Consider the following 57187-nt stretch of genomic DNA (forward strand, 5'->3'; position numbering starts at 1 on the left):
GCTGCTGGGGATGGCGCTTTCGGCGGTGCTGGGCTGGTCGTTAATGACCGGTATCGTTTTTGGGCTGTGTCTCTCAACCGCCAGTACCGTGGTGCTGCTGCGCGCGCTTGAAGAGAGACAGCTAATAGACAGCCAGCGCGGGCAAATCGCGATAGGCTGGCTGATCGTTGAAGATCTGGTGATGGTACTGACGCTGGTGCTGCTGCCTGCCGTCGCCGGGATGATGGAAAAAGACAACGTTGGCTTTGCCTCGCTGGCGCTGGATATGGGCATCACCATCGGTAAGGTGGTGGCGTTTATCGCCATCATGATGCTGGTGGGCCGCCGTCTGGTACCGTGGATCATGTCCCGCAGCGCGGCAACCGGCTCGCGCGAGCTGTTTACCCTCTCCGTGCTGGCGCTGGCGCTGGGTATCGCGTTTGGCGCCGTCGAGCTGTTTGATGTCTCCTTTGCCCTGGGCGCGTTCTTCGCCGGGATGGTGCTGAACGAGTCCGAGCTGAGCCACCGCGCGGCGCACGATACCCTGCCGCTGCGCGACGCCTTCGCCGTGCTGTTTTTCGTCTCCGTCGGGATGCTGTTTGATCCGATGGTTCTGATTCACCAGCCGCTGGCCGTGCTGGGCACGCTGGCGATCATCATCTTTGGTAAATCGCTCGCCGCCTTCTTCCTGGTGCGGATGTTTGGCCACTCGCCGCGGACGGCGCTGACCATCGCCGCCAGCCTGGCGCAGATCGGTGAGTTCGCCTTTATTCTGGCCGGTCTCGGCATGGCCCTGAACCTGCTGCCGCAGGCGGGGCAAAACCTGGTGCTGGCGGGAGCGATTCTGTCGATTATGCTGAACCCGGTGCTGTTTGCCCTGCTGGAAAAATACCTCGATAAAACCGAAACGCTGGAAGAACAGACGCTCGAAGAGGCCATCGAAGAAGAGAAGCAGATCCCGGTGGATATTTGCAATCACGCCCTGCTGGTCGGCTTTGGCCGCGTGGGCAGCCTGCTCGGTGAGAAGCTGATGGCGCAGGGTATTCCGCTGGTGGTAATTGAGACCTCACGCACCCGCGTCGACGAGCTGCGCGAGCGCGGTATTCGTGCGGTGCTGGGCAATGCGGCAAACGAAGAGATCATGAATCTGGCACACCTGGACTGCGCGCGCTGGCTGCTGCTGACCATACCTAACGGCTATGAAGCGGGTGAGATAGTGGCTTCCGCGCGCGAGAAGTGCCCAACGATTGAGATTATCGCCCGGGCGCATTATGACGACGAGGTGGAGTACATTACCGAGCGCGGTGCGAATAAGGTGGTGATGGGCGAGCGCGAGATTGCGAATACGATGCTGACGCTGCTGGAGAAACCGCCGGTTGAAGAGGCTGTGACGGGGTAAGTTTTGTGCGGTCTGGTCCCCTCACCCCAGCCCTCTCCCCATGTACGGTCCGGGGACATAGTGAACACTTGTTCGGGGACATGGTAGACACTTACAACTAAGGCATAAGAACCCGTTTATGGAGTCGCTTATGCCCTGGGATGCGAGAGATACCATGTCATTACGTACCGAGTTTGTTTTGTTCGCCTCGCAGGACGGGGCGAACATCCGTTCCCTCTGCCGTCACTACGGCATTTCACCTGCCACCGGCTACAAGTGGCTTCAGCGCTGGGCGGAGGAAGGTGCCGCCGGCCTTCAGGACCGCCCGCGCATACCGCACCATTCCCCTAACCGCTCGTCAGACGACATCACCGCCCTGCTGCGCATGGCACATGACCGCCATGAACGCTGGGGCGCCCGCAAGATTAAGCGCTGGCTCGAGGACCGGGGGCACCGCATGCCTGCCTTCAGCACCGTCCATAACCTGATGGCCCGCCATGGTCTGCTGCCGGGCGCTTCATCAGGCATTCCCCCCACGGGACGGTTCGAACATGACGCGCCGAACCGCCTCTGGCAGATGGATTTTAAGGGGCACTTTCCCTTTGGCGGTGGCCGCTGCCATCCGCTGACCCTGCTGGACGACCACTCCCGCTTTTCCCTGTGCCTGGCGCACTGTACCGATGAACGCCGCGAGACCGTGCAGCAGCAGCTGGTCAGCGTGTTTGAGCGTTACAGCCTGCCGGACCGGATGACGATGGACAACGGCTCACCGTGGGGCGACACCACCGGCACCTGGACGGCGCTGGAGCTGTGGCTGATGCGCCACGGTATCCGGGTGGGGCACTCCCGGCCTTATCATCCGCAGACGCAGGGCAAGCTGGAGCGTTTTCACCGCAGCCTGAAGGCGGAAGTACTCCAGGGAAAATGGTTCGCAGACAGCGGTGAGCTGCAGCGCGCCTTCGACCACTGGCGCACGGTCTACAACCTTGAACGCCCGCACGAGGCGCTGGATATGGCGGTACCGGGCTCGCGGTACCAGCCGTCAGCGCGGCAGTACAGCGGCAGTACAACGCCCCCGGAATACGACGAGGGGGTGATGGTCAGGAAAGTGGATATCAGCGGAAAGCTGAGCGTGAAAGGGGTAAGTCTGAGCGCAGGCAAGGCGTTCAGGGGAGAACGGGTCGGGCTGAAGGAAATGCAGGACGACGGCAGCTACGAGGTGTGGTGGTACAGCACGAAAGTGGGGGTGATCGACCTGAAGAAAAAGTCGATCACCATGGGTAAAGGATGTTAAAAAGTGTTCACCATGTCCCCGAACACCTGTCTACCATGTCCCCGGACTGTACACCCCATAGGGGAGAGGGTGTTCGAGTTCCCTCTCCCCTATGGGGAGAGGGTTAGGGTGAGGGGTTTTCTTTTACCTGTCCCAGTACGCCTCTTCGAGGCTGTCTTCCCGTTCCGGCAGCCCACGCGTTAAGCGCGGAGAGTGCTGGTTCAGCACCTGATAGCTCACGCGGTTAGCATATTTACACACCTGCGCCAGCGACGAATAGGTCAGCCAGCTGAACTTGTGCTTGCTGGAGTTCGGCACGTTGGTTTTGTGGTAGGCGTTAGCGGTGATGTCGTGCAGCAGCGCGGCCAGCGCGCCGTCGCCCGCACCGTTGGTGTTCATGATCTTCTCCGGCCCGCCCATATAAGGCGCGATGTGGGAGTAGATACGCAGCGGGTTGGTGCAGTCTTTATGGCGCATGCCGCGGCTAAACTCGTACTGGTTGAACTCGGCAATCGCACCGGGCAGCAGCGGGTGCTGGGTTTTGCGCTTGCTCTCTTCTTCCGTGAAGCCGGCCATGTACAGCCCCACCGGGCCAGCGGTGCAGAGCACCAGATCCACCCAGTTCAGCGCTTTATCAGACGCCAGCAGCGGATCGCTTTCGCCGGTCAGCGCTTCGGCCTCTTCTTCGTTCATCGCCAGAATCGAGACGTGCTCTTTCAGGAAGGCCTGCCACCACTCCGGGTTATCGGCGATAACGAATTTGGTGCCCAGCGTCAGGACGACCGGGACATCGTACTTCTTCGCGTACTCAATCGCCTTCATGGTCGCTTCCGGCATCGGCTCGCCCGGCTTGCAGCGCACCAGATACGACGTCAGCACTAGCGCCGAGGCGCCCGCAATGACCTCTTCAGGAATACTCTCGGCGCGCAGCTTGTTCATGTGGCCAGGGCTGATGGCAAATGTACGCTCGCCGGACTCACCGATCAGCGTAAAGCAGCGGCCAATCGGCCCGTCAACGCCCTGCAGGTAGTTCAGATCGGTACGGCTGGAGGTGTTGCAGAGATAGCGATAGGCATAGCCACCGATTTCGATATTGCTGCACATCACGCCGAGCAGCACCGAACGATCGTCTGCCAGTACGGAGTAGTTGTGCATCGTATTGCCGATGGTGCCACCGGCGAACTGATGGGTAATCAGGTTTTCGCGCACCAGCTCCTGGTACAGCGCTTCGGCAACGTCGTCTTCAATCACCAGCGAATGCCCGGCGCTCAGACCGTAACGGGCAACAAACGCATCATCCACTTTGGCTTCAATATCCACCAGCGTCTGATCGATACCCACTACCCATGCGGCGCTGGTTTCATTTTCAGGCTGGATTTGCTGCAGGAGCGGATCGCGAGCGTTAACGGGGAAGTAGTGTTTTGATTTACGTTTACCGGGAAATTTCATGGTCTGAACTGTGCAAGGAATCGAAGCCGGGAATGGTAGCACAAACCCGGCCTCAAGCGCGATCAGCGGCTTTTCGTCACCAGCGAGACCATCATGTCGATATGCTCAGGGGAGTCGTTAAGCGCCGGAATGTACTCGTACTTTTCGCCGCCAGCTTCCAGGAAAAATTCCCGGTTTTGTACCGCGATCTCCTCCAGCGTTTCCAGACAGTCGGCCGAGAAGCCCGGCGACATCACCTGAATGTGCTTCACGCCCTTCTCGCCCAGCATTTTGAGGGTTTCATCGGTGTACGGCGTCAGCCACGGCTCGCGGCCGAAGCGCGACTGGAAGGTCATCATCACCTTCTCCGGTGGCAGGCCAAGAGCGGAGACCAGCTCGCGCGTGGTATCGCGGCAGCGCTGCGGGTAATCATCCCCTTCATTGGCGAAACGCTGCGGGATCCCATGATAGGAAAGCAGCAGCAGATCCGGCTCGCCGTGCTTTTCAAACGACGCGCGCGCGCTGTTGGCAAGCGCCTGGATGTAGAGATCGTTATCCGCGTAGTCGCGAATAAAGGTCACGCCCGGAATGCGGCGGCGGGTCGCCAGAATGCGTGCCAGCTCGTCCCAGACGGCGGCCACCGTCGAGCAGGAATATTGCGGGTAGAGCGCCAGCACGACGATATGGTCCACGCCCTGCGTCAGCAGTGATTCCACCGCGCTTTTCAGGGACGGTTTTCCGTAGCTCATGCCGAGCGCGACGGGCATATCCGGCAGGCGGGCGGCCAGCGCTTTTTCCTGACGACGGCTGTAAACCATCAGCGGCGAGCCCTCTTCCATCCAGACGGACTGATAGAGTTTGGCGACGCGCGGAGAACGAATCGGCAGAATGACGCCACGCAGCAGCGGCCACCACAGCAGTCTCGGGAAATCCACGACGCGCGTGTCGCTTAAAAATTGTCGCAGGTAGCGTTTTACCGCGTCTGATGTAGGTGCTTCTGGAGTGCCCAGATTGGCAAGCAGGATGCCGGTTTTCGCCTGACTCATTCACGCCTCTTAACCATTTGATAGGTTGTCAATTGTAGCGGAAATGCGTTTAAACGAAACCCATTGCTGTAATAGGTAAGATGAGAATATTTCTCACCCGGGAGCCCGGGTGAGAGGCGCGCGATTAGCCGAGGATTTTTTCCAGCTCTGCACGTACGTCAGCCACGGCTTTGGTGCCGTCAACTTTCGCGTATTTGGTGTTACCCGCCTGCGCTTCTTTGGTGTAGTAGCCGATCAGCGGCGCGGTCATCTGATGGTATTCCACCAGGCGTTTACGCACGGTCTCTTCCTGATCGTCTTTACGGGTGGTCAGCTCTTCGCCGGTCACGTCGTCTTTGCCTTCAACCTTAGGTGGGTTGAATTTGATGTGGTAAACGCGGCCAGAAGCAGCGTGTACGCGACGACCAACGATACGGTCAACGATCAGCTCGTCCGGTACGTCGAACTCCAGAACGTAGTCCACGTTGATGCCCGCTTCTTTCATGGCGTCAGCCTGAGGAATGGTGCGTGGGAAGCCGTCCAGCAGGAAACCGTTACGGCAGTCTTCCTGAGCAATGCGCTCTTTGACCAGAGCAATTACCAGCTCGTCGGTCACCAGCTTGCCTGCGTCCATGATGTCTTTCGCTTGTTTACCCAGCTCGGAGCCAGATTTAACAGCGGCGCGCAGCATGTCACCGGTGGAGATTTGCGGAATACCGTATTTCTCCATGATGAACTGAGCCTGAGTTCCTTTACCCGCGCCCGGAGCGCCAAGCAGAATAATACGCATTGCGAAAATCCCCTCAAAAGTCGTTTCAATTTTTCAAAAGCGCTAAACAATACCACCAGAACGGGCATCGCTCAAGGAAGGCGGGAAGGCTGAAACGGTTAACGGGGGGAGATTATTTGGGTTAGTGCGGTTGATTCCCCTCACCCTAACCCTCTCCCCAAAGGGGAGAGGGAATTTGAACACCCTCTCCCCTTTGGGGAGAGGGCAGGGTGAGGGGCAGGTGTTTAGTTACGCCAGCAGCAGCGCATTCACACGTTTAATGAACAGGTTAGGATCTTCCAGCGTACCACGCTCGGCCAGCAGAGACTGATCCAGCAGCAGTTCAACCCACTCGGCAAAGCGGGCGTCGTCCTGGGTATCCGCCGCGCGTTTCACCAGCGGATGATCCGGATTAAGCTCAAAGATATATTTCACTTCCGGCATCGCCTGGCCCGCCGCCGCGAACAGTTTCGCCATCTGGGTGCCCATTTCGTCGGCATCGGTGGTGACAATAGCCGGCGTATCGGTCAGACGGTGCGTGAAGCGCACCTCTTTCACGCGCTCGCCCAGCAGGGTTTTCACGCGCTCAACGAACGGCTCCAGCGCCTTCTCGGCTTCTTTCGCGCTTTCGTCCACTTCATCCGCCAGTTTGTCGATGGATTCGTCCGCCTTGGCAACAGACTGGAAGGATTTACCGTCGAACTCGGTCAGGTAGTTCATCATCCACTCGTCGATGCGGTCAGAAAGCAGCAGCACTTCGATGCCTTTCTTACGCAGCAGCTCAAGGTGCGGGCTGCTCTTCGCCGCCGCGTAGCTGTCGGCGGTGATGTAGTAGATCTTCTCCTGCCCTTCCTTCATGCGGGAGACGTACTCTTCCAGCGACACGGTCTGCGCGGAGGAGTCGGTATGCGTAGAGGCGAAGCGCAGCAGTTTGGCGATGGTTTCGACGTTCGCGGTGTCTTCCGCCGGGCCTTCTTTCAGCACCAGGCCGAACTGTTTCCAGAAGGTCTGATATTTTTCCGCATCGTCTTTCGCCAGTTTTTCCAGCATCTGCAGTGCACGTTTGGTCAGGGCGTTGCGCAGGTTACGGGTGACGGTGCTGTCCTGAAGGATCTCACGCGAGACGTTGAGCGGCAGATCGTTGGAATCTATCAGACCGCGCACAAAGCGCAGGTAGTTCGGCATGAACTGCTCGGCGTCGTCCATGATGAATACGCGCTGAACGTACAGCTTCAGGCCGTGCTTGTGATCGCGGTTCCACATGTCCCACGGCGCCTGTGCCGGGATGTACAGCAGGCTGGTGTACTCCTGCTTACCTTCCACGCGGTTGTGGCTCCAGGTCAGCGGGTCGGTAAAGTCGTGGGCGATATGCTTGTAGAACTCGTTGTATTCGTCGTCTTTAATTTCAGACTTGTTGCGCGTCCACAGCGCCTGCGCCTTGTTGATCTTCTCCCAGGAAACCACGGTTTCGCCGTCTTTCTCTTCCTGTTTTTCAATCTCTACCGGCAGGGCGATGTGATCGGAATACTTGCTGATGATGGAGCGCACGCGCCAGTCGTTGAGGAAATCGTCTTCCCCTTCGCGCAGGTGCAGGGTGATTTCGGTCCCGCGATCCGCCTTGGTGATGTCACCAACGGTGTATTCGCCTTCCCCTTTGGATTCCCACAGCACGCCGTTCTCAGCGCTGTCGCCCGCGGCACGGGTGCGCACGGTGACTTTATCCGCCACGATGAACGCCGAGTAGAAACCGACGCCAAACTGGCCGATGAGCTGGCTGTCTTTCGCCTGGTCAGAGCCCATGGACTCGAGGAACGCTTTGGTGCCGGATTTGGCGATGGTGCCGAGGTGGTCGATCACCTCGTCGCGGTTCATCCCGATGCCGTTATCGGCGATGGTCAGGGTGCGGTTCTCTTTGTTGAACGAGACGCGCACGCGCAGCTCGCCGTCGCCTTCGTACAGGTCCGGGTTGGACAGCGCGCGGAAGCGCAGCTTGTCCGCCGCGTCCGAGGCGTTGGAAATCAGCTCACGCAGGAAAATTTCTTTGTTGGAATACAGGGAATGGATCATCAGGTGCAGAAGCTGTTTTACTTCTGACTGGAAACCACGGGTTTCTTGTCCTTTCATCTAAGTCGACCTCAACAATGCCATTTAATGGGGTTGTAAAACGTTGAGTGAGAGATGGGGATAAAGGGGGGAATTTTCAAGCGGAGGCCGCGCGTGCAGCCTCCGTTTGGTCAGAAAATAATCTTGTGACGCCCGGCCAGGGAGTGCGACAGCGTGGTGCCGTCGACCATTTCCAGCTCGCCGCCCACCGGCACGCCGTGGGCGATGCGGCTGGCGTCAACGCCGTACTGCGAGCACAGTTCAGCGATATAGTTGGCGGTTGCCTCCCCTTCCACCGTCGGGTTGGTGGCGAGGATCACCTCTTTGATGGTTTCGGACTCAAGACGCTGTTCAAGGCGGTCAAGACCGATATCATCCGGGCCAATGCCGTCGAGCGGGGAGAGATGTCCCATCAGCACGAAGTAGCGGCCGGAAAACTGCCCGGTTTGTTCGATGGCGTAGATGTCCGCAGGACTCTCCACCACGCAAATCTGACCGTTTTCCTGACGACGCGGGTTCGTACAGATGTTACACACGTCCTGCTCGGTAAAGGTGCGGCAATCCGCACAGTGACCAATTTCTGACATGGCGCGGGTCAAAGCCTGCGCCAGGCGCATCCCGCCGCTGCGGTCGCGCTGCAATAGCGTAAACGCCATGCGCTGCGCCGACTTCGGGCCAACGCCCGGCAGGCAGCGCAGTGCTTCCATTAACTGCGTGAGCAGCGGACTGGTTTGCATCAGAATGGCATCTTGAAGCCAGGCGGCAGCTGCATACCGCTGGATACAGAGGCCATTTTCTCTTTCTGAGTTTCGTCGATACGGCGAGCGGCATCGTTAAACGCGGCTGCAACCAGATCTTCCAGCATCTCTTTGTCGTCTTCGAGCAGGCTCGGGTCGATTTCCACGCGACGGCAGTTGTGCGCACCGTTGATGGTCACTTTGACCAGACCGGCACCGGACTCACCCGTGACTTCCAGCTGAGCGATCTCTTCCTGCATCTTCTGCATTTTTTCCTGCATCTGCTGAGCCTGCTTCATCAGGCCACCCAGACCGCCTTTTCCACCAAACATAGGCTTCTCTCTTTTTCACGTTTAAGGATTACAACCGTAAGTCAGACTCACGATCAAATGGGGCGAATACTCTCTTCATCCAGATCCGCGTCGAAGAACCGGCGCAGGGTCTGAATGTTGTTATCCGCAATAATCGCCTCGCGCGCCTGCGCGAGCTTTTCTTCATAAATGGCCTGGCGCCACTCGAGTGGCGTTTTCACTGCCGGATTATCATCTTCAATGATAGTCAATTCAACCGGCGCACCCTGTAATGCGGCGAGCGCCTCGGCCAGCGCCTTTTGCGCGCCAGGGGAATTGAGGTGCCGCTGACCCGGACGCAGGTGTAAACGCACCTGATTGCCGTCCTGCTCTTTCCAGGCATTCAGCGCGACCTGCTCGACCAGCTTCGGCAGCTGGAGTTTGCTGACCTCGGCGGCCCAGGCGTCGCGCGCAATGGACTCTTCGGCAAGCTTCGCGGAAAGCTCCGGCGTTTTCTCATGCTCCAGCGCCTTTTTCAGCGCTTTCGGCGTGGCGACCTCTTCCTTCACCGTTTCAGTGATGGTGGTTGCCTTCCAGCGGTAAGCCTCTTCTTTCACCGGGGCTTTCTGCTCGAGCGCGGACGGTGCCGGACGCGACTGAACGCGCTCCGTTACCGAGGCCAGACGTTCAAGCGCGGCGTTGTTCACCGGCCGCGCTCTTCCTGGCGCTGCCGGTTCACTCTTTTTTGGTTTGGTTACTCCCTGCGCACGCTGCAGCTGGCTGCGTGCGGCAAGCACCGAACTGGTGGCATCCGACAGCGGCACGTTCTGCTGCGGCGGCGGTGTCGGCTGCGGTGGCACCTGCTGCGGCGACATCACCGCCGTAGGGGCGACCGGCGCGAAAGACTGCCGCGGCACTTCCGGCTCCGGCAATGGCATGCGCGGGTGGAACGCCAGCGCGCGCAGCAGCGTCATTTCAACGCCCATCCTGGGGTCCGGCGCGAACGGTAGCTCTTTGCGGCCAATCAGCAGCGTCTGGTAATACAGCTGCACGTCGGCAGGCGGCACGGTGCGGGCAAGTTCACGCATCCGCTGTTCAATGGCGGCCATATCCGCGCCGATGGCCGAGGGAGAAAGCTGCAGCATCGCCACGCGGTGCAGCAGGCTGAGCATCTCAACCAGAAGCCCTTCCCATTCAATACCCCGGGCAGCGGCGGCATTCACCTGCGACATCACACGTTCGCCGTTGGCGGCAATCATCGCTTCGATAAGCGACAGCGCCTGATCGTCATCCAGCGTGCCGAGCATGGTGCTGACCGCCTCGGTGGAGAGCTTGCCGTCACCGCTGGCAATCGCCTGGTCGGTCAGGCTTAGCGCATCACGCAGGCTGCCGTCCGCCGCGCGGGCCAGCAGCTGCAGGGCGCGCGGCTCGTGAACGATCTTCTCTTCATCAAGAATGTGCTCAAGCTGCGCGCGGATCTGCTCAACGTCGAGCGCCTTCAGATGGAACTGCAGGCAGCGCGACAGGATCGTGACCGGCAGCTTTTGCGGATCGGTGGTCGCCAGCAGGAACTTCACGTGCGCGGGCGGCTCTTCCAGCGTTTTCAGCAGGGCGTTAAAGCTGTGGCGCGACAGCATGTGCACTTCATCGATCAGGTAGACCTTGAAGCGGCCGCGCGCCGGGGCGTACTGCACGTTATCGAGCAGATCGCGGGTATCTTCCACTTTGGTGCGCGAGGCGGCGTCGATCTCGATCAGATCGACAAAACGCCCCTGCTCGATCTCCCGACAGTTATCACACACGCCGCACGGCGTGGCGGTGATCCCGGTTTCGCAGTTAAGACCTTTTGCCAGCAAACGGGCAATAGAGGTCTTACCGACGCCGCGGGTGCCGGAGAAAAGATAGGCGTGATGGATGCGACCTAGCGACAAGCCGTTCGCCAGGGCCGTCAGCACATGTTCCTGACCGACAACGTCAGCAAAGGTTTGTGGTCGCCATTTACGGGCTAACACCTGATAACTCATGGGCAGGCTCTGCAACGCTGGAAGGTGAATTTATGGAGGGGAATGCTATCACAACCTCACCCATTGAGCGAGGTTGTGAAAACCGGGATTAATGACCCGGGAAAGGCACCAGGCTGTAGCTGGTAATGCCCTGTTTTTCCAGGCGCTGTTCACCGCCGAGATCGAACAGGTTGATGATGAATGCCGCGTCGGTCACTTCACCACCCAGACGACGGATCAGCTTTACGGTCGCTTCAATGGTACCGCCGGTTGCCAGCAGGTCATCGACCACCAGCACTTTGTCGCCAGGCTTGATCGCATCAACGTGGATCTCCAGCTGATCGGTGCCGTACTCCAGCTCGTAGCTCTCAGCTATGGTTTCACGCGGCAGTTTGCGCGGCTTACGCACCGGCACAAAACCTACGCCCATTGCCAGCGCAACCGGTGCGCCGAACAGGAAGCCACGGGCTTCGGTACCTACTACTTTGGTGATCCCGGCGTTTTTATAACGCTCGACCAGCAGTTCAATGCTGAGCGCGTACGCTTTCGGGTCTTCCAGCAAGCTGGTGACATCACGGAAAAGAATGCCAGGCTTTGGATAGTCCTGGATGCTTTTGATGCTGTTTTTCAGATATTCAAGCTGCTGTGCAGTTGCGGTCATCGGTTTTGCCTAAATGAAACAGTGTTACTCACAGCGCGCAACGAGTCGGCCAAGGCAACAATTGTTTAACCTTTGACCAGGCGCACCTGTGCTCGAAAACGGTCGAATTTACTGGCTGCGCGTGATAATTGCAACAGCCATGATGAGGCTTCAGTGCTTTTGTTGCTTTTCATCAACCACGGGGATCCGCCACATAAAGAAAAGCAGGCAGGTCAGGATCGCCAGCAGCAGAATGCGTACCCACATCATTTTCACCAGCCATAATGAAATAGCGAAGGTGATGAGGATCACCGCGATCGCGCGGGGCTTCGCGCCGGGCGGCATGGCCCGGTGTTTTTGCCAGTGCCGCAGATAGCCGCCAAACCATGAGCGGTAGAGCAGCCAGTGGTGAAAACGCGGCGATGAGCGGGCGAAGCACCAGGCCGCCAGCAGGATAAACGGCGTGGTCGGCAGTAAGGGTAAAAACACACCCAGCGTGCCAAGCACTACCGCGAGCCAGCCAATGATGATTAAAATAGTACGCTTCATAATGCGAATCGTTATCAAACTGAACGGCTACTTTATCACTGGAGAGCGCCTTGAAAACAGCACTGCTTCTTGAGAGGCTGCAAAATCAGCTGATTGCTCTGCGGGAGCAGGCTACACCGCTAATGGGGCACGCCACGCTGAAGCCGCGCTTTGACCGACAGCTTTTTCGTACTCGCAGCACCGTCATTCAGGATTACCTGGCGGAAACGCAGACGAACCTCGACGAGCTTCGCCATGCGGTTGAGAGTGAACAGCAGGAACAGGTGGCGTGGCTTGCGGAGCATCTCACTGAACAGATCACTGCTCTGCATCGCGAAATCGCCGCCTGGCCGCTGCGCGCCTGGGACAGCGCCTCGCCGGGGCTCGGTAAATGGCAGCGCAAGCGGCTGGAAAACCAGGAGTTTGAGCGCCGGCTGTTTGAGATGAAGCGCGAACGCGAAGTGCGGCTGAACAACAGCGAAACGCTGGAAGAGCAGCAGCTATTGATGCGCGAGATTAGCGCGCTGGAAGGACGCATCGTCCGCTGCCGTCAGGCGCGGGATGAGATTGAGCGCGTCATTGAACGTTTGACCCGTTAACAGGAGCCACACCCATGTCACTGGAAAATGCACCCGATGAGGTCAAGCTGGCCGTCGATTTGATTATGCTGCTGGAGAATCATGAGATCCCCGCCGAAACGGTGCTTAAGGCACTGGAGATTGTGCGGCGGGATTTTGAGGGAAAACTTCCCCCTCACCCAGCCCTCTCCCCTGAGGGGAGAGGGTAAAAACAGCCCGCACCAGATTATTCCCTCTCCCTTCAAGGGAGAGGGTTAGGGTGAGGGTCATCTCCCTTAATCTCGCGCTTCACTTCCGTATGCTCATCACCTTTCTCGTTACGCAGGTGAACCTCAAGCTGGTTGAAGGCGATATTAATATCGTTTTCACGGCACAGACGATCGATAGAGCGGTTAAGTTCATCCACCGTGTAGCTGCGGTCACGCAGCTCGCGCACGTATAAACGCAGCTCGTGATCCAGCGTACTCGGCCCAAAGGTGGTGAAGAAGACCGCCGGAGCCGGATCGTGCATCACTTTCGGATGTTCTGACGCCGCCTTGAGCAGCACCTCTTTCACCTTCTCCAGATCCGATCCATAGGCTACGCCCAGGCGGATCACCACGCGCGTCACCGTATCGGAAAGCGACCAGTTGATCAGACGCTCGGTCACGAACGCTTTGTTCGGGATGATCACCTCTTTGCGATCGAAGTCGGTGATGGTGGTGGCACGAATGCGGATCTTGCTGACCGTACCGGAGAAGGTGCCGATGGTAACCGTATCGCCGATTCGTACCGGACGTTCGAACAGGATAATCAGGCCGGACACAAAGTTACCGAAGATCTCCTGCAGGCCAAAACCAAGACCCACCGAGAGGGCGGCCGCCAGCCACTGCAGTTTATCCCACGAGACGCCAAGCGAGCCAAAGACCGTCATCGCCCCAACAATAATGATCACGTAGTTGAGGATCGTGGTAATGGCGTAGGAAGCCCCCTGGCGAAGATTCAGACGTGACAGGAGCAGCACTTCGAGCAGGCCTGGCAGGTTGCGAATCAACGCCCAGGCCACCACCGACGACACCAGCGCAAACAGCAGGCTGCCCATGGTCACGCTTTTCATGACCGCAGCGCCCGCTTCGGTACCGTTGTATTGCCAGAGGGTAATACTGTCGAGATAGGCGAAAACAGTAATAAGATCGGACCAGATTGCCCAGAACATCACCGCAAACAGAGCGATCATTACCAGCATGGTAATACGCAGCGTCTGCTGGTTAACCTGCTCCAGGGCGATGGTCGGCTCTTCCTGCGGCTCCGCGCCTTCGGCCCCCTCCTTCACCTGATGCTGACGACGCGCGATGGCACGACGATAGGCGATGCGGCGAGCCGCCACGCTCAGGCCGCGCAGCACGGTCTGATAGAGCAGGTTCCAGACGATCACCAGATAGACCGTTTCAATCCAGCGCCCGGACAGGCGCAGCGTGGTATAGAAGTAGCCCGTTGCCGTCAGCACCATCAGCGCCAGCGGAATGATCGCCAGCACCGTCACGGTGGCCAGGCGAATATTATGGGACTCTTTATCACGCCAGCTGTCGCGGCACATCGGCCACATCAGGATCGCAATCAGCAGCAGGTTCAGCAGGATGACCAGCTGGCCCAGCACGTCATCCATCAGATGCAGCGGGGAAAGCTCAGAGACAACCGACCAGAAGTGCAGCGGCAGGAGCGCCAGGCTGATGCGCACAATCTGACGACGCCAGTGGCTGGTCAGCTGCGCAGGCATGTTGAAATGACGCACCGCCACGCCGTCTTTTTCCAGCACCTTCCAGCACACGCCAAATACCAGCCAGAACAGCGCCAGTTTTTTACTGAACGCCCACAGCAGATCGCTGACGTTGAGCTGCATGGTGAGCAGAATCAGGCCCACGGCCAGAATAATCAGGCACACCGGCAGGGCGCGGATGAGATCGATCAGAATCGCTTTTGGCGTATGGAGCTGGCTATCGTTGCGCAGCTGCCCCACTTCGGACGCCAGCTTCGCCTGATATTTTTTCAGCCAGCCCAGACGCCAGCGGATCAGGCCGGCAATCAGCAGCAGCGGTAATCCCGCCAGCAGGGCAATCGTCACCGCAGGCCAGGCTTTCTCCCAGTTCACGGTGATCTTCATGCTCTTGATCTGCGTTTTCAGCGTCTCCGGGAAGGATTTAATCCAGTCCCAGTCCATCGGCTTGTTGCTGTTCACCCAGAAAATCTGCTGGGTCAGGATCTCCTGCAGGCTTTTCGAGACGCTCACCAGCTGCTGCTGGTTGATTTGCAGGTTAATGGCCATCATCAGCTGGTTACCCAGCTGTTTGTTGAGCTGGTCCAGCAGCTCGCGACGCATATCCACGACCTGGAGCAGCGCGTCGTGCACTTCCGGGTTCACGTCGCTGGAATGCCCCTCTTCAATTTTGGCGACAAAGGTATCGCTCTGGAAAAGGGCATCGCGCTGCTGGTTGACGTCAAACTGTTCCAGACGTAAATCCGCAATGCGGTTGGTCATGTCCTCCAGCTCATCGGCGGACGGTAGCGTCTGCTGCTGCTGGTAGAGAATACGCGACAGCAGGAGGCTGCCCTTCAGGACCGCAATCTGCTCTTTGATGTTGCGCTCAGCCTGCAGCGCGCGATCCAGCCAGTTCTTCACTTTGATATTTTGCTGAACCAGCGAGTTACCGTTTTCCGTCGCCAGTATCAGGCGCTGGCTAAGCTGGTGGTTGGCCTCGAGCTCCTGTTTCACCAGCGGATTCGCCTGAATGCGGGCGGTTTCGTCAGGGGATACGGCCTCCTGGGCAGTTTTTTCCGTCAGGGTCAGGCGCTTGCTATTTACCGCCTCCTGCAACAGCTGAAGCTGGTGTTCCAGGCGATTAATGTTCGCGGTGACGTAATCACGCTGTTTCTGAAGCGTGTCCTGCAGCACCGTATTCCCTTCAAGACTTTTACGCTGCTGTTCGATTTGTGCATTGAGCAAGGTCTGCTGAACCAGCAGCAGGGTTTGCTGCGTCGGACGTAGCGTGCCCTCTCCCACCGTTGTGCCGTTCAGACGGTTGCGGATCTGCTGCAGCTGCTGAGAGGCGGAGTACATCGCGTTTTGCACGCGTTCCGGCTGGGTTTGCAGGGAGACAAGCTGGCTGTTATAGGTCGCGAGGTCGGACTGCGCGGTTTGCAGGTCGTCGAGCAGTTGCGCGACGCGCGACTCCAGCTGGCGTAAAGAGAGCGTTGAGAGCGTCTTGCGCGTTTCGGTATCGTTATCGACGTCGCTCAGGGCGTTCAGCGATTCCGTCGCCTTGCGCATATTTTCAGGAGCCTGCGCCACCTTCTGACGAAGCTGGGCAGTTTCTGCTTTGACGCGTTCAATTTTATCCAGCGTTTCCAGCGTTTCCGTCAGATCCTGCTGGATGAGCTTATCCTGAGGAGAGAGCTCTTTTTGTTTGTTCAGCGTGTCGAGCTGCGACTGAACATCGCCGCGCGAGGGAATATCGTTGCTGTTATCGGCGCGGGCCCAGGTCAGCGGCGCCGTGGCGAAGAAAAACAGCATCGCAAAGAGCAATGCAAAAACAGGATGTTGCGAGCGATTGATGGGCAGCATAGTTGTGAATGATGTCAGAAGATGACCGAAAATAGTCCGGCGTGAAGAATATCACGCTCGCCGGAAGCAGAATAGCGCGAACGTTATCCTCTGAGATAAATCCTGGAAGGGATCAGGCCGTTAGCGAAGGCGCGTCGCTGCGCAGCGTTGGGCAGAGCTGTAGCATTTCCAGTAAAATCGCCACGTAGCTGCGGGCTTCCTCTTTGAGGTCAAAGGATTGCGGCGCAAAAAGCCAGTTTTCCATCAGACCTGAGATGTAGCCGCGCATCAGGATAGCCGCCCGGCGGGTCAAGAGATTGGCCGGTAATAGCTTTGCCTGCATACACAGGTTCAGGTTCTGCTCAATACGGTCATAGCTCTCGAGGCTGAGGCTGCGTTGCGCCTGCTGCACCACCGCCATTTCGCCGACAAACTCGCATTTATGATAAATTATTTCCATCATTAATTTGCGACGTTCTTCAACTACCGTCGCTTCAAGGATATATACTAATATTTCTCTCAATACTGAGAGTGGATCGTCGGGGAATTTTGCCCGATACTCACTCTCGAGATCGCTAATGCTGGACTCTGAAAGCTCCCAGATTTCACCGAACAGATCTGACTTGTCTTTAAAATGCCAGTAAATCGCTCCTCGCGTCACACCGGCAGCCTGAGCAATTTGTGCCAGCGAGGTGGATGAAACGCCCCGCTGAGAGAACAAACGTATTGCCACATCCAGTATGTGTTGTCGGGTTTCCAGCGCTTGTTGTTTAGTTTTTCGTGCCATAGGTGGGTGAATTTACAGGAGTCAGATTTACATACATTTGTGAATGTATGTACCATAGCATGACGATAATATAAACGCAGCAACGGGTTTTAGACTCAGGACCCTTGATCAATTTGAAATCGGACACTCGAGGTTTACATATGAACAAAAACAGAGGGTTAACGCCTCTGGCGGTCGTTCTGATGCTCTCAGGCAGCTTAGCGCTTACAGGATGTGACGACAAACCAGCTCAACAAGGAGCTCAGCAGGCGCCAGAAGTAGGCGTTGTGACGCTCAAATCTGAACCTCTACAAATCACCACCGAATTACCAGGCCGTACAAATGCTTACCGCATTGCGGAAGTGCGTCCTCAGGTTAGCGGCATTATCCTGAAGCGTAACTTCACCGAAGGTGGTGATGTGAAAGCCGGTGAGTCTCTGTATCAGATTGATCCAGCAACCTATCAGGCATCGTATGAAAGCGCGAAAGGCGACCTGGCAAAAGCGCAAGCCGCGGCCAAAATCGCCCAGCTGACGCTGAACCGCTACCAAAAACTGCTCGGCACTAAGTACATCAGCCAACAGGATTACGATACCGCCCTGGCAGATGCACAGCAGGCTAACGCGGCCGTGGTGGCAGCCAAAGCGGCTGTCGAAACCGCGCGCATTAACCTGGCCTATACCAAAGTGACCTCCCCTATCAGCGGTCGTATTGGTAAGTCTTCCGTTACGGAAGGGGCTCTGGTGCAGAACGGTCAGACCACGGCGCTGGCGACCGTGCAGCAGCTCGATCCGATCTACGTTGACGTGACGCAATCCAGCAATGATTTCCTGCGCCTGAAACAGGAGCTGGCTAACGGCACCCTGAAACAGGAAAACGGCAAAGCCAAAGTGGAGCTGATTACCAACGACGGTATCAAGTTCCCGCAGGAAGGTACGCTGGAATTCTCTGATGTGACGGTCGACCAGACCACCGGTTCCATCACCTTACGTGCGATTTTCCCGAACCCTGACAAAAATCTGCTGCCAGGTATGTTCGTTCGCGCACGTCTGGAAGAAGGAACGAATCCAACCGCACTTCTGGTTCCACAACAGGGTGTGACCCGTACGCCACGCGGCGATGCAAGCGCGCTGGTTGTTGGTGCTGATGACAAAGTCGAAACGCGCAATATCACCGCTACCCAGGCGATTGGCGATAAATGGCTGGTGACGGAAGGTCTGAAAGATGGCGATCGCGTGATTGTTACTGGTTTGCAAAAAGTTCGTCCTGGCGCGCAGGTTAAAGCACAGGAAGTGAAATCTGACGATAAACAACAAGCTTCGGCCGCTGGCCAGTCAGAACAAACCAAGTCTTAACTTAAACAGGAGCCGTTAAGACATGCCTAATTTCTTTATCGATCGCCCCATATTTGCGTGGGTGATCGCCATTATCATCATGCTGGCCGGGGGACTTGCGATCCTGAAGCTGCCTGTCGCGCAATATCCAACGATTGCGCCACCGGCGGTGACAATTTCCGCAACCTACCCGGGGGCTGATGCGAAAACGGTGCAGGACACCGTTACCCAGGTTATCGAACAGAACATGAACGGTATCGATAACCTGATGTACATGTCCTCAAACAGTGACTCCACCGGTACAGTACAGATCACCCTGACCTTCCAGTCAGGTACGGATGCTGACATTGCGCAGGTTCAGGTGCAGAACAAACTGCAGCTGGCAATGCCTTTGCTGCCGCAGGAAGTACAACAGCAGGGTGTGAGCGTCGAGAAATCGTCCAGTAGCTTCCTGATGGTTGTCGGCGTTATCAACACCAACGGCACCATGACGCAGGAGGATATTTCCGACTACGTGGGCGCCAACATGAAGGACGCCATCAGCCGTACTTCCGGTGTGGGTGACGTGCAGCTGTTCGGTTCCCAGTACGCGATGCGTATCTGGATGGATCCGAACAAGCTGAACAACTTCCAGCTGACGCCGGTTGACGTGATCAGCGCGATTAAAGCGCAGAACGCCCAGGTAGCGGCCGGTCAGCTCGGCGGTACACCGCCGGTGAAAGGCCAGCAGCTTAACGCCTCGATCATCGCGCAGACCCGTCTGACCTCTGCCGATGAGTTCAGCAAAATTCTGCTGAAAGTGAATCAGGACGGTTCGCAGGTTCGCCTGCGCGACGTGGCGAAAGTTGAGCTGGGCGGTGAGAACTACGACATCATCGCGAAGTTCAACGGTAAACCGGCTTCCGGTCTGGGTATCAAACTGGCGACAGGCGCTAACGCCCTGGACACCGCCACGGCGATCCGCGCAGAGCTGAAGAAGATGGAACCGTTCTTCCCGTCAGGTCTGAAAATCGTTTACCCGTACGACACCACGCCGTTCGTAAAAATCTCGATTCACGAAGTGGTTAAGACGCTGGTTGAGGCGATCATCCTGGTATTCCTGGTGATGTACCTGTTCCTGCAAAACTTCCGCGCGACGCTTATCCCAACGATTGCCGTGCCGGTTGTTCTGCTCGGGACCTTTGCGATCCTGTCGATATTTGGCTACTCGATAAACACCCTGACGATGTTCGGGATGGTGCTCGCCATCGGCCTGCTGGTGGATGACGCCATCGTGGTGGTAGAGAACGTCGAGCGCGTCATGGCGGAAGAAGGACTGCCGCCGAAGGAAGCGACCCGTAAATCAATGGGTCAGATCCAGGGCGCGCTGGTCGGTATCGCGATGGTGCTGTCTGCGGTATTTATCCCGATGGCCTTCTTCGGGGGCTCTACCGGTGCGATCTACCGTCAGTTCTCTATTACCATCGTTTCCGCGATGGCTCTGTCGGTGCTGGTGGCGTTGATCCTGACCCCTGCCCTGTGTGCCACCATGCTGAAGCCCATTCAGAAAGGCGGTCACGGGGAGCATAAAGGGTTCTTCGGCTGGTTTAACCGCATGTTTGATAAGAGCACGCACCACTACACCGACAGCGTGGGTAACATCCTGCGCAGCACCGGTCGTTACCTGCTGCTCTATATCATCATCGTGGTGGGCATGGCTTTCCTGTTCGTTCGTCTGCCAAGCTCGTTCCTGCCAGATGAAGACCAGGGCGTGTTCCTGACGATGGCACAGCTTCCGGCGGGTGCCTCGCAAGAGCGTACCCAGAAAGTGCTGGATGAAGTGACGGACTACTACCTCACCAAAGAGAAAGACAACGTTGAATCCGTGTTTGCGGTTAACGGCTTTGGCTTTGCGGGTCGTGGTCAGAACACCGGTATTGCCTTCGTTTCTCTGAAAGACTGGTCTGAACGTCCGGGCGAAAAGAACAAGGTTGAAGCCATCACCGGCCGTGCAATGGGCACCTTCTCGCAGATTAAAGATGCGATGGTCTTCGCCTTTAACCTGCCAGCGATTGTTGAACTGGGTACCGCGACCGGCTTCGACTTCCAGCTGATTGATCAGGGCGGTCTGGGTCACGAGAAACTGACACAGGCGCGTAACCAGCTGTTTGGTGAAGTCGCTAAACACCCTGACCTGCTGGTCGGCGTGCGTCCAAACGGCCTGGAAGATACGCCGCAGTACAAGATCGATATCGACCAGGAGAAAGCCCAGGCGCTGGGCGTATCCATCAGTGACATCAACACCACGCTGGGTGCAGCCTGGGGCGGTAGCTACGTTAACGACTTCATCGACCGCGGTCGCGTGAAGAAAGTTTACGTGATGTCAGAGGCGCAGTACCGTATGTTGCCGAACGATATCAACAACTGGTTCGTGCGCGGCAGCAATGGTCAGATGGTTCCGTTCTCGGCGTTCTCAACGTCACGCTGGGAATACGGTTCACCGCGTCTGGAACGCTATAACGGTCTGCCGTCTATGGAGATCCTGGGTCAGGCAGCGCCGGGCCGAAGCACCGGTGAAGCCATGAACCTGATGGAAGAGCTGGCGAGCAAACTGCCTGCGGGTATCGGCTATGACTGGACCGGTATGTCCTATCAGGAACGTCTGTCCGGTAACCAGGCCCCTGCTCTGTACGCCATTTCACTGATTGTGGTCTTCCTGTGTCTGGCGGCACTGTACGAGAGCTGGTCGATTCCGTTCTCCGTTATGCTGGTGGTTCCACTCGGGGTTATCGGTGCACTGCTTGCGGCAACGTTCCGTGGACTGACCAACGACGTTTACTTCCAGGTAGGCCTGCTGACAACCATTGGCTTGTCGGCGAAGAACGCGATACTTATCGTTGAATTCGCCAAAGATCTGATGGAGAAAGAAGGCAAAGGTCTTATTGAGGCGACGCTTGAGGCGGTTCGTATGCGTCTGCGCCCAATCCTGATGACGTCACTGGCGTTTATCCTCGGCGTACTGCCGCTGGTTATCAGCTCCGGTGCGGGCTCCGGCGCGCAGAACGCGGTAGGTACAGGTGTGATGGGCGGTATGGTTACCGCGACCGTACTGGCTATCTTCTTCGTACCGGTGTTCTTCGTGGTGGTTCGCCGCCGCTTTAGCCGAAAGAATGAAGATGTTGAACACAGTCATTCGGTAGAACCTCACTGATACCGGTTTCACATGATAAAAAGGCCGCATTAGCGGCCTTTTTCATTTTCAGAAAAAATCATAAATTACGCTTATTGTGGTTCTATTTATTTTCTGCCATCTTAAATAGACATATCATAATTAACTGATAACTTAATCGGTGAATTCAGGATTTTTTTAATTTCATTTCTCCGCTTAAGCTATTAGGAATATTCCTAATAAGAAGTTCTTACAAAGATAAGTCTGAATCTGAACTTTTCTCATCATTTTTGCTAAGCCAATGAAACGTAAGGAAGCGATAAAACACACTCGTTAATTTGGATAAAAAAGTTGAGTCCAGGACGACCATTTGCGTAGATGCTCGCAGTCTGCGGTTTTATTTGTAATTTTTCGTAATAGCGCGATGAAATCCAGGAAGGAGTGGCTTATAGTTAGGTTATCAGGAACACAGCACTCATGTAGCTAAGTCAGTTGTATCCATCCCGACAATGATGTTCGGTGAGTAAGAAATCACTCAGAAGGGGATGCGCTATGGACGAGTACTCGCCAAAAAGGCATGATATCGCGCAGTTGAAATTTCTCTGCGAATCCTTGTACCATGACTGCCTTGCCAACCTTGATGAAAGCAACCATGGCTGGGTAAACGATCCAACGTCTGCTATCAATTTACAGTTGAATGAGCTGATAGAGCATATCGCAACCTTCGCACTTAATTATAAAATTAAGTACAATGAAGATAATAAGCTCATTGAGCAAATTGATGAATACCTGGACGACACCTTTATGTTGTTCAGCAGTTACGGCATTAACGCCCAGGATTTGCAAAAATGGCGTAAATCGGGAAACCGGCTATTCCGCTGTTTCGTCAACGTGAGCAGAGCTAACCCGGTTAGTCTTTCCTGTTAAAATTATTACAATTACTAAGGTGAATTTATGTCTGATAAACCACTCACAAAGATCGATTATTTGATGCGCTTACGACGTTGTCAGTCAATTGACACCCTTGAGCGCGTCATTGAAAAGAATAAATACGAGCTTTCGGATAATGAACTGGCGGTATTTTATTCAGCCGCTGACCATCGTCTTGCTGAACTGACAATGAATAAGCTGTATGACAAAATCCCTACTTCTGTGTGGAAATTTGTCCGTTAATCTTTGAAGGGTGTCTGTAGAGTTCTACGCCTCGTTCTCAGTATTTACCTATCCCGTTATGCTCCCTGTGCGTAAGCCAGGTCTCCGTGTAAAACGTGTTCAGCAGCAGCAATGTTGTGACTCCAGTCACATCGGCTTTTCGGGAACGTTCCCCTCCTGGCCAGTTCCGATTACCCTGCGGTAATCACATCCAGAGAGGTTTCCAATGAGCTTAGAAAAACAGAAAATGATTGCCGGTGAACCTTACCGCCCCGGCGATGAGACGTTACGGGCCGACCGACTGCGGGCGCGCCATCTGGTATATCGCTATAACCACACCGCGCCTGATGAAAAAACAGAACGCCAGAACATTCTGGCGGAACTTCTGGGACAAGGCGAAGGCGCTTATATAGAACCGAGCTTCCGCTGCGACTATGGATATAACATTTATCTCGGCAAAAACTTTTACGCTAACTTCGACTGCGTAATGCTGGATGTCTGCCCTGTCCATATTGGCGATAACTGCATGCTCGCGCCGGGTGTTCATATTTATACGGCCACCCACCCGCTGGACGCGGAGGAACGGAATAGCGGCGTGGAGTTTGGAAAACCCGTCAGGATTGGCAATAACGTCTGGATTGGTGGCCGGGCGGTCATTAACCCTGGCGTCACCATTGGTGATAATGTGGTGGTGGCCTCCGGTGCCGTCGTGACGAAAGACGTCCCGGCTAACGTCGTCGTTGGCGGCAACCCGGCAAAAATCATCAAAACGCTGTGAGGTTACGGGGAGCCAACTGTTATGGTCTTTTAGGGCCAGACTGTTACTTTTTTCAGCCTGATGGCTCCCCTAAAATTGGCAGACACCCTGTATTGTCAACTCTCATGAAGGCAAATAATGACCGAGATACAGCGCCTGCTTACCGCCACCATCGACGATCTTAACCTCCGCGAAAAGCGCGACAATCGCCCGCGCTTTAGCATTAGCTTTATTCGCAAACATCCTGGACTGTTTGTCGCCATGTATGCCGCCTGGCTGGCGACGCTTGTTGTGATGCTGACATCCGAAACGCTGGTGGACTCCGTCTGGCTGCTGGTTGTACTGTTTGTCGTCTTTAACGCCTTTTTCTTTTTCGACGTGAATCCGCGCTACCGTTACGAAGATATCGACGTGCTCGATTTCCGGGTCTGCTACAACGGTGAATGGTACAACACGCGTTACGTGCCAGAGGAGCTGATCGAAAACATCCTGCACTCTCCGGCGGTTGAAGCCGGGCAAAAAGAGAAGCTGCAGAAAATGGTCTCCACCAAAGGCCAGCTCTCTTTCTATGATGTCTTTACCCTTTCCCGCCCTGCTGCTGCGTAATTAACGACTGCAGGCGTCGGATCCCCGGCGTAAACAGAGAAGCAGAGGTATTGCCGTAACCTAAAACCAGACCGGTCTGCCCCTGCTTCGCCTCCAGGTAGTACCCGCTCAGTGCAGCGGGTGCCAGCTGAAACGCCCTCGCCAGCTCCACCAGCCTCTGGTCGTCAATACCGTCTATCGCCAGCGTCAGATGCATTCCCCCTTCGCCTGCCAGAATGCGGTGCGGAGAATGAAGCTCTGCGCTCAGCGCCTCCCGCAGCTGGCGGTAGCGTTTACGGTAGAGCCGACGCATGGCGGCAAGATGGCGGGCGTAATGACCTTCCTCAATGAACAGAGCCAGGGTGCGCTGCTCAGCACGATGCCCGCCACGCAACAGCGAGCCGATGGCCAGGCGAGCCGCTTTCGCCAGCGCTGGCGGTAACACCATGAACCCCATTCTGAGCGACGGAAACAGCGTTTTACTGAACGTTCCCAGATACACAACGGGCGCATTGTTGACCATTCCCAGCATCGCCGGTACGGGCTCACCGGCATAGCGGAACTCGCTGTCGTAATCATCTTCAATGATCCACGCGTTGTGCTGCCGGGCCAGTTCCAGCAGCGCCAGCCGCCGCCGCGCGCTGAGCACGCTTCCGTAAGGGTACTGGTGCGAAGGCGAGGTAAAAATCAGCGAGGGAGCAGGCGCATCAAGACCTTCCCAGCACATTCCCTCGTCATCAACCGGTATTCCCGTCATTGCCAGGCCGGTTTTAACAAACGCACTCTTAGCCCCGCTATAGCCGGGGTTTTCCACCCAGGCGACATCGCCAGGCTCGCTTAACAGCATCGTGCAGAGATTGACGCCTTCAAGCGCGCCTTCCGTGATCACAATCTGACTGGCGTCGCAGTCAATACCGCGGGACAGGGCGAGATGCCGGGCAATCGCCGCCCGCAGCGACGGCTCGCCAGCTGGATCGCCATACCCCAGCAGAGCATTTCCCTCCTCTCGCATCACGCGGTCGTACAATCGCCGCCACAGCGGCAGAGGAAAATAGTTGATGGCCGACGTGCCTGGGGTAAACGCCAGAACAGGTGTGTCCCGGGGCACTGGTGCAGGCAGCAGCCCGACCCGTTTTGCGAGCGTGATGGCAGGGTCCGGCATTGTCCGGGGGACGGAACGGTGAGCTAACAGTGCCACCCGCGTTCCCTGGCGATTACGCTGCAAATAGCCTTCGAGGGTGAGCTGGTCCAGCGCCGCATTGACGGTATTCCGGGAAAGGGAGAGCTGCCGGGCAAGCGTTCGCGAACCGGAAAGCTGGCTGCCGGATCGTAGCCTTCCGCACAGTATGGCCTCCCGCAAAGCATGGTAGAGCGCGCGCTGGAGCGTCTCTTCGCCGCGTGTTTTCAGGGCTGCATGGAGCAAGGTATAAAATTCATCACCCGGTATATTCATCTCGCCTCCTCGTGGCACCATCAAAACATAGCCCAGTGGTTCTTTTTAAGGAACCAGCAATTCACTAGTCTGAAGCTCTTTTCAACGTCACGGAAATTAAGATGAAGACATTCAATCAGTTCGGACAGCCGGTGGGCGAAGCGCTTACCGACTGGCAACCCCGTCAGCACCCGTCCCGGGTGGTCCTTCAGGGTCACTATTGTCGGCTTGAGCCGCTGCGCGTGGAGCATGCCCGCGCGCTGTTCTCTGCGTATTCCCTGGCCGAAGATACCCGCAGCTGGACGTGGCTACTGCGTGAACCCGATGCCACCGCAGAGGAGTTTGCCGAATGGGTGGCGAGCGTAAGTGAGTTATCCGATCCCATCCACTTTACCGTGATGGATAACCGGACCCAGTCCCCCGTCGGGACGCTGTCGCTGATGCGAATCGATCCTAAAAACGGGGTCGTGGAAGTGGGGCACGTTCACTTCTCGCCTCTTTTAAGCCGCACGCCCATGTCGACAGAAGCGCAGTATCTGCTGATGCGGTACGTGTTCGATACCCTCGGCTATCGGCGTTATGAATGGAAGTGCAATAGCCTGAACGAACCTTCCCGTAAGGCGGCACTGCGTCTGGGTTTCCAGTTTGAGGGACGCTTTCGCCAGGCGCTGGTCATAAAAGGCCACAACCGGGATACCGACTGGTTTTCGATACTCGACAAAGAGTGGCCGGCGCTGGCGAGCGCCTTTGAAAGCTGGCTTGCCACCGACAATTTTACTGCCGATGGCAAACAGAAAAGATCCCTGGAAAGCTGGCGAGAAACGCGCGTCTAGCGTCTTTTTTTACGTCCCTGAACCGCCTTAAAGCGCGGATTGGATTTGCAAATCACGTATAAGCGTCCCTTGCGTTTGACTATCTGACAATCAGGGTGACGCTGCTTTGCACTGCGTAATGAGTTAAGTACCTGCATGGTTAGCCCCGCTTCGCATTGAGAAAGCCGCCAAAACGCTTGCGGAAGCGCGCTGCGCTGCCGTCCGTAGAGAACGTTTTCTGCTTACCGGTATAAAACGGGTGCGATTTTGAAGAAACCTCGATGGTGATGTACGGATATGTTTCACCGTCGAGTTCAATTTCGCGGTCGGTCTTAATGGTTGAGCCAACCTTGAAATATTCATTCGCGCTGGTGTCGTGGAATACCACGGTGCGATAGGCTGGATGGATATCGGGTTTCATCGTAAATCCTTTATGTTTTGTTATAACATAACAAAATAATATCCAGGCCGGTTTGAAAAAACAACCCCTCTCTTCTGACGTTATTTTCAGGTTTACCTTAGATAAAATGAAAACCACGCCCCCCACGTGCTATAACTATATCATTTCGCGGTAAAATCTTTCTCTTCAGGCAGGGAACTCAATGCCCAGGAACGGGTATACGAGGAAGGACACGACAGCATGAAAACCCGACATCTGGTCAGTCTGGTGACTGGCGTACTTATCTTTTCCGTGCTGGTCCCCATTTGCCTGAGCATCTGGCTGGCCCATCGCCAGGCGGAAGATAAATTTGTCGATGCGCTGGAAAACTATGCCTCACGCGTGCTGGTACGAACCGACCGGGTTGTGGATCAGGCAAAGGAAGCGCTCGATCACCTGCAGGCCTTTGAGGGCGTGCCGTGTAGCCCTTTGCAATTAAGGGAGATGCGCCGGGTTGCTTTCTCATGGCGATATGTCCAGGAAGTGATTTATATCGATAACCTTCGCCCGCTCTGCTCCTCCCTGGAGCAAACCAGTCATTCGGCCCCTTTTCCCCCTCCGATGCGCATTACCGAAGATGGCTACAGCGCCTGGCTGACCACGCAGAACGATCTTGGGTTTAACCGCTACATGGCGGTGCTGGGGAAAGGCCACTACCTTGTGATGGTCGATCCTGCCTCGCTGGTGGACGTGATCCCTTTCGGCGAGATAGCGATTGATGCCGCCCTGGTAGGAAGCACAACGCACCGCATATTCGCCAGCAGCAATAAGCTCGATTCCCACATCCGCGACATGATTCAGGAACAGGGTGCCGGCAGCGTGCAGTACAACGGTTCAATGTACGTCATGAAGTCTGTACCTGAACTGGGGTTTACCGTCGTCGCATGGGCAACGCTTAAACCGCTGGCTGAAACCTGGCACCGGCAGCTGCTTTTCTGGTTACCGTTCGGCATGTTGATGAGCCTGCTTGCCGCGCTCTTTGTCCTGCGGATACTGCGCCGTATCCAGTCGCCGCGCAATCGCCTGCTTGACGCCATTAACAGCCGCGATTTTGTGGTTCACTATCAGCCCATCGTGGCGCTGTGCAGCGGAAAGATCGTGGGCGCCGAAGCGCTGACGCGCTGGCCCCAGCCGGACGGAAGCAGTCTGTCGCCTGATATCTTTGTTCCCCTTGCCGAGCAAACGGGGCTCATTTCGCAGCTGACGCAGCTCGTCATCGAAAAGGTGTTTGAAGATATGGGCCACTGGCTGCAGCGCCATCCGGATCAGCATATCTCCATCAACCTCGCGCCTGCTGATTTAACCTCCGGCATCCTGCCGCCGCTGCTGAGTCAGCTCCTGAATAAGTGGCAAATCCATCCCCGACAGATCGCCCTTGAGCTCACCGAGCGCGGCTTTGCCGACCCCAAAATAAGCGCACCGGCTATCGCGGCATTCCGTCGTTCGGGCCACCCTGTCTATATTGATGATTTTGGCACGGGCTATTCCAGCCTGAGCTATCTGCAGGATCTGGACGTCGACACGCTAAAAATCGACAAGTCGTTCGTGGATGCGCTGGAATATAAAAACGTGACGCCGCACATCATTGAAATAGCGAAGTCGCTGAAGCTGGCGATGGTGGCGGAGGGTGTCGAAACCGCAGGGCAGCTCGCCTGGCTTCACCAACACGGCGTGCAGTACGGGCAGGGGTGGTACTACAGCAAAGCGCTGCCAAAAGCGGAATTCATTCTCTGGGCAGAAAATAACCTCGGCACGCACGCTACTTGAGATAGGACTTCATCACCCGCAGTACCACGCCAAGATCGGCTTCACGCTGCGCTTCTTCAGGCTCTTTCACCACATGATCGGTTAAATGCCCTTCGATCACCTGCATCACTTGAGATAGGACTTCATCACCCGCAGTACCACGCCAAGATCGGCTTCACGCTGCGCTTCTTCAGGCTCTTTCACCACATGATCGGTTAAATGCCCTTCGATCACCTGCATCATCATGCCATTGACCGCCCCGCGGATCGCCGCCAGCTGCTGTAACACCTCGGCGCATTCGTGATCGCTGTTGAGCATTTTTTCCAGAGCATGACTCTGCCCCTGAATTTTCTTCAGGCGAGTCAGTAACATTTTCTTGTCGCGAACGGTATGTGACATCTCTGTATCCCTTGTTTTTAGCTTTTAAAGCATATCACGCTCTACTCCCCCTGAGTATTTTTCTACTGGGGGGTAGTATTAAACTACTGGGGGGGAGTAGTATCTTCGCACGCTTTCCACTCCGGAATTTCCCATGACCGATTTTGCTTCACTCCTTCAGCAGGGCAATGCCTGGCTGTTTGTTCCCAGCGCTATCCTGCTCGGTGCGCTACATGGCCTGGAGCCGGGCCACTCAAAAACAATGATGGCCGCCTTTATTGTGGCCATCCGCGGCACGCTGAAACAGGCGGTACTGCTCGGCCTGGCGGCCACGCTCTCCCATACGGCAGTGGTCTGGCTCGTTGCCATGGCGGGACTGTGGTTTGGTCGGGGCTGGGATGCGCATACGTCCGAACCCTGGTTCCAGCTGATCTCCGGGGTGTTGATCGTTGCGATTGCCCTGTGGATGGCGTGGCGAACCTGGAAAGAGAGCCAGCCGCGCGATCATCATCACGACCATGATCACCACCATGACCATGACCATGACCACCATCATGATCATCATCACCACGAGCACACGCTGATTGACGAAGAGTGGCAGGACGCCCACCAGCGCGCGCACGCGCAGGATATTAACCGCCGCTTCAGCGGTCAAAACGTCACCACCGGACAGATCGTGATGTTTGGCCTGACCGGCGGGCTTATCCCCTGCCCGGCGTCCATCACCGTTCTGCTGATCTGCCTTCAGCTAAAGCATTTTGCCCTCGGCGCGACGCTGGTATTTAGCTTCAGCATCGGTCTGGCGTTAACGCTGGTCGCTTCCGGCGCGATTGCCGCCTTAAGCCTCAAACATGCGACAAAACGCTGGCCCGGGTTTAGCGAATTCTCCCGTAAAGCGCCGTGGATCTCCGCAGCGCTGATTACCGTAGTAGGAATTTATATGAGCCTGCATGGCCTGAACGGCATTCTGGGGTAAGCGTGCGGCCACGCCCGGTGGCCGCATCTTCTGGTCAGTTAAGGGTTCTGCTGCCAGCTGAAGGTATAGCGAAGCTGACGTGTCTGCAGGATGAATTCCGGCGAGACGCTAGGGCTCCAGGAGTCGTCGCCGCCCACGCCCATATGGAACGCATCGAGGTTGAGCCAGCATCCCGGTTCTTCCCGCAGCAGGTGATGATGGGTTGTCTCTCGTAGCTGCTGCTGGCTATAGCGGCTCACCGAGAAGTGGAAATGGCCATTCAGCTGATGCATTCCCACCACAAGTTCCCGGGTATCGCAGCGCAAACCATTTTCCGTCGGGAAGATATACGGCGTGTGCATGGCTTCGAGAGGTAACGTCCAGCGTCCCTGCTGCGCCGCCAGCTTTCTGTCCGGGTAGTTTTCATGCGGCCCCAGCCCAAGCCAGCGAACGTTTTCCGGCGTTTCGGCGAGATGAACGCTCAGGCCAATCCGCGCGGGTTCAGGGATATCAGACGCCATATCGACCTGAATATCGCCATGCAGAACCCCCTGCTCGTCTATCCGCCAGACTTTACGGCTCAGAAACAGCGCCTTGCCGCGATACTCAAGGACATGCTGGGTTGTGACCACCACTTCGCCTGCGTGCTGCTCAGCCTCACAGTACAGCACGCGCGGAGTGAGATCGTACATGCCCGCCGCTTTCCAGCGTTCAACCCAGGCGTTCGGATCGATCTTCGTCGCTTCGCTCACGCCAATGTCGTTGTCCAGCGGCGCGCGGCTGACGTTATCCGTCAGAGGTGAAAGCAGCTTTTCAACGCCATTTCGCCACCATTGAGTCAGGTTTCCGGATGCGCGATCGAACTGCCAGCGCTGTTGACGATGGACGATCTCCAGGATGCGATCGCTTTGCGTTAACACCGGCGGCTCGCCCGCCGCGGCTGGCGGAGCAATAAAGAGCGGAGCCGGAAGCGGCCACTGCTCCCACGCGCAGCGATGGTCTGCCGGTGACCACGGCGTTGCCCGCGGCTGGCGCACTTCAACGTTCAGCCAGACCTCACCCGGCCCGGCGTTCAGCTCCGGCAGGGCAATCTCCAGGCGCTGAGTGCCTTCAGGTGCCATCGCCAGCGTCACCTCGCCCGCAGCGAGCACGTCCCCGTCCCGGGCAACCGTCCAGTTCAGCACTTCGTTATCGGTGTGGCGGAACAGATAGCCGCTTTGCACCTCAATCACCAGCGGAGAGGTGCTGACCCGAGTAAAGGTAAAGAACTGCTGGGCGCGCTGCGCCTCGTACAGCGCCGGGTGCGGCGTGCGATCGGGGAACACCAGCCCGTTAAGACAGAACTGCCGGTCGTTCGGCTTATCGCCAAAATCTCCGCCGTACGCCCAGAACGTATTGCCATCGTCGTCCCGTTTCGTCAGGGCCTGATCGACCCAGTCCCAGACAAACCCACCCTGCAGGCGAGGATGGCTGCGAAACGCCTGCCAGTATTTTGCAAACCCGCCGAAGCTATTTCCCATCGCGTGGGCGTATTCGCAGAGGATCAGCGGGCGCGTTTCATCCGGCATGCCGATCCATTTCTTGATTGACCATTTAGGCACTGCCGGGAACGGCTGATCCCAATCGACCCGGGCGTACATTGGACAAACAATATCGGTCGCCGCCGTGTTCGCGCCGCCGCCTTCATACTGCACAGGACGCGTCGGGTCGGTGGTTTTCAGCCAGCGGTACAGCGCCTCGTGATTCGCGCCGTGACCCGACTCATTGCCCAGGGACCAGATGATAATTGATGGGTGATTACGATCGCGCTGCACCATGCGGGTCACGCGCTCGCTCATGGCGGGCAGCCAGCGCGGATCGTCAGCAAGGCGGCTCATCGGTACCATGCCGTGCGTTTCGATATTGGCTTCGTCGACGACGTACAGCCCGTAGCGATCGCAAAGTCGGTACCACAGCGGATGGTTCGGGTAGTGCGAGCAGCGCACGGCGTTGAAGCTGTGCTGCTTCATGATTTCGATATCGCGACGCATGGTCGCTTCGTCCATCACCTGGCCGTTTTCCGGGTGATGCTCGTGCCGGTTAACCCCGCGGATCAGCAGCGGTTTACCGTTGAGCTTCAGCAGACCATTGCTGATGTCAACGCGGCGGAAGCCCACGTCGCACGCTTCTATCTCAAGCACCTCACCCTGCGAGTTAAGAAGCGCCATCGTCAGGCGATACAGCTCCGGCGTTTCCGCACTCCAGAGCGCAGGTGTCTCAACGGGGATTGTTACCGTTAAGCGCTCGGCCCAGCTGCCGCGCTCGTCAACAATGGCAGATCCCGGCTGTCGGGAGACGCTGGCGCATTTTTCCCCCTTGCGCCACAGGGTAAAGACCACCTCGCCGTCCGCAAAGCCAGCGCCTGCCAGCGTGACATCAACCTTCAGCACCGCGCGGTCCATCTCCGCATTCAGATCCGTAACGACGTGATAATCGGCAATCTGCGTCTCGGGTTTATGCAGCAAGGTCACATCGCGGAAGATACCGCTCATGCGCCACATGTCCTGATCTTCCAGATAGCTGCCGTCACACCAGCGCAATACCATGACCGCCAGGCGGTTCTGTCCGGGGCGTAGTGCCGCCGAGAGGTCAAATTCGGCGGGCAACCGGCTGTCCTGGGAATAGCCTATCCACTGTCCGTTGCACCACAGATGAAACGCCGAGTTCACGCCGTCAAAGATGATGCGGGTCTGCCCGCTCTGAAGCCAGGCGTCATCCACCTCAAATGTGAGCGAGTAACAACCGGTTGGGTTTTCCTGCGGCACAAAAGGTGGGTTAACGGGAATGGGATAGGTGACATTGGTATAGATGGGCGTGTCGAACCCCTGCATCTGCCAGTTAGACGGTACGGGCATCGCAACGGCATCCGCGCAATCTTCAGTTACCCATGCCTGAGGAACCTGCTCCGGCGCGGTAAAGTAGCTAAACCGCCATAGCCCGTTGAGAGTTTGCCTTCTGGCAGATCCGGCGTCATCTCTGGCCGAAGGCTCATTGCGCCAGCTGTGCAACGGCGCGTGTGCGGCCAGACGGTTCCACTGGGTAACTACGGGGTTTTCCCAGTCCCGACGGGCCAGGAGGGCGCTGAGGGTCAGCGAGGGAGTGTCAGACATGTTAACCTCTTTGCGAAGCGCTCACAATTTTGGTTAACATGCCCTGGCACTCTGCGACGGTAAAGCACGCGATCGCAGGGTAGCGAGTCAGATCACAAAAGTCTTATTTACGGGCAAGCTGCTCGGCCAGGAGTGCCAGGCTTCTGAGCTGCTGCGCCAGATCCTCGCGTTCGGCCTGCTGCGGGTTGCGGCGCGCGCTGGAATGGCGGGTAACCAGCGTCACCGGCAGCTGAACCTGCCAGCACGCCTCGTCCCCGGAGGGGGCCAGCAGCCACTCAACGCTGCGTTCGCCCGCCTCGCGAAACGCCTGGCGAATGGTCGTCAGCGGCGGAGAAAACCAGGCGCTGTCAGCCGTATCATCAAACCCAACCACCGATATCTGGCCCGGAACCGCTACCCCTTTTTCCGCGCAGGCGCGCATCACCCCGAGCGCCATTTGATCGTTCGCCACCAGAATCGCGTCCGGTAATGTCGCCGCAGACAGCAGCAGATGTCCCTTCTCATATCCGCTGGCCGCGCTCCAGTCACCGCAGGCCACCGCAGCGGCTTCCAGCCCCGCGAATGCCAGGGCGGCTTTCCATCCCGCCAGGCGCGCCCGTGCAGAGACCGAGCTTTCCGGCCCGCTCAGCAGGGCAATACGCTGATGCCCCAGCGAAAGCAGATGCTCAACGCCCAGATGCGCCCCCTGCTCGGCGTTAAACACGAGGCTGTGTACCTGCGCTGAGGGTGATACATCGAGGAACAGCACCGGAACAGGCGACGCCAGTGCCCTGAGCTCTTCGGCGTGAGGATCGTCCAGCGGCACATTCACCAGCAGCGCCTCCACCCGCTGTGCCAGCAGCGCCTGAAGCGCGGCCTGACACTGCCGGGGTTGCTCCACCATGGAGATAAGGACGCTCGCCCCCTGTTCCGCCGCGCGCGATTTTACCGCCGACACAATTTGTGATGGCGCGTGCAGGGCCAGGTCGGTAGTGATGAGGCCCAGCGTACGGGTGCGTTTACCCGCCAGCTGCTGTGCCCGTAGGTTTGGAACGTAGTGCAACTCCGCCATCGCCTGCTGCACCTTTTCTCGCGTGCGGGCAGACACATGTTCCGCGTTGTTAATGACGCGGGAAACGGTCTGATAAGAAACCCCCGCAAGGAGGGCGACATCATAGAGAGTGATAGCTTTCATACATTCTGGCATCGCGTTTAACGTGCCCCTATTCTGGCACAGGGACGCCGTTAAAACATGTGAGCGCTTCGCAAAATTAAACAACCCGCTCCGGCCGGGGGATTTCCGCAATGCGCGGCTTCTGGCGGAACCAGGGCAGACAGAGCTGAATAAGCGGGCCAATGGTCAGGGCATACAGTACGGTTCCCACACCAAACGTGCCGCCAAGCACGCACCCAATCAGCAGGACGGAGACCTCAATTGAGGTGCGCACGCTGCGAATGGACCACCCCAGACGGGCATGAATGCCGGTCATCAGGCCGTCGCGCGGACCGGGCCCGAAGCCGGCGCCAATGTACATGCTGGTCGCAATCGCGTTCATCACGATGCCCGACACCAGGAAAGCGATTCGCACGGGTAACGAATCCAGTTCCGGGATAAGCGCCATGCTGGCGTCCGCCGCCAGGCCGATACAAATCACGTTGCTGATCGTGCCAAGGCCCGGCATCTGGCGCAGCGGGATCCACAGTAGCAGCACCGCAGCACCGACTAAAATAATTACCGTCCCGATAGTCATCCCCAGCTGCATCCCCACCCCAAGGTGAAAAACATCCCAGGGATCGACACCCAAATCGGAGCGAATAAACATTGCGGTGGAAAGGCCATACAGTCCTAAACCGACATAGAGTTGTAGCAGACGACGTACCATTTTTATCTTCTCCAGTGAACCAGGCTTTCATCCTGACCTAAAATGGCACTATGATTAATGTCCAGTTTTCAAATAGTGGACTGCATATGTCATCACGTCGCTTCGGAAGCCAGTCTCTGGTACGCCTTTTAGGCCACTGGCAGCAAGCCTCATCCCGCACCCCGCTCTGGCGACAGTTGGCCGACGCGCTGCGTCTGTTAATCCTTGATGGGCGTCTGGCTTTGAATACGCGTCTACCGGGCGAGCGTGAGCTGGCCTCCGCGCTGGACGTGAGCCGGACCACCATCAGCAGCGCCCTCGCCCACCTGCGCGAGGAGGGTTACCTTGAAAGCCGCCACGGCAGCGGGTCACGCGTGCTCCTCCCGGATACGCGCGCCGTTCCCACCCTTTCAGCGGCAAGTGCCGCACTGGATCTCTCCACTGCCGCACTCAATGCCGGGCCGGAGATCCATCAGGCTTATGCCCATGCGCTCACGGCCATTACGCAGCATCTCTCGCTGACGGGCTACGATCAGCTTGGGCTGCCGACGCTGCGGGAGGCCATCGCTGCGCGCTATACCGCGCGGGGGCTTCCCACCCGCGCAGACGAAGTGATGGTGGTCAATGGCGCCGTCAGCGGCTTTGCGCTGGTACTGCGGATGATGACCGGGCCGGGGGACCGCGTCGTGGTCGATCACCCCACCTACCCGCTGGCGATTGCCGCTATTCAGGGCGCGCAGTGTCGGCCCGTGGGGGTGTCGCTGCCGGAAACCGGCTGGGATACGGATGGCTTCGCGGCAACGCTTGCCCAGACGGCGCCGCGCCTGGCGTATCTGATGCCTGATTTTCATAACCCCACCGGGCGCTGTATGGATATCGCCACCCGTCGGGCCATCACGGATATCGCTGCCCAAACCCGCACGGCGCTGGTGGTGGATGAAACGATGGTGGATCTCTGGTTTGATGCGCCTCCCCCGCCACCGCTGGCCGCCTTTAACCCGCAGGCCACCGTCATCACCTTAGGCTCTGCCGGAAAAAGCTTCTGGGGAGGGCTGCGTCTCGGCTGGATCCGCGCCTCCTCGCGCACTATCGCCACGCTTGCCCAGACGCGGGATACACTGGATTTAGGCTCGCCGCTGCTGGAACAGCTGGCGATGGAGTGGCTCATTAACAACAGCGAGACGTTTCTGCCCGCACGCCGGAAGATGCTGGCGGAACGACGCGATCGATGCGGTGAACTGTTGCGCGAACATTTCCCGGACTGGAAATTCCATGAAGCGGAAGGCGGGCTCTCTTACTGGATAGAGCTCCCGGGCATGCTGGCGACACAGCTTGCCGCGCGGGCTGAGATTCTGGGGATCAACCTGGGGACCGGTACGCGGTTTGGTTTATCCGGCGCGTTTGACCGTTATTTGCGGATGCCCTTCTCGCTCGAATCGACAGAGCTTGAGCAGGCGTTGCTGAGGATCAAACCGCTATGGCTCGCCCTGAATAAAAACGTGCCATCGTTAAAACGCAGCGTGATCTAATATTAAAATTTTTGAAGCAGATCATAAAAAATAAAAACTGCTGACTGTCACGGAGGCAGTCAGCAGTTTTCACCGGTCAGGAGTTAATGCTGAGCAGGAATAGGAAAACCTTTCAGTGAAATAACGAAGCTTTCACCGTCTTTCTTTATTTTTGCGCCGGTATCACACCAGTCAGACGCAATACGAAAGAACTCATCACTTCCGACATTCCAGCCAAGACGTACATGCTTCACGTAGCCTGAACGCAACAGATCGCAGGCCTCTTTGTAGTCACTGGCAGTTGACAGTTGTTGTTTCATTTTCTCTTCTTCAGAAGTTTGCGTAGAGCTTTGATTTCTTTAGGAGTAAAAGGAGAAACACTCTCTTCTTCCGTATGCTGATTATCAATATCCTCTTCCGATACTCCCGCCTCTTCTACTGCTTCGAACGCCAGCAGCAGCAGTTTCTCTGTCGTCACGCTTAAATTCTCGTTATTGACTTCCGCATAGTGGCGAAGCCTTTCTTTTAGCGCGTCATCAATCTTAACGTTTAATACCGCTGTAGCCATGTTTGTCACTTCCCTTCGGAACAAGTACTTTATTTAATACACGAAGTTAACAATGTTATCCAGATATATATTTTTTCGAGTTATGGAAGAAAATAACCGTCCAATTATAAAATGACAGCCTATTATTACAGGTTTATGACAATAATATTTCAGTACAATGAAATATATATTACACGATATAGGCACAATCTTATTGTGGAATAACTTTTCAAGTGGAGAGGTGAAGCAGGAAGATCTTATGAGGGCAGAAATGGGTGGGGGCCCTGCCAGCTACATCCCGGCACACACGTCGTCTGCCCTGGCTGCTTCCTTCCGGACCTGACCTGGTGAACAGAGTAGCGTTGCGGGAGAACCAACAGAGCCCCCATTGAGAGCGTTGATAACCAACGCGCTGGCGCATTATCCCTGTGCTAAAGCCCAATTGCAAGCGACCAGGAACCGGATGCTGGTTTCTTGCGCAAACAGGCGCAGCAATCATGAAGATCTTCGTTTACCATAGCTTACCAGAAACTCCCCACAGGTGAAGGTATGGACGAACACGACTCCTTTCCACAGCGCGTATGGCAAATCGTGGCCTCAATCCCGGAAGGCTACGTCACCACCTATGGTGATGTCGCACGCCTGGCCGGTTCCCCGCGCGCGGCACGACAGGTTGGCGGCGTCCTGAAACGGCTGCCGGAAGGAAGTACGTTGCCCTGGCATCGGGTGGTGAATCGTCATGGCGCCATTTCGCTCAGCGGGCCGGATCTCCAGCGTCAGCGTCAGGCGTTACTTTCAGAAGGGGTGCAGGTGTCAGGGTCGGGTCAGATCGATTTGCAGAAATTCCGCTGGGAATATTAACCCCTCTCCCGGAGGAGAGGGGCAATGCAAACATTACATCTGAGTCGGTGGGGTTGGCAGGGACGGCTGATTGGTCTGCGGTGCGACCGGTACTTCGGTCTGCTGCACCGGCACCAGGTTCAGGTCGACTTTAGTCCCGCCGTTGTTAATCGCTTCCTGGACCGTATCGGTGATAAAGACCAGCTTACCGTTGATGGTTACCGCTGCGCTCAGCAGGATACGGGCGTTAGGCTGCACGTCCGACGGGTTATACGGCAACACGAAGCTAAACGGCGCCTGCTTGCCTTCAGTACGAACGGCGCGCTGAGCCACGACTTTCGACGGCGCGTCGGCCAGAGAAGCATCAGACAGCGTCACGGTTAATACCGCATCCGGCGGCAGCGCAACTTTCTGTTTAATCCAGATGGTACCGGAAACGTTAGGCTGCTGAATGGATTGCTGCGAAAGGGTATTAATCCCGTTCGGGTCTGCTGCTGGCACTGGCACCTGGGCGCTCTTACCGGCACAGGCGGACAACGCCACCGCAATAGCTACACCACTTAGCATGGGCACGAGTTTCATTGAAGTCTCCTTATCAATGCACCAGCGGGATCGATCCCATCCGATGTCGTTTCAATCACATAACGTATTTAAGTGTGGCACAGATCACCGATTTATGCCTGAAAACATGCCGATATTCAGATTATTCTACCCATCGGACCACTTTCATTTCTGCGTTATACTCTGCCTATCTTTCGCTACGGCGTTTATTGAGGACAACTATGAGTCAGGCACTGAACAATCTGCTGACATTACTGAATCTGGAAAAAATTGAGGAAGGACTCTTTCGCGGACAGAGCGAAGATCTCGGCTTACGCCAGGTCTTCGGGGGGCAAGTCGTTGGACAAGCGCTGTACGCTGCAAAGGAGACTGTCCCGGCAGACCGTCTGGTGCATTCGTTCCACAGCTATTTCTTACGCCCTGGCGATAGCGCGAAACCGATCGTGTATGACGTTGAGGTCCTGAGAGACGGCAACAGCTTCAGCGCTCGCCGCGTAGCGGCCATTCAGAACGGCAAGCCAATCTTTTACATGACCGCCTCTTTCCAGGCGCCGGAACCCGGCTACGAGCATCAAAAAGTGATGCCGCCGGCACCCGCGCCAGACGATCTCAAATCAGAGACCGATATCGCCCGTGCGCTGGCGCATCTGCTTCCGCCGCAGGTCAAAGAGAAGTTTCTCTGCGATAAACCGCTGGAGATCCGCCCGGTTGAGTTCCATAACCCGATGAAAGGCCACCCCGCAGAGCCAAAGCGCCAGGTCTGGATCCGGGCTAACGGCACCGTGGCTGAGGACTTCCGCGTTCATCAGTATCTGCTGGGCTATGCGTCAGATTTCAACTTCCTGCCGGTGGCGCTGCAGCCGCACGGCGTCGGGTTCCTTGAAAAAGGGATGCAGGTCGCGACGATCGATCACTCCATGTGGTTCCACCGTCCCTTCAACATGAATGAGTGGCTGCTCTACAGCGTGGAGAGTACGTCAGCGTCGAGCGCTCGCGGATTTGTGCGCGGGGAGTTTTATACCCAGGACGGCGTGCTGGTGGCTTCTACGGTGCAGGAAGGGGTGATGCGTAACCGAGGTTGATGTTGTGCGGCCTGATGCCCTCACCCTGCCCCTCTCCCACGGGGAGAGGGAATACACACTAAAAACGGCAACCTAAGGTTGCCGTTTTGCTGTTTATTACGCGTTATACGCATTCTCGCCGTGGCTGTTGACGTCCAGACCTTCGCGTTCCTGCTCTTCAGGGACACGCAGACCGACCGTCATGTCCGCCAGTTTGTAGCCAATGAAAGCAACAACGGCAGACCACACAACGGTGAGAGCAATACTTTCCAGCTGTACCAGCAGCTGATGAACCATGGTGACGCCTTCAGCGTAGCCTACACCGCCCAGCGATTTGGCAGCAAAGATACCGGTCATGATACAGCCGACGATGCCGCACACGCCGTGCACGCCAAACACATCGCATGGGTCGTCAACGCGCAGCACGCGTTTCAGTGCGGTAACGCCCCACAGACCCGCCAGACCGGACACCAGGCCGACCAGCAGCGCACCGCCTACGCCGACATAACCACACGCCGGGGTGATGCCAACCAGACCGGCAATGGCACCCGAACAGGCACCCAGCAGAGAAGGTTTACCGCGTACCGCCCACTCGCCAAACACCCAGGAGAGGATTGCACCCGCCGTGGCCACAACGGTGTTCACGAAGGCCAGCGCGGCGATTTCGTTTGCTGCACTCGCTGAGCCGGCGTTGAAGCCAAACCAGCCAAAGTAGAGGATAGCCGTACCGGTAAACACCATCGGCAGGTTGTGCGGTTTAAACGCTTCTTTACCAAAGCCCACGCGTTTGCCAATCAGGTATGCGCCAACCAGACCCGCTACCGCGGCGTTGATGTGTACAACGGTACCGCCCGCGAAGTCCAGCGCACCATGCGTTGCCAGCAGACCGCCACCCCAGACCATGTGCGCAATCGGCACATAGGAGAGCGTCAGCCAGACCACCACGAAGATCAGGACGGCAGAGAAACGAATACGCTCGGCGAGCGCGCCCACAATCAGCCCGACGGTAATACAGGCGAAGGAGCCCTGGAACGCAACGTGGATATACTGATAGAAACTGCCCATCAGCGCGGTCAGCTCAATATTTTTCAGCATCACCCAGTCGAAGTTACCAAAGAACGCGTTGCCCGTGCCGAACGCCAGCGAGTAACCGTAAACCACCCACAGCACGCAGACCAGTGCGAACGTCACGGCAACCTGCGTCAGCATGGAGAGAACGTTTTTGCCACGGATCAGGCCGCCGTAGAACAGCGCAATGCCCGGAATGGACATGAACAGCACCAGCGCGGTGCTGATCATCATAAAGGCGTTATCGGCTTTGTCGACCACCGCAGGGGTAGCAGCCAGCGCCAGGCCCGGCAGCAGTGCCAGCGAACCCAGACCCGTTTTGAGTGTTGCTATCTTCATTTTCTCGATCCCTATCACTGTGTGCCAGGAGTTACTTACAGAGCCGCTTCGTCAGATTCGCCGGTACGAATGCGAATGACGCGCTGCAGTTCGGCAACGAAAATTTTGCCGTCGCCAATTTTGCCGGTATAGGCCGCTTTGCTAATGACATCAATGACTTCATCAAGCTGATCGTCAGCAATCGCGACATCAATTTTTACTTTTGGCAGGAAGTTAACGCTGTATTCCGCCCCGCGATAAAGCTCGGCATGACCCTTCTGACGACCAAAGCCTTTCACTTCGGTGACAGTCAGTCCCTGAATACCCATTGAAGACAACGCTTCACGCACGTCTTCGAGTTTGAATGGTTTGATTACAACCGTAACCAGCTTCATAGATCCCCTCCAGTCAGAATTCGGTAATGGCCGTAGCTTACGCAGAAGGTATTGCAAGGGGTGTGCCAGAAATGAAAACGAGGGGGAACAGCGGTGCGATGAGCGTTACACGGTTCTGTTAAACGCGCAGGTGAAAAAAAACGCACCATGCCGGTGCAGGGTGCGTTTCAGTTTTGCACCAACAGGAATGACTGTTAGCGCGGCGCCTCATTTTAGTGCATCAGGCGCTAAGCGACTCTTCATCACGCACGCTGGCCGCCAGCTCCTCGCCCGCCAGCTGCAGCTGGTACATCTGCCAGTAGCGCCCTTTTGCTTCCAGCAGTTCACGGTGCGTACCGCGTTCAACGGCCTGTCCGCGATGCAGCACCAGAATAGTGTCCGCTTCGACGATGGTGGAAAGACGGTGGGCAATCACCACCAGCGTCGTATGGTCGCGTACCGCGTCCAGCGCCTGCTGGATGGCCTGCTCGGTGCCGGAGTCAATACTGGCCGTCGCTTCATCCAGAATCAGTATCTGCGGCGTTTCAATCAGCACCCGCGCCAGCGCCAGGAGCTGCTTTTGCCCGACGGAGAGATTGTTCCCCTGCTCGCCCAGTTTGGTATTGATCCCATCGCTAAACCCGCGCGCCAGCTCTGCCAGCTGCACTTTTTCCAGCACGTCCCAGACCTGCTCCTGGGTGTAGTCTCGCCCCAGGGTCACGTTGGCGTAGAAGGTATCGGCCAGCACGACCGGATCCTGCTGCACCATCGCAACGCCTTTGCGTAACACTGTATGGCTGAGAGACGCGAGCGGGCGTCCGTCGAGACGGATTTCACCTTCCGTGACCGGGTAATAGCCCATCAACAGGCTGGCAAGCGTGCTCTTACCGCTGCCGGTATGCCCCACCAGTGCCACGAAACCGCGTGATGGAACGTCAAGCGTGATGTCCTGCAACACCAGCCGGTCTTCGCGATAGGCAAACGAGACGTTATCAAAGGCGATAGTCCCGCTTTGCAGAGGTCGCTCGTCATTGCCGTAGGCCTGGCGTGGCCTGTCCATTAACTCAAACACGCGCTCACCGGCAACCACCGCCTGTTGCAGCATCGATTGCTGGGTGGTGAGTTCGATCAGCGGCTCGTTAAGGCGTCCCAGATAGCTAATAAAGGCGTACAGCACGCCCACTTCGATCGTACCGTTTGAGCTCAGGCCAAAGAGCATCAGCAGCCCGCAAAGCACCAGCGCAGAGAAAAGGCTGAGCAGCGGACGCAGCAGGAAACCGTCGAGGCGCAGCGTCTGCATACGCGCCATGTAGTGCGAACGGCTGGCTTCGCCCATGCGCTCGCCAAAGCGCGCCTGCTGGCGGAACTGCTGGATGACGCTCATGCCGTTGATCACTTCGTTGAAGCCATCGTTGATGTCGGCCAGATAAGCGCGCACCCGACGCACAATCGGCGTGCTGTAGCGCTGGTAAATGATCATGACAATCAGCACCGCCGGGAAAATGGTGATCGCCACCAGCGCCATGCGCCAGTCGAGGCTGAACATCGCCACCAGCATCGCGCCAATCAGCGCCGCGCTGCGCAGTACGGTTGCCACCACGGTGACGTACAGATCGCGGATCACCTCGGTATCGTTGGTCACGCGCGAAATCACCTGCCCGACCGGCTGGATATCAAATTCGCTGAGCGGCTGGCGAAGCGCCGCGTCCATCACATCCGTACGCAGCTGCTGAACAACGCCCACGGCTGCACGGTTAAACAGCAGAGACTGCGCATAGTGCAACCCTGCTGCCGTCAGCTGTAAGCCAACGTAGGCCACGCCTAAACCCGCCACCAGCCCCAGCGGCAGATAGCTTTTGGCAACCATGTTGTCGATAAAATAGCTGATGAGCAGCGGACCGCTCACCTCAGCAATCGCCGCAATCCAGAGTAAAAGCACGGCCACGGAGAGCGGTTTACGCCACGGCGAGCCGTAGGCCAGCAGACGTTTGAGCGTCGGCCACATCGTTCCAAGCTTACGCATTGGCGGCCTCCTCATTCTGCTCCGGCGCATCGTCCAGCGCCGCCTCAAGCTGTTGATAGCGGTACATATCGCGATACCATCCCGGCTGCTCGGCAAGCGTTTCATGCTGTCCGCGCTGGGCAATGTGCCCGTGCTGCAATACCAGAATTTCGCTGGCCTCAGTGAGCGCTGACAAACGGTGGGCGCTGATAATCACCGTGCGTCCGTCGCCCCACTGGCGCAGGTTATGTAGGATCTGATGCTCGGTACGGCCGTCCACGGCGGAAAGCGCATCATCCAGGATCAGGATTTCAGCATTCAGCAGCAGAGCGCGGGCAATGGAGATACGCTGCTTTTGCCCCCCGGACAGCATGACGCCGCGCTCCCCGACTTCCGTTTCGTAGCCCTGCGGCAGACGCAAAATGTCATCATGAACGCTGGCCAAACGCGCCACATGCTCAATTTCTTCCTGCGTTGCCGCAGGGCGTCCCAGGGCAATGTTGTTTGCCACCGTGTCCGAAAATAAGAACGGCGTCTGGCTGACGACCGCCAGGCGACCGCGCCACTCATCCAGCAGCAGTCTGGTCAGGGGAATATCGTGGAAGCGGATATCGCCTTCAGTAACGTCAAAGTGGCGCTGAAGCAGAGAGAGCACGGTACTTTTGCCGGATCCCGTCGGGCCGCAGATGCCCAGCATCTGCCCTGGCTGCAGGGTAAAGCTGACGTTTTCCAATACCGGGTGCTCCGTATGCGGATAGATAAAATGCCGGACGTCGACGGTCATGACGCCGCGCCCTTCCGGTACGGCTTCGCTACCGTCAATGACCACCGGCGCTTCGGCCAGCATGGCGCGAATGCGGCTATAGGCGGCGCTGCCGCGCTCCACGATGTTAAACATCCAGGCCAGCGCCAGCATCGGCCAGATCATGAGCCCCAGATACATCGCAAAGCTGGTCAATTGCCCCAGGGTCAACGAGCCCTGCACCACCATCCAGCTTCCGCCGCCAATCGCCAGTAGGTTTGCCATACCGATTGCGATATAAATCGTCGGGTCAAACCGGGCGTCGATACGCGCGACGCGCATGTTCTTCGCCCCCGTGTCCGCCGCATCGGCGGCAAACAGCGCGGACTGACGGTCTTCCAGGCCAAACGCTTTGATCATGCGGATGCTGGTCATGCTCTCCTGGGTGCGATCGTTCAGAGACGAGAACGCCGCCTGCGCCAGCTTAAAGCGCTCGTGCAGCTGTTCACCGTAGCGATTGATCGCCAGCGCCATGATCGGCATCGGCAGCAGGGCAAGCAGGGTCAACTGCCAGCTGATCTGCGTGGACATCACGATCAGCACCGCACAGCCCATCACCAGCGAGTCCACCAGCGTCAGCACCCCTTCCCCGGCGGCAAAGACCACGCGATCGACGTCGTTAGTCGCGCGGGCGATGAGATCCCCGGTACGATGGCGCAGATAAAATTCGGGATGCTGTCGGCTCAGCTGGCGGTAAAAATCTTCACGCAACTCAACGGCCAGCTGATAGGACGCACCAAACAGCAGCACGCGCCAGACGTAGCGCAGCAGATAAACAATGACGGCCGTCAGCACCAGCGTGCCGACCCACATCAACACCCGTGCGGTGGTGTAATGCTGTTCGGTGACGCCATCCACGACGTACCCCACCACTTTCGGCGGGATCAGCTGCAGAATGGCAATGATAATAAGCAGGAATACTGCGCCGAGGTAGCGTTGCCACTCCCGACGAAAGTACCAGCTTAGTTGGGCAAATAATCGCACGCGGTTTGTTCCTGAAGGTATTTTACGAAGTTATTCAATAGGTAATGCTGTGGTGTATTTAATCTGTTCCATGGCGAAGCTTGAGGTGACGTCCGACAAACCCGGTACGCTGTTCACCAGCCGCTTGTAGAAATCATCATAGCGCTTCATGTCGGCCACCTGGACGCGCATCAGGTAATCGTACTCTCCGGCCATTCGCCAGAAACCGAGCACCTCGGGCATCTCCGACACCTGAGTGACGAAGCGGCAATACCAGTCGCTGCTGTGATGCTGGGTTTTTATCAGCACAAACGCCGTCAGCCCAAGCCCCAGCTTTTCGGGATCTAACAGCGCGACGCGCCCCAGAAGAATGCCGTCATCTTCCAGCTTCTTAAGGCGCTTCCAGCACGGGGTGGTGGTCAGATTAACGGCATCTGCCAGCGCCTGCAAAGAGAGGGTACAGTCATTTTGCAGCAATGAAAGGAGCTTGCGGTCAATTTTATCTAGCATACCCACCTCACAGAGAAAAATTTTCTCCCTTCATTCTATTTTAAAGGCCAGATAGCAACAATTTTTTCTGTGCTTTTCGCTATGCTAGGCACAAAATGACAAACGGATAACGACGATGAATAGCACCTGGGTTAAACATGCGATCAGCGAAATCAATGCCGACTATCAGCGCTCGGCGGATACGCACCTGATTCGCCTTTCCCTGCCGGGATTTGACGGCATTCAGCTCTATCTGAAAGATGAAAGCACCCATCCTACCGGTAGCCTGAAGCATCGCCTGGCGCGCTCGCTGTTTTTATACGGTTTGTGTAACGGCTGGATCAAAGAAGGCACCACCATCATAGAATCCTCATCCGGTTCAACGGCGGTGTCCGAAGCCTATTTTGCCCGCCTGCTGGGCCTGCCGTTTATCGCGGTGATGCCGTCCTGCACCGCAAAACGCAAAATCGAGCAGATCGAATTTTACGGCGGTCGCTGCCACTTTGTGGAAAGCGCCTGCGAAATCTACGCCGCCTCCGAAATGCTGGCCCGTGAACTCAACGGCCACTATATGGACCAGTTCACCTTCGCCGAGCGCGCGACGGACTGGCGCGGCAATAACAACATTGCCGACAGTATTTTCCGTCAGATGACCCACGAACCGCATCCGGTTCCGTCGTACATCGTCATGAGCGCCGGTACCGGCGGCACGTCAGCCACGATTGGACGCTACATCCGCTGTCAGGGCTACGATACCCAACTGATGGTAGTTGACCCGCAGAACTCCGTGTTCCTCGACTACTGGCAAAACCGCGATGCCGGTCTGCGCAGCCCGGTGGGCAGTAAAATTGAAGGGATTGGCCGCCCGCGCGTGGAGCCTTCTTTCATCCCCGACGTTGTGGATGAGATGATGCGCGTGCCGGATGCCGCCAGCGTGGCAACGGCGCACTGGCTGGAGACGCAGCTGGGGCGCAAAGTGGGCGCATCGACGGGCACCAATATGTGGGGCGCACTGCAGCTTGCCGCACGTATGCGCGAAGAGGGCCGCACCGGTTCCATCGTCACGCTGCTGTGCGACAGCGGCGAGCGTTATCTTGATACCTACTACAACGCGGAGTGGGTACAGGCCAACATCGGCGATATCGCCCCGTGGAAAGCGCAGATTGCACAGCTTGTGAAATAAAAAAAAGCCAGACCGAAGTCTGGCTTGCTGGAAGGGTCTCACTATTCGGGGGAATACGGGAGGTTGTTGTTGTCCAGCCAATGCGTCAAAAAATGGGACACTGCTTCATTGCGGCAGTGGCCAATAACCGGCAGATGGGGAAGTTCTGCTTTCAGCTGCGCCATCGCATTCCCCATGATCAGACCGCGACCTACGCTACCCAGCATTTCGCGGTCGTTCATGGCGTCACCAAACGCCATACACTCCTGCAGCGTTAAGCCCAGGTGGTCGCTGAGTACCGCCAGAGCGGAACCTTTGTTACAGCCCACCGGCAGCACTTCCAGACAATCCACCGCCGAGAAGGTCAGGTGCGCCCGGTCGCCCAGCGCCTCATTCAGTTGAATCCTTAAGCGGCACAGATCGTCATGATCGCCGCAGAAGCAGACCTTAGTTACCGCATGGACGGGGATCCGACGCAGATCGATAAGCTGGTATTTAAAGCCGCTGTAAACATGCGCGTGCAATAATTCCGGGATTTCGCTTCCGGTAAACCAGCCCCGATCGTTAAAGACGTGGATACTGGCCTTCGTGTCCCAGGTGCTGTGCAGCACGATATCCGCCACTTCCGGGTTAAGATCCTGCCGGTGTAGCACATCGCCTTCTACGGAGTGAATGCGCGTCCCGTTGCCGGTGATCAGAAAAGCGTCGAGTGAAAACGCCCCAAGCAAATGGCGCATTTCCAGCACATGACGCCCGGTGGCAAACGTCAGGGTGACATTACGCTCGTGCAGGCGCTTCAGCGTGTTCAGGGTTTTTTCCCCTAAACGGTGATCCGGCATTAACAGCGTACCGTCCATATCAAATGCAGCGAGCCGAGCCATGATTACTCCCGAAATGTGATGCGGTTAACTTGTGCATCAGTATCGTGTGAGATATACGGAAGTAATAGTGAATAGATGATAATTATTGTTCCGGGTTTCTTATGCGCCAGCTCAATCGACTCAACCAGTATCACCGCCTCTGGCAGCCTTCCCTGGGTGCAACGCAGCAGGTCACCATCAGCGAACTGGCTGCCCGCTGTTTTTGCAGCGAGCGGCATGTCCGAACGCTGCTGCGCCAGGCTCAGGAGGCGGGCTGGCTGAGCTGGCGAGCGCAGTCTGGCCGCGGTAAGCGCGGTGAGCTAACGTTCCATGTCGCCCCAGAGTCACTGCGCAATGCGATGATGGAAGAGGCGCTGAAGAGCGGGCAGCAGCATAACGCGCTGGAACTGGCCCAGCTTGCCCCCGCAGAATTACGATCGTTGCTGCATCCGTTTTTGGGCGGGCAGTGGCAAAACGACACGCCGACACTGCGTATCCCCTATTACCGCTCGCTGGATCCGCTTCAGCCGGGGTTTTTACCTGGCCGGGCGGAGCAGCATCTGGCGGGACAGGTTTTCTCAGGTTTAACGCGTTTTCACGGCAACAGCAGTGAACCCACGGGCGATCTCGCCCATCACTGGGAGGTGTCGGAGGACGGTTTGCGCTGGCATTTCTACATTCGCTCCACTCTGCACTGGCATAACGGCGATAAAATAGAAACCGGACAGCTTCAGCAAAGCCTGGACGCGCTTTTTGCCTTGCCTGCCCTGCGTAAACTGTTCCAGAGCGTTTTACGCGTTGACGTTACCCATCCTCAGTGTCTGACCTTTACGCTGCACCAGCCGGATTACTGGCTGGCGCACCGCCTGGCCACCTACTGTAGCCGGCTCGCACATCCCGAACAGCCTATGACGGGCAGCGGCCCCTTCAGAGTCAGCGTGTATGAGCCGGATCTGGTTCGTCTGGAAAGCCACGAACAGTACCATCTCAGCCATCCGCTGCTTAAGGCTATCGAGTACTGGATCACACCGTCGCTGTTTGACTATGGGTTAGGGACCAGCTGTCGTCATCCGGTGCAGATCGCCATTGGCGAGCCGGATGAACTGGAGAGTCTGCGCCTGGTGACGAACAGCACCAGCCTGGGCTTTTGTTATCTCACCCTGAAGCAAAGCCCGCACCTGAGCGAAATGCAGGCTCGACGACTCATCAACATCATTCATCTCTCGACGCTTCTGCATACGCTTCCGCTCAATGAAGGGCTGATTACCCCGACAGAGGAGTTGCTCCCCGGCTGGGCGATCCCTCAGTGGCCGGATTTAACACATGTCCCTCTGCCGAAGAAGCTAACCCTGATTTATCATTTACCGGTTGAGTTACACACGATGGCGCGCCAGCTAAAACAGTACCTTGCAAAACACGACTGTGAGCTTACGGCGATCTTTTACGATGCGAAAACCTGGGACGGGTGCCAGCAACTGGCGGAAGCGGACATCATGATGGGCGACAGGCTGATTGGCGAAGCGCCGGAATATACGCTTGAACAGTGGCTGCGCTGTGATGCCCTCTGGCCACACGTGCTTAGCGCACCGCAATATGCTCATCTGCAGGCCACCTTGGATGCCGTACAGACCCAGGCCGACGAACAGGCCAGACATGCCGGGCTGAGGGCCATTTTCTCCCGGCTCATGGAAAAGGCGGTGATAACGCCCCTGTTCAATTATCAATACCAGGTCAGCGCCCCGCCGGGGGTTAACGGCATACGTCTCAACACCCGCGGCTGGTTTGATTTTACCGAAGCCTGGCTGCCCGCCCCGAAATCGTGAAGAAGCTGGTCGCCGTCGTGGTCAGACGGTAACATAACGTTTTTATCGTAACAGTCGAGATGATTTATGAAACGTGCCGTCGTCGTGTTCAGCGGAGGACAAGACTCTACTACCTGCCTGGTCCAGGCCCTTCATCAGTACGATGAAGTTCACTGTGTCACTTTCGATTATGGTCAGCGTCACCGCGCTGAAATCGACGTTGCCCGTGAACTTGCCCTGAAACTGGGCGCACGCGCGCACAAGGTGCTGGACGTTACGTTGTTAAATGAACTGGCCGTGAGCAGCCTCACCCGGGACAGTATCCCGGTACCTGACTACGAACCCGATGCCAGCGGCATTCCGAATACCTTCGTGCCTGGCCGTAATATCCTCTTCCTGACCCTGACGGCGATCTACGCCTATCAGGTAAAGGCGGAAGCGGTGATCACGGGCGTGTGCGAGACCGACTTCTCCGGCTACCCGGACTGTCGCGATGAGTTCGTGAAAGCGTTAAACCACGCCGTCAATCTGGGGATGGCGAAAGAGACACGCTTTGAAACCCCGCTCATGTGGCTGGATAAAGCCGAAACCTGGGCGCTGGCGGACTACTGGGGCAAGCTGGACCTTGTTCGCAGCGAAACGCTCACCTGCTATAACGGTATCAAAGGCGACGGTTGCGGCCAGTGCGCGGCCTGTAATCTTCGCGCTAACGGGCTGAACCATTATCTTGCCGATAAAGTCGGCGTGATGGCCGCGATGCAGAAAAAGACCGGGCTTAAATAGGGCTACTTGACCGTGCTGTCGAACAGTTTCACACCGGCAGCACGGGTGACTTTCATCAGCGTTGTCAGCGTTGGGTTGCCGTTGTCTGATAAGGTTCGGTATAGCTGCTGACGGGACAAACCTGCTTTGGCAGCGATTTCACCTATTCCGCCGCGGGATTCGATAACTCGTCTTAACGCGATTAAGTATGCAGGGATCCCTTGGTCTTCATAGATCTCATCCAGGGCAACCTGCAGATATAGCTGAGCGTAGGAAGGGTTTTCACGAAGCATTTTTACGACGGCTTCATCATGGCTGACGGAACTAGAAAATTTTCGTTGGCTCTTGCTCATCCGGTTTATCCTTTTGATGGTCTTTCCAGTAATCTATTGCCAGTTTCACATCAGTCTTTTGACTCTTTTTGTCACCGCCGATCAGCAACAACAGGATCTTCCGATGTTGTACCGCAAAATAGATTCGATAGCCGGGACCACAATCCATTTTCAATTCCCAGATCCCCTCTCTGAGATATCGGTAATCGCCAAAATTCCCTTTCTCAGCACGGTCAATTCGCAGAAGGATCCGAAACGCTAACTCCGGATCCTTTCGCTTCATCTTCGCTACCCACTCCTCAAACGGTACTTTTCCGTCACGGGTCCGGTAACGTTCAACAACGTAGTCCCTGTCCATAATTCTATCCCTGAAAAATCCTTTTGTCTTTTATAAAAGACAAAATTTCTAAGCGATCATCAACTCCAGCTTTTCCCGCAGCTCCCCTTCCAGCGGCAGCGCTTTCTGCGTTTTCAGATCGATACAGACAAAGGTGATCAGCGCATCAGCCACCACCTGCCCTTCTGGATCGAGCGTCACCACCTGGCTTAATACCCCGCTTTTGCCATTGATCTGTTGCACCTGGCTGGTCACCGTGAGTACATCGCCCAGCACGGCCGGACGGCGGTAGTTGATGTTGATATTGACGACCACGAACGCGATGTTGTGCGCGGTCAGCCACTGAAAGCTTTCGCTGTTTTCCAGCCCGTCCCAGCGCGCTTCTTCAAGAAACTCGAGATAGCGTGCGTTGTTCACATGCTGGTAAACGTCGAGATGAAAACCGCGTACTTTGATTTTTGTCTGCATAGCGCAATAGCCTTTACTGTTATTGTAGGATGAGAGGTCATAACTGGTATGACCTCTTTATCCTGGCAAAATTTTGCCGCAGTGCAAGAAATTACGTTATTACAACGTCAGGTGTGAGAGGTTGCGCTCAACCAGCGCGCTGCCCATGCCCGGCACCTGTTTGAGATCGTCGACCGTCTTGAAAGGACCATACTCTTCGCGGTAGCTGACGATGGCCTGCGCTTTTTTCAGGCCGACACCATTCATCGCGCGAGCCAGATCTTCCGCAGAGGCCGAATTGATACTGACCCGCGTACCGTCATCATCCGCATTTTTACCGGCGTCAGCCGCTTTGGTTTGCCCTTGAACCGGCGCTGCCGCATCGGACTTGCTCTGCGTAGCCTGTGGTTTGGCAGCTGGCGTCGCCGCCAGCGCGCCCGCGCTCATCCCGGTGGTGGCAATAGCCAGCGTAATTAACAGTGCTTTGATTCCACATTTCATGCTGTTATCTCCTTGTTTGTTGACAGCCACGTCACGATAGCCGCCAGATAAACTCGGTACAAACAGCAGATTGCAGAAATGGAAAAGGCCGCGAAAGCGGCCTTTAGTTTTTGCAGAGCGTTACGAAAATCTGCGAGCAGACACGTAATTACTGCTGCTGCGTCATCACATCACCCAGCTTGATTTTGGCTTCTTTACGCAGGTTGCTCATCATGGCTTCGAAGGCAATCTGCGCATTGTTCTGGGTAATCCCCTGAACCATCGCTTTCTTCTGCGCTTCTGGCAGGGTGCCGGCTTTCACTTCATCCAGCGCCAGCAGAACGACGTTGCCCTGCGTATCGGTGGTGGTACCGAAGCTTGGCTTGTCCTTCGCTGGCAGAGTCAGACCAAACGCGGCCTGGCTGATTGGGTCCTGCCCGGTACGGCTCAGCGTTTTCGCTTCACCGAAGCTCAGGCCAGCCGCTTTCAGCGCGTCTTCTTTACCCGCTTTCAGATCGGACAGAATCTTCTCAGCATCCAGTTTCGCCTGCTGTTCCGCTTTGTTGTGCTTAACCTGAGCGACAACCTGATCCTTCACTTCCGCCAGCGGTTTGACCGCTTCTGGCTTGTGCTCGCTGACGCGCAACACAAACGCACGATCGCCGTCGACGGTAATGATGTCAGAGTTACTGCCCGGCGTGCCGTTCTCGCCTACCAGACCACCGTTGAAGATGGCATCAGAAACCGGTTTGAAGTTCAGCTCTTCCGGCAGGTTGTCACGACCAAACCAGCCCGTCACAACCGCCTTCACACCCGCCGCCTGCTCTGCACCTGCCAGAGATTCGTTATCGTTGCTGGCAGCATCGCTCACCTTCTGCTGCAGCGCGTAGTAGGCATCCAGTGCTTTTTCCTGTTTCACTTTCGCCGCGATATCTTCGCGAACGTCAGCCAGCGACTTGGTTTTCGCCGCGGTGATGTCGTCCAGACGCACAACCAGGAAACCAACGGAAGACTTAATGACGCCAGAAAGCTGGCCTTTCTCTTTCAGACCGGCATTTTTCAGCTCGTCCGGCGTGGTCGCGTCTTCCAGCCAGCCCATATCACCGCCGTTTTTCGCAGAGATAATGTCGGTGGATTTCGCTTTCGCAACGGTCGCGAAATCAGCGCCTTTGTTCAGCTCATCCAGCGCCGCTTTGGCATCAGCCTCGGTCTTCGTCTGAATCACGCTGTAGCGGTTACGCTGCGGCTGAGTGAACTGATCCTGATGCTGGTCGTAGTAAGACTGGATTTCCGCATCAGACGCGGTTTCCTGCAGCGCGGCTGCATCCAGCTTGATGTAGCTCACGCGGAACTGCTCTGGAGAAACAAAGGAATTCTTGTTCTGCTCGTAGTAAGCGTTAACGTCTGCGTCGCTCACCTGCTGTTTCGCCGCCAGGGCGTTCACATCAATGGTCGCTTCGCGTACAACGCGCTGCTGCGCCACCAGCGCGGCCAGTTCGTCCGTTTCACCTTTGAGCATGAAATCGGTGCCCACAACGGCATTGATGAGCTGCTGGGTGGTCAGTTGGTTACGCAGCGCCTGAGCGTACTGATCGGCCGTCATCCCCATCTGGTTGACGATACTGTTGTAACGCGCGTTGTCGAATTTACCGTTAGACTGGAAGGCCTGGGTGGAGAAGATGGCTTTTTTCACCTGCTCATCACTGATGCCAAGGCCCAGTTTTTTGGCGTACTGGTCCAGCAGCGCTTCGTCAATAAGACGGTTCAGTGTCTGTTGGCGCAGGGTCTTCATGTACCCTTCGTTCGCTGCCAGTTCAGAGAATTGGTCGCCCAGCTGTTGCTGCATACGGTTACGTTCACCGGCAAAAGCATTCTCGAACTGACCACGGCTGATTTCCTGGCCATTCACTTTTGCGGCATAGTTTGCGCCACCGCCAATAAGGTAACTGCTCACGCCGGTCAATATGAACGACACGATAATGATACCGAAAATAATCTTGAGCACGAGACTGTTAGCAGCCGTGCGTAAGCTGTCCATCATGGTGTAACAACACTCCGCTGTAGGTGACTGGTTACCTGACGCTGACGGAAAATCCTGCCCGTCGCGCGTGAAGGCGTATTGTGACAAGAAAACGGGGCGATTGTCAGCCCACAACTCGCATAAACTCGCACAAATCAGGTCTGGACAAACAAAAAAGGCACATCAAATGATGCGCCCTTGTACTTTCCGGCTTCCCTGAAACGGGAAAGCAATCAGTTTACTGCGTCTTTCAGCGCTTTACCTGCACGGAAACCCGGCACTTTAGCAGCAGCAATGGTGATCTCTTTACCGGTCTGAGGGTTGCGGCCAGTACGGGCAGCACGCTCTTTAACAGCAAAAGTACCGAAGCCTACCAGTGCAACGTCGTCCCCAGCCTGCAGAGATTCAGTAACAGAAGCAATTAATGCATCTAACGCACGTCCAGCTGCAGCTTTAGAAATATCAGCACCAGCAGCAATTTTGTCAATCAGTTGAGATTTATTCACTGTTCTCTTCCTCTCTTTATAATTTATATCGCGCCTGAATCCTTCACAACGCGACCGCGCAGCAGTTATATCAGGCCTGCCATGACCTTACAACACCCGTTGTTGATGGCTGACCTAATCAGCAATCTAAATTAGCTATACAAAAAAAGGCTGGCAAGTGCGAAATGACTTACCAGCCTTGTTTTTATTGACGCTCTTTGCGCGAGGTCACTATTTTGCGGTTACAACCTGCATTCCGGAGGGTTCATTCTGCAGTGCGAGACTGAGAACTTCCTCAATTCGCTTCACAGGATGGATCTGCAGATCGGCAATCACGTTGTCCGGAATCTCTTCCAGATCGCGTTTATTTTCGTAAGGGATCAATACGGTTTTGATCCCACCGCGGTGTGCCGCCAGCAGTTTTTCTTTTAAACCACCAATCGGCAGAACCTGACCACGCAGCGTAATTTCACCGGTCATTGCCACATCGGCACGCACCGGGTTCCCTGTCAGGCAGGAAACCAGAGCGGTACACATGGCAATACCCGCGCTTGGGCCATCTTTCGGCGTCGCCCCTTCCGGAACGTGCACGTGGATGTCGCGTTTTTCGTAGAAATCAGTGTTGATACCCAGTTTCTCCGCGCGCGCACGCACCACGGTCAGCGCCGCCTGGATGGATTCCTGCATCACTTCACCCAGCGAGCCGGTGTAGGTCAGCTTGCCTTTGCCCGGCACACAGGCGGTTTCGATGGTCAGCAGATCGCCGCCCACTTCCGTCCATGCCAGGCCGGTCACCTGACCAACGCGGTTTTCGTTATCCGCGCGACCGTAGTCAAAGCGCTGAACGCCCAGGTACGCATGCAGATTGTCGCCGTTAATCACAATGTGCTTCAGGCTCTTATCCAGCAGCAGCTGTTTCACCGCTTTACGACACAGTTTAGAGATTTCACGCTCAAGACTACGCACGCCCGCTTCACGGGTGTAGTAACGAATGATGCCGATAATCGCGCTGTCCTCGACGGTCAGCTCGTTGGCTTTCAGCGCGTTACGCTCAATCTGTTTCGGCAGCAGGTGCTGCTTAGCAATGTTCAGCTTCTCATCTTCGGTATAACCGGAGAGACGGATCACTTCCATACGGTCCAGCAGCGGGGCCGGAATGTTCATGGAGTTGGAGGTCGCCACGAACATCACATCGCTCAGGTCGTAGTCCACTTCCAGGTAGTGATCGCTGAACGCCACGTTCTGTTCTGGATCAAGCACTTCCAGCAGTGCAGACGCAGGGTCACCGCGCATGTCCGACGACATCTTGTCGATCTCATCGAGCAGGAACAGCGGGTTTTTAACCCCTACTTTCGCCATCTTCTGGATCAGTTTACCCGGCATAGAACCGATGTAGGTACGGCGGTGACCGCGGATTTCCGCTTCATCGCGTACGCCACCCAGCGCCATACGGATATACTTGCGTCCGGTCGCTTTGGCGATGGACTGACCCAGAGAGGTTTTACCCACCCCCGGCGGTCCTACCAGGCACAGAATTGGGCCTTTGATTTTGTTTACACGGCTTTGTACCGCGAGGTACTCAAGAATGCGGTCTTTCACGCGTTCCAGGCCGTAGTGGTCGGTATCCAGGATTTCCTGCGCCTGACGCAGGTCTTTTTTGACCTTGCTGCGGGCGTTCCACGGAACCTGCACCATCCACTCAATGTAGCCGCGTACAACGGTCGCTTCAGCCGACATTGGAGACATCATTTTCAGCTTCTGCAGTTCTGCTTCGGCTTTCTCTTTCGCCTCTTTCGGCATCTTCGCCGCGTCGATCTTACGCTTCAGCGCTTCGTTTTCGTCCGGCGCATCGTCCATCTCGCCCAGTTCTTTCTGAATGGCCTTCATTTGCTCATTCAGATAGTACTCACGCTGAGATTTCTCCATCTGCTTTTTCACGCGGTTGCGAATACGCTTCTCAACCTGCAGCAGATCGATTTCAGACTCCATCATCGCCATCAGGTATTCCAGACGTTCGTTAACGTCTGACATTTCCAGCACGGACTGTTTGTCAGCCAGCTTCAGCGGCATATGGGCAGCGATGGTGTCCGCCAGACGCGCAGGATCGTCGATGCTGTTCAGCGACGTCAGCACTTCTGGTGGGATTTTCTTGTTCAGCTTGATATAGCCTTCAAACTGGCTAATCGCGGTGCGCACCAGCACTTCCTGCTCGCGCTCGTCAAGCTCAGGCGAATCAAGGTACTCTGCCTTCGCAGAGAAGTGCTCGCCGTCGTCTGACAGAGTGGTGATACGCGCACGCTGCAGGCCTTCTACCAGCACCTTCACGGTGCCGTCAGGCAGCTTCAGCATCTGCAAAATAGAGGCCACGGTCCCGACGGTGAAAAGATCGTTTACACCCGGCTCATCCGTTGATGCTTCTTTCTGCGCCACCAGCATGATTTTTTTATCATGATCCATGGCGGCTTCGAGGCAACGGATAGATTTTTCCCGCCCTACAAATAAGGGTATGACCATGTGCGGATAAACCACCACATCGCGCAACGGCAATACGGGGATTTCAATGCGTTCAGAACGCTCAGGATTCATAGAGCTCTCTCTTAGTTAGTGTCCGCCAGGTAAGCTGGTCATGTCACTGTGCTTCACATAACCATTAACATGTATCCAGTATATGGGGATGTTTGCCACACATTCAACGCTATGAATACGGAAAAAGTAAAGGGGAGATAAAATCCCCCCTTTTTGATTAACTGCTTGTATGATTTGGTGAATTATTCGCCAGATGCCTGCTGAGCTTCCGGCTTGCCGTAAATCAGCAGCGGCTTGGTTTGACCGCTAATGACGGACTCGTCAATCACCACTTTTTCAACGTCTTCCATCGACGGCAGATCGTACATGGTGTCGAGCAGTGCCGCTTCAACAATTGAACGCAGACCACGGGCACCGGTTTTACGGATCATCGCTTTCTTGGCAATGGCATCCAGCGCTTCGTCGCGGAATTCCAGATCAACGCCTTCCAGATTGAACAGCGCCTGATACTGCTTGGTCAGCGCATTTTTCGGCTCTTTCAGGATCTGGATCAGCGCGTCTTCGCTCAGCTCGTTCAGCGTTGCCACCACCGGCAGACGGCCGATGAATTCAGGGATCAGACCGAATTTGATCAGATCT

General features: G+C 56.5%; 55 protein-coding genes, 1 other RNA gene and 1 other annotated feature (2 of these 57 cut by a window edge). Of the genes, 19 read left to right on the forward strand and 37 right to left on the reverse strand.

The genetic code is table 11. The annotated features are described in order from the left end of the window. Both ybaL and NQ230_RS18030 read left to right on the forward strand, forming a co-directional pair. Positions 1-1378: the 3' portion of a YbaL family putative K(+) efflux transporter gene (ybaL, locus tag NQ230_RS18025; protein WP_121425566.1), read on the forward strand. It extends 299 nt beyond the left edge of the window; only the last 1378 of its 1677 coding nucleotides appear in the window; its start codon lies beyond the left edge, outside the window; the stop codon is at positions 1376-1378. A gap of 130 nt (positions 1379-1508) precedes the next feature. Further along, positions 1509-2651, forward strand: coding sequence for an IS481 family transposase (locus tag NQ230_RS18030; protein ID WP_442778910.1), 1143 nt, complete (start codon positions 1509-1511; stop codon positions 2649-2651). Between the two features lie 123 nt (positions 2652-2774). Here the strand turns inward: NQ230_RS18030 and NQ230_RS18035 are convergent, their stop codons facing one another. The 9 genes from NQ230_RS18035 to NQ230_RS18075 form a co-directional block, all read right to left on the reverse strand. Continuing rightward, the gene (locus NQ230_RS18035) at positions 2775-4079 is read right to left on the reverse strand and encodes an inosine/guanosine kinase (RefSeq protein WP_121425567.1); all 1305 of its coding nucleotides are present in this window, start codon (positions 4077-4079) and stop codon (positions 2775-2777) included. Between the two features lie 62 nt (positions 4080-4141). Further along, a complete protein-coding gene (gene hemH, locus NQ230_RS18040; protein WP_257258521.1) occupies positions 4142-5104 on the reverse strand; it encodes a ferrochelatase in 963 nt (320 codons plus the stop codon). Between the two features lie 124 nt (positions 5105-5228). Continuing rightward, the gene (gene adk, locus NQ230_RS18045; protein WP_006809841.1) at positions 5229-5873 is read right to left on the reverse strand and encodes an adenylate kinase; all 645 of its coding nucleotides are present in this window, start codon (positions 5871-5873) and stop codon (positions 5229-5231) included. Between the two features lie 228 nt (positions 5874-6101). Further along, positions 6102-7976: a molecular chaperone HtpG gene (gene htpG, locus NQ230_RS18050; RefSeq protein ID WP_213328803.1), complete on the reverse strand. Its 1875-nt coding sequence runs from the start codon at positions 7974-7976 to the stop codon at positions 6102-6104. A gap of 110 nt (positions 7977-8086) precedes the next feature. Then, positions 8087-8692: a recombination mediator RecR gene (recR, locus tag NQ230_RS18055; protein WP_008499298.1), complete on the reverse strand. Its 606-nt coding sequence runs from the start codon at positions 8690-8692 to the stop codon at positions 8087-8089. Next, positions 8692-9024, reverse strand: coding sequence for a YbaB/EbfC family nucleoid-associated protein (locus tag NQ230_RS18060; protein ID WP_003858972.1), 333 nt, complete (start codon positions 9022-9024; stop codon positions 8692-8694). The genes recR and NQ230_RS18060 overlap by 1 nt, the downstream gene beginning before the upstream one ends. Positions 9025-9077: 53 nt before the next feature. After that, positions 9078-11006: a DNA polymerase III subunit gamma/tau gene (gene dnaX, locus NQ230_RS18065; RefSeq protein ID WP_048030118.1), complete on the reverse strand. Its 1929-nt coding sequence runs from the start codon at positions 11004-11006 to the stop codon at positions 9078-9080. Beyond that, positions 9684-9748: a sequence feature (DnaX frameshifting element), on the reverse strand. It overlaps the preceding gene by 65 nt. A gap of 88 nt (positions 11007-11094) precedes the next feature. Continuing rightward, positions 11095-11646, reverse strand: coding sequence for an adenine phosphoribosyltransferase (apt, locus tag NQ230_RS18070; RefSeq protein WP_000127359.1), 552 nt, complete (start codon positions 11644-11646; stop codon positions 11095-11097). Between the two features lie 150 nt (positions 11647-11796). Then, entirely contained in the window at positions 11797-12174 is a 378-nt protein-coding gene (locus NQ230_RS18075) for a DUF454 family protein (protein ID WP_024906851.1), read from the reverse strand. A 50-nt stretch (positions 12175-12224) separates the two neighbouring features. Here NQ230_RS18075 and priC point away from each other — a divergent pair, with 50 nt between their 5' ends. Together priC and rsmS are read left to right on the forward strand one after the other, a co-directional pair. Then, positions 12225-12752 carry a primosomal replication protein N'' gene (gene priC / locus NQ230_RS18080; RefSeq protein WP_159513578.1) on the forward strand — a complete coding sequence of 176 codons (528 nt, stop codon included), beginning with the start codon at positions 12225-12227 and terminating at the stop codon, positions 12750-12752. Positions 12753-12766: 14 nt separating this feature from the next. Continuing rightward, on the forward strand, positions 12767-12940 hold the full coding sequence (gene rsmS / locus NQ230_RS18085; RefSeq protein ID WP_023334736.1) for a pleiotropic regulatory protein RsmS: 174 nt from the start codon (positions 12767-12769) through the stop codon (positions 12938-12940). Positions 12941-12972: 32 nt separating this feature from the next. On the opposite strand, the gene mscK is transcribed toward rsmS, so the two are convergent. Beyond that, the gene (mscK, locus tag NQ230_RS18090) at positions 12973-16329 is read right to left on the reverse strand and encodes a mechanosensitive channel MscK (RefSeq protein WP_121425573.1); all 3357 of its coding nucleotides are present in this window, start codon (positions 16327-16329) and stop codon (positions 12973-12975) included. A gap of 112 nt (positions 16330-16441) precedes the next feature. Beyond that, positions 16442-17095: a multidrug efflux transporter transcriptional repressor AcrR gene (acrR, locus tag NQ230_RS18095; protein ID WP_257258527.1), complete on the reverse strand. Its 654-nt coding sequence runs from the start codon at positions 17093-17095 to the stop codon at positions 16442-16444. A 140-nt stretch (positions 17096-17235) separates the two neighbouring features. Between acrR and acrA the strand changes: the two genes are divergently transcribed. The 6 genes from acrA (at position 17236) to NQ230_RS18125 (ending at position 24071) form a co-directional block, all read left to right on the forward strand. Further along, complete coding sequence (gene acrA / locus NQ230_RS18100) at positions 17236-18429, forward strand: multidrug efflux RND transporter periplasmic adaptor subunit AcrA (RefSeq protein WP_023310601.1); 1194 nt, start codon at positions 17236-17238, stop codon at positions 18427-18429. A gap of 22 nt (positions 18430-18451) precedes the next feature. After that, positions 18452-21598: a multidrug efflux RND transporter permease subunit AcrB gene (gene acrB, locus NQ230_RS18105; protein ID WP_063145542.1), complete on the forward strand. Its 3147-nt coding sequence runs from the start codon at positions 18452-18454 to the stop codon at positions 21596-21598. A 510-nt stretch (positions 21599-22108) separates the two neighbouring features. Continuing rightward, positions 22109-22483: an Hha toxicity modulator TomB gene (gene tomB, locus NQ230_RS18110; RefSeq protein ID WP_008499288.1), complete on the forward strand. Its 375-nt coding sequence runs from the start codon at positions 22109-22111 to the stop codon at positions 22481-22483. 27 nt (positions 22484-22510) lie between these two features. Beyond that, entirely contained in the window at positions 22511-22729 is a 219-nt protein-coding gene (gene hha, locus NQ230_RS18115; protein ID WP_008499287.1) for a hemolysin expression-modulating protein Hha, read from the forward strand. 205 nt (positions 22730-22934) lie between these two features. Continuing rightward, positions 22935-23486 (forward strand): maltose O-acetyltransferase, encoded by a 552-nt coding sequence (gene maa, locus NQ230_RS18120; protein ID WP_159513576.1) that lies wholly within the window; start codon positions 22935-22937, stop codon positions 23484-23486. 117 nt (positions 23487-23603) lie between these two features. Next, entirely contained in the window at positions 23604-24071 is a 468-nt protein-coding gene (locus tag NQ230_RS18125) for a YlaC family protein (RefSeq protein ID WP_121425576.1), read from the forward strand. Here NQ230_RS18125 and pdxR read toward each other — a convergent pair. After that, complete coding sequence (pdxR, locus tag NQ230_RS18130; RefSeq protein ID WP_257258529.1) at positions 24043-25503, reverse strand: MocR-like pyridoxine biosynthesis transcription factor PdxR; 1461 nt, start codon at positions 25501-25503, stop codon at positions 24043-24045. The two genes, NQ230_RS18125 and pdxR, sit on opposite strands and share 29 nt — an antisense overlap. 101 nt (positions 25504-25604) lie before the next feature. On the opposite strand from pdxR, the gene NQ230_RS18135 reads away from it, so the two are divergent. Then, positions 25605-26315 carry a GNAT family N-acetyltransferase gene (locus NQ230_RS18135; protein ID WP_257258530.1) on the forward strand — a complete coding sequence of 237 codons (711 nt, stop codon included), beginning with the start codon at positions 25605-25607 and terminating at the stop codon, positions 26313-26315. Here NQ230_RS18135 and ykgO read toward each other — a convergent pair. Further along, positions 26312-26452 (reverse strand): type B 50S ribosomal protein L36, encoded by a 141-nt coding sequence (gene ykgO, locus NQ230_RS18140; protein ID WP_003859006.1) that lies wholly within the window; start codon positions 26450-26452, stop codon positions 26312-26314. The genes NQ230_RS18135 and ykgO overlap by 4 nt on opposite strands. A 2-nt stretch (positions 26453-26454) precedes the next feature. Then, on the reverse strand, positions 26455-26715 hold the full coding sequence (locus NQ230_RS18145) for a type B 50S ribosomal protein L31 (protein WP_010428154.1): 261 nt from the start codon (positions 26713-26715) through the stop codon (positions 26455-26457). A 219-nt stretch (positions 26716-26934) separates the two neighbouring features. Between NQ230_RS18145 and pdeB the strand changes: the two genes are divergently transcribed. After that, entirely contained in the window at positions 26935-28500 is a 1566-nt protein-coding gene (gene pdeB / locus NQ230_RS18150) for a cyclic di-3',5'-guanosine monophosphate phosphodiesterase PdeB (RefSeq protein WP_213821135.1), read from the forward strand. Here the strand turns inward: pdeB and NQ230_RS23085 are convergent. Both NQ230_RS23085 and NQ230_RS18155 read right to left on the reverse strand, forming a co-directional pair. Then, complete coding sequence (locus NQ230_RS23085) at positions 28493-28609, reverse strand: metal-sensitive transcriptional regulator (protein WP_503467201.1); 117 nt, start codon at positions 28607-28609, stop codon at positions 28493-28495. The two genes, pdeB and NQ230_RS23085, sit on opposite strands and share 8 nt — an antisense overlap. Further along, positions 28606-28878: a metal/formaldehyde-sensitive transcriptional repressor gene (locus NQ230_RS18155; protein ID WP_121425580.1), complete on the reverse strand. Its 273-nt coding sequence runs from the start codon at positions 28876-28878 to the stop codon at positions 28606-28608. Before NQ230_RS18155 ends, NQ230_RS23085 begins: the two co-directional genes overlap by 4 nt. 133 nt (positions 28879-29011) lie before the next feature. Between NQ230_RS18155 and NQ230_RS18160 the strand changes: the two genes are divergently transcribed. Further along, the gene (locus NQ230_RS18160) at positions 29012-29833 is read left to right on the forward strand and encodes a nickel/cobalt efflux protein RcnA (protein ID WP_121425581.1); all 822 of its coding nucleotides are present in this window, start codon (positions 29012-29014) and stop codon (positions 29831-29833) included. Positions 29834-29871: 38 nt separating this feature from the next. Here NQ230_RS18160 and NQ230_RS18165 read toward each other — a convergent pair whose 3' ends face one another. The 3 genes from NQ230_RS18165 to yczE all read right to left on the reverse strand — a co-directional run bounded on the left by NQ230_RS18165 (position 29872) and on the right by yczE (position 34823). After that, on the reverse strand, positions 29872-32961 hold the full coding sequence (locus NQ230_RS18165) for a beta-galactosidase (protein ID WP_257258532.1): 3090 nt from the start codon (positions 32959-32961) through the stop codon (positions 29872-29874). A 103-nt stretch (positions 32962-33064) separates the two neighbouring features. Next, positions 33065-34135, reverse strand: coding sequence for a LacI family DNA-binding transcriptional regulator (locus NQ230_RS18170; protein ID WP_257258533.1), 1071 nt, complete (start codon positions 34133-34135; stop codon positions 33065-33067). 76 nt (positions 34136-34211) lie between these two features. Next, on the reverse strand, positions 34212-34823 hold the full coding sequence (gene yczE, locus NQ230_RS18175) for a membrane protein YczE (RefSeq protein WP_121425583.1): 612 nt from the start codon (positions 34821-34823) through the stop codon (positions 34212-34214). 86 nt (positions 34824-34909) lie between these two features. On the opposite strand from yczE, the gene yczR reads away from it, so the two are divergent. Continuing rightward, positions 34910-36331: a MocR-like transcription factor YczR gene (gene yczR, locus NQ230_RS18180; RefSeq protein WP_252034561.1), complete on the forward strand. Its 1422-nt coding sequence runs from the start codon at positions 34910-34912 to the stop codon at positions 36329-36331. 83 nt (positions 36332-36414) lie between these two features. Here the strand turns inward: yczR and NQ230_RS18185 are convergent, their stop codons facing one another. The 3 genes from NQ230_RS18185 to ffs form a co-directional block, all read right to left on the reverse strand. Further along, positions 36415-36630 carry a hypothetical protein gene (locus NQ230_RS18185; RefSeq protein ID WP_023334722.1) on the reverse strand — a complete coding sequence of 72 codons (216 nt, stop codon included), beginning with the start codon at positions 36628-36630 and terminating at the stop codon, positions 36415-36417. Then, on the reverse strand, positions 36627-36878 hold the full coding sequence (locus NQ230_RS18190) for a hypothetical protein (protein ID WP_023310587.1): 252 nt from the start codon (positions 36876-36878) through the stop codon (positions 36627-36629). Before NQ230_RS18190 ends, NQ230_RS18185 begins: the two co-directional genes overlap by 4 nt. Positions 36879-37139: 261 nt before the next feature. Further along, positions 37140-37236, reverse strand: an RNA gene (gene ffs / locus NQ230_RS18195) — signal recognition particle sRNA small type. A gap of 170 nt (positions 37237-37406) precedes the next feature. Here ffs and NQ230_RS18200 point away from each other — a divergent pair. After that, on the forward strand, positions 37407-37718 hold the full coding sequence (locus NQ230_RS18200; RefSeq protein ID WP_286088643.1) for an MGMT family protein: 312 nt from the start codon (positions 37407-37409) through the stop codon (positions 37716-37718). 33 nt (positions 37719-37751) lie between these two features. Here NQ230_RS18200 and NQ230_RS18205 read toward each other — a convergent pair whose 3' ends face one another. Further along, the gene (locus tag NQ230_RS18205) at positions 37752-38279 is read right to left on the reverse strand and encodes a YbaY family lipoprotein (RefSeq protein WP_029741632.1); all 528 of its coding nucleotides are present in this window, start codon (positions 38277-38279) and stop codon (positions 37752-37754) included. 200 nt (positions 38280-38479) lie between these two features. On the opposite strand from NQ230_RS18205, the gene tesB reads away from it, so the two are divergent. Beyond that, positions 38480-39340 (forward strand): acyl-CoA thioesterase II, encoded by an 861-nt coding sequence (gene tesB, locus NQ230_RS18210; protein ID WP_121425586.1) that lies wholly within the window; start codon positions 38480-38482, stop codon positions 39338-39340. Positions 39341-39436: 96 nt separating this feature from the next. Here tesB and amtB read toward each other — a convergent pair whose 3' ends face one another. The 5 genes from amtB to NQ230_RS18235 form a co-directional block, all read right to left on the reverse strand. Next, positions 39437-40726 carry an ammonium transporter AmtB gene (amtB, locus tag NQ230_RS18215; RefSeq protein ID WP_063144758.1) on the reverse strand — a complete coding sequence of 430 codons (1290 nt, stop codon included), beginning with the start codon at positions 40724-40726 and terminating at the stop codon, positions 39437-39439. A gap of 35 nt (positions 40727-40761) precedes the next feature. Continuing rightward, on the reverse strand, positions 40762-41100 hold the full coding sequence (gene glnK, locus NQ230_RS18220; protein WP_008503304.1) for a P-II family nitrogen regulator: 339 nt from the start codon (positions 41098-41100) through the stop codon (positions 40762-40764). A 220-nt stretch (positions 41101-41320) separates the two neighbouring features. Further along, positions 41321-43102 (reverse strand): SmdB family multidrug efflux ABC transporter permease/ATP-binding protein, encoded by a 1782-nt coding sequence (locus NQ230_RS18225; RefSeq protein WP_257258535.1) that lies wholly within the window; start codon positions 43100-43102, stop codon positions 41321-41323. After that, positions 43095-44867 (reverse strand): SmdA family multidrug ABC transporter permease/ATP-binding protein, encoded by a 1773-nt coding sequence (locus tag NQ230_RS18230; RefSeq protein ID WP_257258536.1) that lies wholly within the window; start codon positions 44865-44867, stop codon positions 43095-43097. Before NQ230_RS18230 ends, NQ230_RS18225 begins: the two co-directional genes overlap by 8 nt. Positions 44868-44897: 30 nt before the next feature. Then, positions 44898-45356, reverse strand: a complete 459-nt coding sequence (locus NQ230_RS18235; protein ID WP_029739897.1) for an Lrp/AsnC family transcriptional regulator — start codon at positions 45354-45356, stop codon at positions 44898-44900. 115 nt (positions 45357-45471) lie between these two features. Between NQ230_RS18235 and NQ230_RS18240 the strand changes: the two genes are divergently transcribed. Then, positions 45472-46518 (forward strand): PLP-dependent cysteine synthase family protein, encoded by a 1047-nt coding sequence (locus NQ230_RS18240; protein WP_029739898.1) that lies wholly within the window; start codon positions 45472-45474, stop codon positions 46516-46518. 41 nt (positions 46519-46559) lie between these two features. On the opposite strand, the gene cof is transcribed toward NQ230_RS18240, so the two are convergent. Further along, complete coding sequence (cof, locus tag NQ230_RS18245; RefSeq protein ID WP_257258537.1) at positions 46560-47378, reverse strand: HMP-PP phosphatase; 819 nt, start codon at positions 47376-47378, stop codon at positions 46560-46562. Between the two features lie 101 nt (positions 47379-47479). Between cof and NQ230_RS18250 the strand changes: the two genes are divergently transcribed. Together NQ230_RS18250 and queC are read left to right on the forward strand one after the other, a co-directional pair. Further along, on the forward strand, positions 47480-49180 hold the full coding sequence (locus NQ230_RS18250; RefSeq protein WP_121425589.1) for an SgrR family transcriptional regulator: 1701 nt from the start codon (positions 47480-47482) through the stop codon (positions 49178-49180). A gap of 66 nt (positions 49181-49246) precedes the next feature. Further along, entirely contained in the window at positions 49247-49942 is a 696-nt protein-coding gene (gene queC / locus NQ230_RS18255; protein ID WP_032646166.1) for a 7-cyano-7-deazaguanine synthase QueC, read from the forward strand. Positions 49943-49944: 2 nt separating this feature from the next. Here queC and NQ230_RS18260 read toward each other — a convergent pair whose 3' ends face one another. The 8 genes from NQ230_RS18260 to clpX form a co-directional block, all read right to left on the reverse strand. Continuing rightward, on the reverse strand, positions 49945-50274 hold the full coding sequence (locus NQ230_RS18260; protein ID WP_063144765.1) for an addiction module antidote protein: 330 nt from the start codon (positions 50272-50274) through the stop codon (positions 49945-49947). Continuing rightward, a complete protein-coding gene (locus tag NQ230_RS18265) occupies positions 50246-50611 on the reverse strand; it encodes a type II toxin-antitoxin system RelE/ParE family toxin (protein WP_063144766.1) in 366 nt (121 codons plus the stop codon). The genes NQ230_RS18260 and NQ230_RS18265 overlap by 29 nt, the downstream gene beginning before the upstream one ends. Positions 50612-50659: 48 nt before the next feature. Next, the gene (locus NQ230_RS18270; protein WP_024906822.1) at positions 50660-51058 is read right to left on the reverse strand and encodes a YbgC/FadM family acyl-CoA thioesterase; all 399 of its coding nucleotides are present in this window, start codon (positions 51056-51058) and stop codon (positions 50660-50662) included. Positions 51059-51157: 99 nt separating this feature from the next. Next, a complete protein-coding gene (locus NQ230_RS18275; protein WP_121425591.1) occupies positions 51158-51538 on the reverse strand; it encodes a helix-hairpin-helix domain-containing protein in 381 nt (126 codons plus the stop codon). A gap of 148 nt (positions 51539-51686) precedes the next feature. Continuing rightward, positions 51687-53558 carry a peptidylprolyl isomerase gene (gene ppiD / locus NQ230_RS18280; protein ID WP_257258541.1) on the reverse strand — a complete coding sequence of 624 codons (1872 nt, stop codon included), beginning with the start codon at positions 53556-53558 and terminating at the stop codon, positions 51687-51689. 212 nt (positions 53559-53770) lie between these two features. Continuing rightward, positions 53771-54043: a nucleoid-associated protein HU-beta gene (gene hupB / locus NQ230_RS18285; protein WP_002444653.1), complete on the reverse strand. Its 273-nt coding sequence runs from the start codon at positions 54041-54043 to the stop codon at positions 53771-53773. A gap of 210 nt (positions 54044-54253) precedes the next feature. Continuing rightward, on the reverse strand, positions 54254-56608 hold the full coding sequence (gene lon, locus NQ230_RS18290; protein WP_063144769.1) for an endopeptidase La: 2355 nt from the start codon (positions 56606-56608) through the stop codon (positions 54254-54256). A gap of 182 nt (positions 56609-56790) precedes the next feature. Further along, on the reverse strand, positions 56791-57187 hold the 3' portion of the coding sequence (gene clpX / locus NQ230_RS18295) for an ATP-dependent protease ATP-binding subunit ClpX (RefSeq protein WP_024906819.1). The gene runs 878 nt beyond the window's last position; the window shows 397 of its 1275 coding nt (coding positions 879-1275); its start codon lies beyond the right edge, outside the window; the stop codon is at positions 56791-56793.

The sequence above is a fragment of the Enterobacter asburiae genome, assembly GCF_024599655.1.
Classification (GTDB): domain Bacteria; phylum Pseudomonadota; class Gammaproteobacteria; order Enterobacterales; family Enterobacteriaceae; genus Enterobacter; species Enterobacter asburiae_D.

Coding starts and splice junctions, on each gene's coding strand:
- recR (WP_008499298.1), bottom strand. CDS start 8,692: ATGCAAACCAGTCCGCTGCTCACGCAGTTAATGGAAGCACTGCGCTGC.
- acrB (WP_063145542.1), top strand. CDS start 18,452: ATGCCTAATTTCTTTATCGATCGCCCCATATTTGCGTGGGTGATCGCC.
- hha (WP_008499287.1), top strand. CDS start 22,511: ATGTCTGATAAACCACTCACAAAGATCGATTATTTGATGCGCTTACGA.
- NQ230_RS18205 (WP_029741632.1), bottom strand. CDS start 38,279: ATGAAACTCGTGCCCATGCTAAGTGGTGTAGCTATTGCGGTGGCGTTG.
- NQ230_RS18265 (WP_063144766.1), bottom strand. CDS start 50,611: ATGGACAGGGACTACGTTGTTGAACGTTACCGGACCCGTGACGGAAAA.
- NQ230_RS18260 (WP_063144765.1), bottom strand. CDS start 50,274: ATGAGCAAGAGCCAACGAAAATTTTCTAGTTCCGTCAGCCATGATGAA.
- NQ230_RS18135 (WP_257258530.1), top strand. CDS start 25,605: ATGAAGACATTCAATCAGTTCGGACAGCCGGTGGGCGAAGCGCTTACC.
- lon (WP_063144769.1), bottom strand. CDS start 56,608: ATGAATCCTGAGCGTTCTGAACGCATTGAAATCCCCGTATTGCCGTTG.
- mscK (WP_121425573.1), bottom strand. CDS start 16,329: ATGCTGCCCATCAATCGCTCGCAACATCCTGTTTTTGCATTGCTCTTT.
- htpG (WP_213328803.1), bottom strand. CDS start 7,976: ATGAAAGGACAAGAAACCCGTGGTTTCCAGTCAGAAGTAAAACAGCTT.
- pdxR (WP_257258529.1), bottom strand. CDS start 25,503: ATGAATATACCGGGTGATGAATTTTATACCTTGCTCCATGCAGCCCTG.
- apt (WP_000127359.1), bottom strand. CDS start 11,646: ATGACCGCAACTGCACAGCAGCTTGAATATCTGAAAAACAGCATCAAA.
- glnK (WP_008503304.1), bottom strand. CDS start 41,100: ATGAAGCTGGTTACGGTTGTAATCAAACCATTCAAACTCGAAGACGTG.
- queC (WP_032646166.1), top strand. CDS start 49,247: ATGAAACGTGCCGTCGTCGTGTTCAGCGGAGGACAAGACTCTACTACC.
- NQ230_RS18160 (WP_121425581.1), top strand. CDS start 29,012: ATGACCGATTTTGCTTCACTCCTTCAGCAGGGCAATGCCTGGCTGTTT.
- hemH (WP_257258521.1), bottom strand. CDS start 5,104: ATGAGTCAGGCGAAAACCGGCATCCTGCTTGCCAATCTGGGCACTCCA.
- ppiD (WP_257258541.1), bottom strand. CDS start 53,558: ATGATGGACAGCTTACGCACGGCTGCTAACAGTCTCGTGCTCAAGATT.
- pdeB (WP_213821135.1), top strand. CDS start 26,935: ATGAAAACCCGACATCTGGTCAGTCTGGTGACTGGCGTACTTATCTTT.
- yczR (WP_252034561.1), top strand. CDS start 34,910: ATGTCATCACGTCGCTTCGGAAGCCAGTCTCTGGTACGCCTTTTAGGC.
- adk (WP_006809841.1), bottom strand. CDS start 5,873: ATGCGTATTATTCTGCTTGGCGCTCCGGGCGCGGGTAAAGGAACTCAG.
- tesB (WP_121425586.1), top strand. CDS start 38,480: ATGAGTCAGGCACTGAACAATCTGCTGACATTACTGAATCTGGAAAAA.
- NQ230_RS18030 (WP_442778910.1), top strand. CDS start 1,509: ATGCCCTGGGATGCGAGAGATACCATGTCATTACGTACCGAGTTTGTT.
- NQ230_RS18185 (WP_023334722.1), bottom strand. CDS start 36,630: ATGAAACAACAACTGTCAACTGCCAGTGACTACAAAGAGGCCTGCGAT.
- NQ230_RS18250 (WP_121425589.1), top strand. CDS start 47,480: ATGCGCCAGCTCAATCGACTCAACCAGTATCACCGCCTCTGGCAGCCT.
- NQ230_RS18225 (WP_257258535.1), bottom strand. CDS start 43,102: ATGCGTAAGCTTGGAACGATGTGGCCGACGCTCAAACGTCTGCTGGCC.
- dnaX (WP_048030118.1), bottom strand. CDS start 11,006: ATGAGTTATCAGGTGTTAGCCCGTAAATGGCGACCACAAACCTTTGCT.
- NQ230_RS18165 (WP_257258532.1), bottom strand. CDS start 32,961: ATGTCTGACACTCCCTCGCTGACCCTCAGCGCCCTCCTGGCCCGTCGG.
- amtB (WP_063144758.1), bottom strand. CDS start 40,726: ATGAAGATAGCAACACTCAAAACGGGTCTGGGTTCGCTGGCACTGCTG.
- NQ230_RS18035 (WP_121425567.1), bottom strand. CDS start 4,079: ATGAAATTTCCCGGTAAACGTAAATCAAAACACTACTTCCCCGTTAAC.
- acrA (WP_023310601.1), top strand. CDS start 17,236: ATGAACAAAAACAGAGGGTTAACGCCTCTGGCGGTCGTTCTGATGCTC.
- NQ230_RS18190 (WP_023310587.1), bottom strand. CDS start 36,878: ATGGCTACAGCGGTATTAAACGTTAAGATTGATGACGCGCTAAAAGAA.
- NQ230_RS18240 (WP_029739898.1), top strand. CDS start 45,472: ATGAATAGCACCTGGGTTAAACATGCGATCAGCGAAATCAATGCCGAC.
- NQ230_RS18235 (WP_029739897.1), bottom strand. CDS start 45,356: ATGCTAGATAAAATTGACCGCAAGCTCCTTTCATTGCTGCAAAATGAC.
- tomB (WP_008499288.1), top strand. CDS start 22,109: ATGGACGAGTACTCGCCAAAAAGGCATGATATCGCGCAGTTGAAATTT.
- cof (WP_257258537.1), bottom strand. CDS start 47,378: ATGGCTCGGCTCGCTGCATTTGATATGGACGGTACGCTGTTAATGCCG.
- yczE (WP_121425583.1), bottom strand. CDS start 34,823: ATGGTACGTCGTCTGCTACAACTCTATGTCGGTTTAGGACTGTATGGC.
- NQ230_RS18075 (WP_024906851.1), bottom strand. CDS start 12,174: ATGAAGCGTACTATTTTAATCATCATTGGCTGGCTCGCGGTAGTGCTT.
- rsmS (WP_023334736.1), top strand. CDS start 12,767: ATGTCACTGGAAAATGCACCCGATGAGGTCAAGCTGGCCGTCGATTTG.
- NQ230_RS18145 (WP_010428154.1), bottom strand. CDS start 26,715: ATGAAACCCGATATCCATCCAGCCTATCGCACCGTGGTATTCCACGAC.
- acrR (WP_257258527.1), bottom strand. CDS start 17,095: ATGGCACGAAAAACTAAACAACAAGCGCTGGAAACCCGACAACACATA.
- NQ230_RS18155 (WP_121425580.1), bottom strand. CDS start 28,878: ATGTCACATACCGTTCGCGACAAGAAAATGTTACTGACTCGCCTGAAG.
- NQ230_RS18170 (WP_257258533.1), bottom strand. CDS start 34,135: ATGAAAGCTATCACTCTCTATGATGTCGCCCTCCTTGCGGGGGTTTCT.
- NQ230_RS18060 (WP_003858972.1), bottom strand. CDS start 9,024: ATGTTTGGTGGAAAAGGCGGTCTGGGTGGCCTGATGAAGCAGGCTCAG.
- NQ230_RS18200 (WP_286088643.1), top strand. CDS start 37,407: ATGGACGAACACGACTCCTTTCCACAGCGCGTATGGCAAATCGTGGCC.
- NQ230_RS18125 (WP_121425576.1), top strand. CDS start 23,604: ATGACCGAGATACAGCGCCTGCTTACCGCCACCATCGACGATCTTAAC.
- maa (WP_159513576.1), top strand. CDS start 22,935: ATGAGCTTAGAAAAACAGAAAATGATTGCCGGTGAACCTTACCGCCCC.
- NQ230_RS18275 (WP_121425591.1), bottom strand. CDS start 51,538: ATGAAATGTGGAATCAAAGCACTGTTAATTACGCTGGCTATTGCCACC.
- ykgO (WP_003859006.1), bottom strand. CDS start 26,452: ATGCAGGTACTTAACTCATTACGCAGTGCAAAGCAGCGTCACCCTGAT.
- NQ230_RS18270 (WP_024906822.1), bottom strand. CDS start 51,058: ATGCAGACAAAAATCAAAGTACGCGGTTTTCATCTCGACGTTTACCAG.